This is a genomic window from Galbibacter sp. (assembly GCF_035306585.1).
Lineage (GTDB): Bacteria > Bacteroidota > Bacteroidia > Flavobacteriales > Flavobacteriaceae > Galbibacter.
The window spans coordinates 1-40,707 of the sequence record NZ_DATGNU010000076.1 but is presented as its reverse complement, the minus strand read 5'-3'; the positions used below and the strand labels follow the sequence as shown (position 1 = coordinate 40,707).

Annotated in this window: 39 protein-coding genes and 1 pseudogene; 14 read left to right on the top strand and 26 right to left on the bottom strand. The window is 38.5% G+C overall.

Annotation, left to right across the window (positions count from 1 at the left end):
- Positions 1-2 precede the first annotated feature (2 nt).
- Positions 3-197: a cold-shock protein gene (locus VKY50_RS07625; protein WP_008990027.1), complete on the top strand. Its 195-nt coding sequence runs from the start codon at positions 3-5 to the stop codon at positions 195-197.
- A 66-nt stretch (positions 198-263) separates the two neighbouring features.
- Here VKY50_RS07625 and VKY50_RS07620 read toward each other — a convergent pair whose 3' ends face one another.
- Entirely contained in the window at positions 264-713 is a 450-nt protein-coding gene (locus VKY50_RS07620; protein ID WP_324300498.1) for a nucleoside deaminase, read from the bottom strand.
- A 134-nt stretch (positions 714-847) separates the two neighbouring features.
- Between VKY50_RS07620 and VKY50_RS07615 the strand changes: the two genes are divergently transcribed.
- Positions 848-1,651: an RluA family pseudouridine synthase gene (locus VKY50_RS07615; protein WP_008990029.1), complete on the top strand. Its 804-nt coding sequence runs from the start codon at positions 848-850 to the stop codon at positions 1,649-1,651.
- Here VKY50_RS07615 and sufD read toward each other — a convergent pair.
- The 4 genes from sufD to VKY50_RS07595 all read right to left on the bottom strand — a co-directional run bounded on the left by sufD (position 1,648) and on the right by VKY50_RS07595 (position 5,787).
- Positions 1,648-2,964, bottom strand: a complete 1,317-nt coding sequence (sufD, locus tag VKY50_RS07610; RefSeq protein WP_324300496.1) for a Fe-S cluster assembly protein SufD — start codon at positions 2,962-2,964, stop codon at positions 1,648-1,650. The genes VKY50_RS07615 and sufD overlap by 4 nt on opposite strands.
- 144 nt (positions 2,965-3,108) lie before the next feature.
- Positions 3,109-3,861, bottom strand: coding sequence for a Fe-S cluster assembly ATPase SufC (gene sufC / locus VKY50_RS07605; protein ID WP_008990031.1), 753 nt, complete (start codon positions 3,859-3,861; stop codon positions 3,109-3,111).
- An 80-nt stretch (positions 3,862-3,941) separates the two neighbouring features.
- Positions 3,942-5,387, bottom strand: coding sequence for a Fe-S cluster assembly protein SufB (gene sufB / locus VKY50_RS07600; RefSeq protein WP_008990032.1), 1,446 nt, complete (start codon positions 5,385-5,387; stop codon positions 3,942-3,944).
- Between the two features lie 70 nt (positions 5,388-5,457).
- Positions 5,458-5,787, bottom strand: a complete 330-nt coding sequence (locus tag VKY50_RS07595) for a HesB/IscA family protein (protein ID WP_008990033.1) — start codon at positions 5,785-5,787, stop codon at positions 5,458-5,460.
- Between the two features lie 244 nt (positions 5,788-6,031).
- Between VKY50_RS07595 and thiL the strand changes: the two genes are divergently transcribed.
- Entirely contained in the window at positions 6,032-7,084 is a 1,053-nt protein-coding gene (gene thiL, locus VKY50_RS07590) for a thiamine-phosphate kinase (RefSeq protein WP_324300488.1), read from the top strand.
- Positions 7,085-7,433: 349 nt separating this feature from the next.
- Here the strand turns inward: thiL and VKY50_RS07585 are convergent, their stop codons facing one another.
- Both VKY50_RS07585 and VKY50_RS07580 read right to left on the bottom strand, forming a co-directional pair.
- A complete protein-coding gene (locus VKY50_RS07585; RefSeq protein WP_324300486.1) occupies positions 7,434-8,213 on the bottom strand; it encodes an alpha/beta fold hydrolase in 780 nt (259 codons plus the stop codon).
- A 74-nt stretch (positions 8,214-8,287) separates the two neighbouring features.
- Positions 8,288-9,580, bottom strand: a complete 1,293-nt coding sequence (locus tag VKY50_RS07580; protein ID WP_324300484.1) for an aminopeptidase P N-terminal domain-containing protein — start codon at positions 9,578-9,580, stop codon at positions 8,288-8,290.
- Between the two features lie 249 nt (positions 9,581-9,829).
- Between VKY50_RS07580 and VKY50_RS07575 the strand changes: the two genes are divergently transcribed.
- From VKY50_RS07575 to VKY50_RS07565, 3 genes are all read left to right on the top strand, one after another.
- Positions 9,830-10,489, top strand: coding sequence for a succinate dehydrogenase cytochrome b subunit (locus VKY50_RS07575; RefSeq protein WP_324300482.1), 660 nt, complete (start codon positions 9,830-9,832; stop codon positions 10,487-10,489).
- Between the two features lie 12 nt (positions 10,490-10,501).
- Positions 10,502-12,505, top strand: a complete 2,004-nt coding sequence (locus VKY50_RS07570) for a fumarate reductase/succinate dehydrogenase flavoprotein subunit (RefSeq protein WP_324300479.1) — start codon at positions 10,502-10,504, stop codon at positions 12,503-12,505.
- 69 nt (positions 12,506-12,574) lie between these two features.
- Entirely contained in the window at positions 12,575-13,321 is a 747-nt protein-coding gene (locus tag VKY50_RS07565) for a succinate dehydrogenase/fumarate reductase iron-sulfur subunit (RefSeq protein ID WP_324300477.1), read from the top strand.
- Positions 13,322-13,416: 95 nt separating this feature from the next.
- On the opposite strand, the gene VKY50_RS07560 is transcribed toward VKY50_RS07565, so the two are convergent.
- From VKY50_RS07560 to trhO, 9 genes are all read right to left on the bottom strand, one after another.
- A complete protein-coding gene (locus tag VKY50_RS07560) occupies positions 13,417-15,114 on the bottom strand; it encodes a sodium:solute symporter family protein (protein ID WP_324300475.1) in 1,698 nt (565 codons plus the stop codon).
- A gap of 8 nt (positions 15,115-15,122) precedes the next feature.
- A complete protein-coding gene (locus VKY50_RS07555; RefSeq protein ID WP_324300473.1) occupies positions 15,123-15,377 on the bottom strand; it encodes a DUF4212 domain-containing protein in 255 nt (84 codons plus the stop codon).
- Between the two features lie 548 nt (positions 15,378-15,925).
- Positions 15,926-16,585, bottom strand: coding sequence for a CoA transferase subunit B (locus VKY50_RS07550; protein ID WP_324300471.1), 660 nt, complete (start codon positions 16,583-16,585; stop codon positions 15,926-15,928).
- Positions 16,586-16,609: 24 nt separating this feature from the next.
- Positions 16,610-17,314, bottom strand: a complete 705-nt coding sequence (locus VKY50_RS07545; protein ID WP_324300469.1) for a CoA transferase subunit A — start codon at positions 17,312-17,314, stop codon at positions 16,610-16,612.
- Between the two features lie 118 nt (positions 17,315-17,432).
- Positions 17,433-17,972, bottom strand: a complete 540-nt coding sequence (locus VKY50_RS07540) for a nicotinamidase (protein WP_324300467.1) — start codon at positions 17,970-17,972, stop codon at positions 17,433-17,435.
- Between the two features lie 58 nt (positions 17,973-18,030).
- A complete protein-coding gene (locus VKY50_RS07535) occupies positions 18,031-20,376 on the bottom strand; it encodes a penicillin-binding protein 1A (protein WP_324300465.1) in 2,346 nt (781 codons plus the stop codon).
- Between the two features lie 2 nt (positions 20,377-20,378).
- Positions 20,379-20,867: a gliding motility lipoprotein GldH gene (locus tag VKY50_RS07530; RefSeq protein ID WP_324300463.1), complete on the bottom strand. Its 489-nt coding sequence runs from the start codon at positions 20,865-20,867 to the stop codon at positions 20,379-20,381.
- Positions 20,857-22,026, bottom strand: a complete 1,170-nt coding sequence (locus tag VKY50_RS07525) for a PSP1 domain-containing protein (RefSeq protein ID WP_324300461.1) — start codon at positions 22,024-22,026, stop codon at positions 20,857-20,859. The genes VKY50_RS07530 and VKY50_RS07525 overlap by 11 nt, the downstream gene beginning before the upstream one ends.
- Positions 22,027-22,214: 188 nt before the next feature.
- On the bottom strand, positions 22,215-23,243 hold the full coding sequence (gene trhO, locus VKY50_RS07520) for an oxygen-dependent tRNA uridine(34) hydroxylase TrhO (protein ID WP_324300459.1): 1,029 nt from the start codon (positions 23,241-23,243) through the stop codon (positions 22,215-22,217).
- Positions 23,244-23,637: 394 nt separating this feature from the next.
- Between trhO and recA the strand changes: the two genes are divergently transcribed.
- The 4 genes from recA to VKY50_RS07500 all read left to right on the top strand — a co-directional run bounded on the left by recA (position 23,638) and on the right by VKY50_RS07500 (position 27,313).
- Positions 23,638-24,645, top strand: coding sequence for a recombinase RecA (gene recA / locus VKY50_RS07515; RefSeq protein ID WP_324300457.1), 1,008 nt, complete (start codon positions 23,638-23,640; stop codon positions 24,643-24,645).
- 111 nt (positions 24,646-24,756) lie between these two features.
- Positions 24,757-25,242 carry a hypothetical protein gene (locus VKY50_RS07510; RefSeq protein WP_324300455.1) on the top strand — a complete coding sequence of 162 codons (486 nt, stop codon included), beginning with the start codon at positions 24,757-24,759 and terminating at the stop codon, positions 25,240-25,242.
- Positions 25,242-25,784, top strand: a complete 543-nt coding sequence (locus tag VKY50_RS07505) for an RNA polymerase sigma factor (RefSeq protein WP_324300453.1) — start codon at positions 25,242-25,244, stop codon at positions 25,782-25,784. The genes VKY50_RS07510 and VKY50_RS07505 overlap by 1 nt, the downstream gene beginning before the upstream one ends.
- A gap of 23 nt (positions 25,785-25,807) precedes the next feature.
- Positions 25,808-27,313, top strand: coding sequence for an outer membrane beta-barrel protein (locus VKY50_RS07500; protein ID WP_324300451.1), 1,506 nt, complete (start codon positions 25,808-25,810; stop codon positions 27,311-27,313).
- A 15-nt stretch (positions 27,314-27,328) separates the two neighbouring features.
- Here VKY50_RS07500 and VKY50_RS07495 read toward each other — a convergent pair whose 3' ends face one another.
- A complete protein-coding gene (locus tag VKY50_RS07495; RefSeq protein ID WP_324300449.1) occupies positions 27,329-28,075 on the bottom strand; it encodes a lysophospholipid acyltransferase family protein in 747 nt (248 codons plus the stop codon).
- A 166-nt stretch (positions 28,076-28,241) separates the two neighbouring features.
- Here VKY50_RS07495 and trpS point away from each other — a divergent pair, with 166 nt between their 5' ends.
- From trpS to VKY50_RS07475, 4 genes are all read left to right on the top strand, one after another.
- Complete coding sequence (gene trpS, locus VKY50_RS07490; RefSeq protein ID WP_324300446.1) at positions 28,242-29,210, top strand: tryptophan--tRNA ligase; 969 nt, start codon at positions 28,242-28,244, stop codon at positions 29,208-29,210.
- Between the two features lie 223 nt (positions 29,211-29,433).
- The gene (locus VKY50_RS07485; RefSeq protein ID WP_324300444.1) at positions 29,434-30,381 is read left to right on the top strand and encodes an HU domain-containing protein; all 948 of its coding nucleotides are present in this window, start codon (positions 29,434-29,436) and stop codon (positions 30,379-30,381) included.
- A 153-nt stretch (positions 30,382-30,534) separates the two neighbouring features.
- Entirely contained in the window at positions 30,535-31,557 is a 1,023-nt protein-coding gene (locus tag VKY50_RS07480) for an alpha/beta hydrolase (protein WP_324300442.1), read from the top strand.
- 83 nt (positions 31,558-31,640) lie between these two features.
- Positions 31,641-32,159, top strand: coding sequence for an acyl-CoA thioesterase (locus VKY50_RS07475; RefSeq protein ID WP_324300439.1), 519 nt, complete (start codon positions 31,641-31,643; stop codon positions 32,157-32,159).
- A 2-nt stretch (positions 32,160-32,161) separates the two neighbouring features.
- Here the strand turns inward: VKY50_RS07475 and VKY50_RS07470 are convergent, their stop codons facing one another.
- From VKY50_RS07470 to VKY50_RS07430, 9 genes and pseudogenes are all read right to left on the bottom strand, one after another.
- Positions 32,162-33,412 (bottom strand): murein hydrolase activator EnvC family protein, encoded by a 1,251-nt coding sequence (locus VKY50_RS07470; RefSeq protein ID WP_324300437.1) that lies wholly within the window; start codon positions 33,410-33,412, stop codon positions 32,162-32,164.
- Complete coding sequence (gene lolB1 / locus VKY50_RS07465; protein ID WP_324300435.1) at positions 33,405-34,202, bottom strand: lipoprotein insertase outer membrane protein LolB1; 798 nt, start codon at positions 34,200-34,202, stop codon at positions 33,405-33,407. Before lolB1 ends, VKY50_RS07470 begins: the two co-directional genes overlap by 8 nt.
- Before the next feature lie 11 nt (positions 34,203-34,213).
- A complete protein-coding gene (locus tag VKY50_RS07460) occupies positions 34,214-35,146 on the bottom strand; it encodes a tetratricopeptide repeat protein (RefSeq protein WP_324300433.1) in 933 nt (310 codons plus the stop codon).
- A 56-nt stretch (positions 35,147-35,202) separates the two neighbouring features.
- A complete protein-coding gene (locus VKY50_RS07455; RefSeq protein WP_324300431.1) occupies positions 35,203-36,213 on the bottom strand; it encodes a sugar phosphate nucleotidyltransferase in 1,011 nt (336 codons plus the stop codon).
- A 56-nt stretch (positions 36,214-36,269) separates the two neighbouring features.
- Positions 36,270-36,704 carry a dUTP diphosphatase gene (gene dut, locus VKY50_RS07450; RefSeq protein ID WP_324300429.1) on the bottom strand — a complete coding sequence of 145 codons (435 nt, stop codon included), beginning with the start codon at positions 36,702-36,704 and terminating at the stop codon, positions 36,270-36,272.
- A gap of 5 nt (positions 36,705-36,709) precedes the next feature.
- Positions 36,710-38,188, bottom strand: coding sequence for a lipopolysaccharide biosynthesis protein (locus tag VKY50_RS07445; RefSeq protein WP_324300427.1), 1,479 nt, complete (start codon positions 38,186-38,188; stop codon positions 36,710-36,712).
- A 64-nt stretch (positions 38,189-38,252) separates the two neighbouring features.
- Positions 38,253-38,759, bottom strand: a complete 507-nt coding sequence (locus tag VKY50_RS07440) for a hypothetical protein (RefSeq protein WP_324300425.1) — start codon at positions 38,757-38,759, stop codon at positions 38,253-38,255.
- A gap of 172 nt (positions 38,760-38,931) precedes the next feature.
- Complete coding sequence (gene atpG / locus VKY50_RS07435) at positions 38,932-39,798, bottom strand: ATP synthase F1 subunit gamma (protein ID WP_324300423.1); 867 nt, start codon at positions 39,796-39,798, stop codon at positions 38,932-38,934.
- 77 nt (positions 39,799-39,875) lie between these two features.
- Positions 39,876-40,707 (bottom strand): annotated as a pseudogene (locus VKY50_RS07430) (F0F1 ATP synthase subunit alpha); the annotation flags it as partial.

Genomic DNA, 40,707 nt, shown 5'->3' with positions numbered 1-40,707 from the left:
TAATGACTGGTACAGTAAAATTTTTCAATGAGTCCAAAGGTTACGGATTCATAACCAACGATGACACCGGAAAAGACATTTTTGTTCACGTAACAGCGTTGAATGGTGTTGAACTTAACGAAGGAGACAAAGTAGAATATTTAGAAGAAGAAGGCAGAAAAGGCGTGGTTGCTTCGCAAGTGCAAGTAATCGGATAAAAATATATTTTATTTTTGTAAGTACAAAAGTCGTCCAACTCGGGCGACTTTTTTTATTTCTTATGGTTAATTAAGGTTACGTTTCTCAATAAAGAATTTATTAAGAAGATCTTCGGCCTGGTCTTGAAGTACACCTCTAACCACAGCTGTTTTAGGATGTAGTTTTGTACCCATAACCTCGTATCCACGATGAGGGTCCGAAGCTGCGTACACTATTTTTGAAAGCTGACTCCAATAAAGCGCCCCTGCGCACATTTGACATGGTTCAAGGGTGACATATAACGTACAACCCTTAAGATATTTGCCTCCAAGATAATTAGCTGCAGCTGTAATTGCCTGCATCTCTGCATGGGCTGTCACATCAACCAAGGTCTCGGTTAAATTATGTGCCCTAGCAATGATTTTCTGATCTATAACAACCACTGCACCCACTGGTATTTCTCCCTTTTGGTAAGCTATCTCCGCTTCCTGAAGGGCTCTTTTCATAAAATAAGTGTCATCAAATGGATCCATCATAAAACAAAGATCGTTAGTTTGTTTTTAAAAGACTATATTACTTTTGTAAAGATTTTAAATAACTGAACATCGAGAAGCAAGAAACCCATAAAGTTCCCAACTTAGAATGCCCAATTCGCTTACAGGATTATGGGGTGGGTATATTTAAACATGCAGCGACGAAATCCGCGCTGAAAAAAGCCCTAAAAAAGCAACATATTACAATCGATAATATTCCTGTTAGTTCAGCTACATATATCTATGGAGGGGAAACCATTGTGTTAACCACTCCCTTAGCTCCTCAAAACATTAAAGATCCTAAAATCTCTTTTGATATAATTTACGAGGATCAATTTTTAGCAGCGATCGTAAAACCTTCTGGTGTCCTAGTAAGCGGAAACAAGTTTAAAACCATTGCCAACTCCCTTGCACATCGATTAACAAAAAGTGATCTTCCAGAGGCCTGTATTGCCCAACCTGTACACCGTTTAGACTTTGGCACCTCTGGAATTCTTCTATGCGGTAAGACCCGATCAAGCATTCGTGAGCTCAATAAAATGTTTGAACACAAACTCATGTCCAAGTCATATTATGCCATTACAGCAGGAGAAATGCCAGGTTCAGGCCATATTTCTACCCCAATCGACGGTAAAGAGGCCTTAAGCCTCTTCCAAGTTATAGAGCGAATTGATTCTAAGAAATATAACTGCCTTAATTTGGTGAAATTAAATCCCAAAACTGGAAGGCGCCACCAACTCAGAAAACACCTAGCGGGTATTAATCACCCCATTTTAGGGGATCGTGACTATGGCATAGACCATATAAGTAGTCAGGCCCAAGGCTTGTACCTACATAGCTACAGTCTAGAATTTATACACCCTTTTACAATGGAAAAACAATCGCTAATAGCGCCAATTCCAAAAAGATTTAAAAAATGGTTTAAAAAGGCACAGTATTAAAGGTCAAAACCTATCTTCACCCCAAGTTTCATAGCGATTAATTTGTTGACTCTCGCTTTCACCTCAGGTATTTTAACACTCTCAAGGACGTTATTTGCAAAGGCATACATTAACAAGGCGCGTGCTTCCTTTTTAGGAATACCTCTTGTTCTAAGATAGTACATTGCCTCTTCATCCAATTGACCAATTGTACAACCGTGAGAACACTTCACATCGTCCGCAAAGATTTCCAACTGAGGTTTGGCATTAATGGTAGCCTTATCACTAACTAAAATATTGTTGTTTTGTTGGAAACCATTGGTCTTTTGTGCTTCTTTTTCTACGATAATTCTACCGTTGAAAACTCCAGTACTTCGATCACCGTAAATTCCTTTGTAGTCTTGATGACTTTCGCAGTTTGGCGTAGCGTGGTGAACCAGGGTACTGTGATCAACATGCTGCTTATCTTCTATGATAGTAACTCCTTTCAAAGTTGAATTGATATATTCCCCTTTGTGCAAGAATTGTAAATTGTTTCTAGTCAGCTTTCCTCCAAAGGAGAATGTGTGAACAGAAGCATGACTATTTTGCTGTTGAGAAATATAGGTATTGTCTATTAAAGAAGCGCTCTCTTGATCGTTTTGAATCTTGTAGTAATCTACAATTCCTCTTTTACTTGTATGAATTTCAGTAACTGCATTGGTAAGTACTGGGTTCAGATTAAGGCTTTGGTGACGCTCGATAATTTGAACATAAGCGTTCTCTCCTACAACTACTAAATTACGAGGTTGTACCATTTGAGCAGATTCTTTACCTGTTGAGAAATACAGTACTTGAATAGGTTTTTGAACAACCTTTCCCTTAGGAACATTAATAAAAGCACCTTCTCTAGAGAATGCGGTATTTAATGCAGTCAGACTATCTTCTTTATCGACAATCTTATTGAAATAATTTTCAATCACCAATTGGTACTTAGGCTTAGTTAAAGCAGCACCCATAGTGCATACATCGATACCCTCATGAGTAGTTTCAGATAAATGCGAACTGAAAACACCATCGATAAAAACAATTCTGTAACTATCGATATCATGAATAAAATATTTCTTTATATCGTTAAACTCAACAGAGGATTCCTGTTCAGGAAAAACGCTATAATCGTTTTTTAATAATGCATTTAGAGAGGTGTATTTCCATGCCTCATCTTTTTTGGTAGGAAATCCTTTTTCCTCAAAGACTTTTATGGCTTGGGTTCGAATATCATGTACAGCGTGATTGACATCTACACGATTCTCAAAAGCCATAAATGATGATATTAATTTATCTTTTAATTCCATGATCTTAATTCTAATCTGTTTGCTTTTTACCAAAAGCGCTATTTAACAACAGCCCAACTAATATCTCAAATAAAGAAGGATTAGGCTACTTCTTGGTGGTTGACTCAATTTAAAACTAACCTATAGAAATAGAGTAAGCTTAAACTAAACCTCAACTTCTTGTTTAATCCAATCGTATCCTTTTTCCTCTAATTCGAAAGCGAGTTCTTTACCTCCAGACTTCACAATTCTACCATTGAGCAATACGTGTACAAAATCAGGAACGATATATTCTAAAAGTCGTTGATAGTGTGTAATAACCACTACAGCATTATCTTTGCTTTTAAGTTTATTAACACCGTTTGCAACAATACGTAACGCATCAATATCCAATCCTGAATCGGTCTCATCCAAAATTGCCAGTTTTGGCTCTAACATTGCCATTTGGAAAATTTCATTTCGTTTCTTCTCTCCTCCTGAGAATCCTTCATTCAAGGAACGAGACAAAAATTTACGATCAATTTCCAAAAGCTCAGACTTCTCACGAATCATTTTCAACATCTCATTAGCCGGCATATCTTCTAAGCCTTTGGCACGTCTGGTTTCGTTGATTGCTGTTTTTATAAAGTTGGTCACAGATACTCCTGGAATTTCAACAGGGTATTGGAAGGAAAGGAATAATCCTTTGTGTGCACGGTCTTCAGGTGCAAGCTCTCCTATATCTTCTCCTAGAAATTCGATATTGCCTTTAGTGACTTCAAAATCTTCATTCCCTGCAATTACCGATGACAATGTACTTTTACCAGAACCATTAGGTCCCATGATAGCGTGGATTTCACCTGGTTTAACATCCAAGTTAATTCCTTTCAAAATCTCTTTATCCTCTACGCTAGCGTGTAAATTTTCAATTCTTAACATTTCTTTCTTGTTATATGCTGTTATCTCATTAAGCTCCCCTACTACTTTTTGTCTTTGGGAACCGAACTACCAATTTTTATTTATCCTACAGATCCCTCTAATGAGATTTCTAGTAACTTTTGAGCCTCTACGGCAAATTCCATAGGAAGCTTATTCAATACTTCTTTACTAAAACCGTTCACGATCAAAGCAATAGCCTTCTCTGTATCAATACCACGTTGGTTACAGTAAAATATTTGGTCTTCACCAATTTTACTGGTTGTTGCCTCATGTTCTATTTGAGCGGTTTTGTTTTTTGTTTCAATGTACGGGAAGGTATGAGCTCCACATTGGTTACCCATCAACAAAGAATCACATTGGGAGAAATTCCTAGCGTTTTCAGCCCTACCGTGGACTTGAACAAGTCCTCTATAACTGTTCTGAGACCTTCCTGCAGAGATCCCCTTAGAGATAATAGTACTCTTAGTATTCTTCCCTAAGTGAATCATTTTGGTTCCAGTATCTGCCTGCTGATAGTTATTGGTAACTGCGATAGAATAAAACTCTCCTACCGAATTATCACCTTTAAGCACACAGGATGGGTATTTCCAAGTAACTGCTGAACCTGTTTCAACTTGCGTCCAACTAATCTTTGCTCGATTTTCACATAGTCCTCTTTTGGTAACAAAGTTAAATACCCCACCTTTTCCTTCCTTATCTCCAGGGAACCAGTTTTGAACAGTAGAATATTTAATTTCAGCATCATCCATGGCAATGAGCTCAACAACTGCTGCGTGCAGCTGGTTCTCATCTCGCGTGGGTGCTGTACAACCCTCTAAGTAACTTACATAACTCGATTCGTCAGCAATAACCAAGGTACGTTCAAATTGTCCAGTACCTGCTTGGTTAATCCTAAAGTAAGTTGAAAGCTCCATTGGACAACGTACTCCCTTAGGTATGTAGCAGAAAGAACCATCGGAGAATACTGCGGAGTTTAAAGCAGCGTAGAAGTTATCCTTCTGAGGAACTACTGTACCCAAATATTTCTTCACCAATTCAGGATGATTTTGAATTGCCTCGGAAATTGAGCAGAAAATAATTCCTTTTTCTCCTAGAGTCTTTTTAAAAGAAGTTGCTACGGAAACTGAATCCATCACAACGTCTACTGCAACCCCAGCAAGTTTTTTTTGTTCATCTAATGAAATACCAAGTCTTTTAAAGGTATCCAACAACTCTGGATCCACCTCATCTAAACTATCGTACTTTGGCTTTGATACAGGAGCTGAATAATATGATATAGCCTGAAAATCTGGTTTCTTATATGTCACATTAGCCCATTCTGGCTCCTCCATCTGCTTCCAATGACTGAAAGCTTCTAATCGCCAATCCGTCATCCATTGTGGTTCGTTCTTCTTTTTTGAAATCGCACGAACTATATCCTCATTTAAACCAATGGGCAGGGTATCCGATTCTATATCTGTATAAAACCCGTACTCGTATTCTTTGGTTTCGAGTTCCTTTTTTAATTCTTCCTCTGTATATGCCATCTTACTATTAAAGTTGTTACGTAGAAACACTATTGTCCTCTACCTAAAAATTAACTATAAAATTCGTTTTCTATAACGAAAAACTTTCACCGCACCCGCAGGTTCTTTGTGCATTCGGGTTGTTAAAGACAAACCCCTTCCCATTTAGTCCGCCAGAATACTCTAAAACGGTACCAATGAGATACAGAAAGCTTTTTTTGTCGACAATGATTTTAACAGCATTGTCTTCAAAAACCTTATCTTCCTGTTCTTTGTTTTTGTCAAATCTAAGATCATAAGATAATCCACTACAACCGCCACTCTTAACTCCAACACGCACAAAATCTTGCGTGACGTTAAATCCATCGTCCGCCATTAATTCGGCAATTTTCTTTTTCGCTGATTCAGAAACTTTTATCATTATATTTTAGTTATTTCCAAATGGTTTACAAAAATAAGGTATTCATTATGATTTACCATGCGTATATGCATTAATATATCAAATCCTCCTATAACCTTTTGTTATGCCATTTCATTATTCCTTACAAAAATTATAAAATAACTAATTATCAAGGATTTCAGGGATAGATACCCTTTAATAGGTGGGCTGAACTTTTGGGATTAAAAGCTTATAAAACATGTAAACTCTCTTTATATTTGCACCTATGATAGAAGATAAAAATCCACAACGCACCTCCATATCAGAAATGGGAGAATTTGGTTTAATTGACCACCTAACCAATACTTTTGACATTAAACAAAAAAGCACCGTAAAAGCTATTGGAGACGATGCCGCTGTACTCGACTTTAAAAGCAAACAAGCTGTTGTAACTACGGATCTTTTGGTAGAAGGTGTTCATTTTGATTTAGGGTACATGCCTTTAAAGCATTTAGGATACAAATCTATCATTGTTAATCTCTCAGATGTGTACGCTATGAATGCCAAGGCTACACAAGTGACCGTTTCCATAGCGCTCTCAAATCGCTTTCCGTTGGAGGCTGTGGAGGAGCTATACCAGGGGATAAAACTCGCCTGTGATTTATATAAGGTCGATTTAATTGGAGGAGACACTACCTCATCGGATAAAGGATTACTAATTTCTGTGACTGCGATAGGGGAAATTAACCCAAATGATGTGGTGTATAGAAGTGGCGCCCAATCTAATGACTTATTAGTAGTTACTGGCGATGTTGGCGGAGCCTATCTTGGCCTTCAGGTTCTTGAACGCGAAAAGCAAGTCTTCCAAGTGAATCCTCAGAATCAACCAGATTTGGACCAATACAGTTATATTATTGAACGTCAATTGAAACCTGAAGCGAGAAAGGATATACCTGAGCTTTTAAAGGAACTTAACGTAAAACCTACTTCCATGATTGATGTTAGCGACGGATTATCCTCTGAGATCATCCATATCTGCAAACAATCTAAGGTAGGCTGTAATTTATACGAAGACAAAATTCCTTTGGATCCACAGACCATTTCCACCTGTGAAGAATTCAACATTAGTAGCACAACAGTAGCACTAAGTGGCGGAGAGGATTATGAATTGCTTTTTACGATTTCCCAAGAGGATTATCCAAAAATCAAAGCAAATCCTAACCTTACCATCATTGGTCACATGACTCAGGAGTCAGAAGGCATGCACCTTGTTACCAGAGCAAATACCAAAATACCATTACAAGCAAGAGGATGGAGTTCATTCGACAAACAGGCATAAGAATCCTAAGACCTAATGACTAACTTCAATGGCCGGGGGAAAAAATTTCGTGATTGAGGAAATCTAGGCGACAGACTGAACTTGGTGCCTTTTACGATAAAACTTAGCTAAAGATTCATTGATTTCCTTTAATTCCGGAGTCAACACATCCAATGTACCTGATTCTGTTGTGGTCAATTCGCACTTACAATGTTTACAAGTGTATTCTGCAACATGAGAAGTGATTTTTTTCGATACCACATAGCGATGACCGAATACAGCGCACAGGGCTCTTTTGAATGTAGATTTTGAGGATTTCATATTAATAAGAATTTTGGGTAAAACAAATATATAATAATCTGTAAACCAATCAAGTATTTTTTAAAAAAATATTGATTTCTTCGATAAACGCTGCTTTATTCTCTATAAAACTCATGTGTCCATCAGGAAATTCTACCAATTTTACAGATGTATTCTGCAACTGATCGATGATCTCATCGTATTTGAGAACAGGGTCTTTTTTACCGAGAATCATCATTTTAGCAAAGGGGGTGAAGTGAAGTAATATTTCTCTATCTTCTCTAATTTTCATACCCTCTAAGGCTGCTATAATACCTTGTAAAGGAGTTTTTAACGCTTCTTTTTTTAGGGTTTTTATTTCCTCAGCGAACAATTTTCTGTTCTTTGGACGAAAGAGGTTTGAAATCCCCATTCGCACAAAGGATTTGTGATCTTTTTTAACCATTTCAATAGCGCGGTCACGGTTGGCCTTTCGCTCTGGAGAATCTGCGCGTGCGGTAGAATTTGCAAGAACCAGTCCCTTAACCTCATCTGGATAAGCTTCCGCAAAAGCAAGTGCTACATACCCACCCATGGAATGTCCTATAAAGAAAACTCTACGTAGCTTTAACCATTGTATTACAGCCTTCACAGCTTCCGCCATTTGTTCCATGGTATGCACATATCCAATACATCCAGATTTACCATGCCCTAAAAGATCAATACTTACCACTCGGTAGCGATCCACTAGCGAGGCAATAACAGCATCCCAAATCATAGAATTCTCTAAAAATCCATGTAATAACACCACTGCAGATCCTTGACCCTGGTCTGTAAAATTTACTGTTGTTCCTTTAAAATTAATGGTCATTGGTGTACACTTGGTTGTGATGAATCAAATAGCAGTGACCCATAAAGACCACTGCTACTAGAATAAAATGTTATTTATCGGTTCATCCAATCTTCAATTTCTTCTATTTCTAGTGGGATTCCCGCCATTAGGTTAAACGGTTCACCACTTTCTTGAATCACCACGTCATCTTCCAATCTAATACCAAATCCTTCTTCTGGAATATAAATTCCTGGTTCTACAGTGTAGACCATATTAGGTTGCATTGGCTTTTTTAAGGGGCCGTAGTCATGGGTATCTAATCCTATATGGTGACTAGTCCCGTGCATGAAGTATTTTTTATACGCTGGCCAAGAAGGATCTTGGTTTTGTACATCTGCTTTATCTAAAAGTCCAAGTCCGATCAATTCGCTTGTCATTAGCCTTCCAACTTCCTCATGATATTCCTTCCACATGGTTCCTGGAACGAGCATTTGAGTAGCCAATTTTTTGACATTTAAAACGGCCGAATATACCTCCTTTTGACGTGCAGTAAATCGCCCGCTAACAGGAATAGTTCGCGTCATATCACTGGCATAATTTGCATACTCCGCACCAACGTCCAACAGCAATAAATCGCCTTCTTTACACTGTTGATTGTTCACCACATAGTGTAATACATTGGCATTATTTCCAGAGGCCACAATAGGTGTATAAGCAAATCCTCTTGAACGATTCCTCAAGAATTCATGCATAAACTCTGCCTCGATCTCGTATTCCCAAACGCCAGGTTTTACAAAACCAAGTATGCGCTTAAATCCTTTTTCAGTGATTTTACAAGCTTGTTGTATCAGCGCAATTTCCTGCTCCTCTTTAGTACCTCTTAAATCCTGAAGAATAGGATTGCTTTTTTCCCATTTATGTGCAGGGAATTTTGCCTTGCATTTAAGTATAAAGCGGTCCTCTCTGGTTTGTGTTTCCACCGACTGCCTGTAATGCTCGTTGGTATTAAAATAAACAGTTTCCGCCTCGGTCATCAATTCATAAAAAACACGGTCAAAATCCTGTAACCAATAAGTCGTTTCTATTCCACTTACTTTTAATGCTTTCTCTTTACTGAGTTTTTCACCTTCCCATACGGCGATATGCGGGTTGGTCTCCCTGACAAAAAGAACCTCACGGTGTTTTTTCTCATAGGCATCAGGAAACAATACCAGAATACTTTCCTCTTGATCTACCCCACTTAAATAAAATAAATCCCTTGCTTGCTGAAAAGGCATTGTACTATCCGCTCCAATGGGATAGACATCATTAGAATTAATAACTGCAATACTATTTGGCTTCATTCTCGCCATAAATTTTTGGCGATTTTTTACAAATAAGTTGCTGTCAATCAAATCGTATTTCATGTTGTCTTTTTTGAATTTCCACAAAATTAATAAGAATCCTATGGAGAGCTGTTAAACTTCGATTAAAGTTTATAGGTTTTTCGAGATAATGACTAATATTAATGCCTAACGCAAACCTTTGCGTAAAAAAATTCAAAACGGAATCATTTTACTTTAAACTCATTCTAAATTGGAGGTAAAACCGAAATGAAAGCTTGTTAATCATTCCTTGGTGCAGTATTTTTGTGCGTATCTTATAAACTTTTACTAATGAGCGGAATATTAAATTCAACAATAGCTAGAAAAGTCGCTATGGCACTTTCGGCTATCTTTTTGTTAATTTTCCTTTTACAGCATTTTATAATCAACTTCACCTCTGTAATCAGCGAATCTACATTTAATGAATTATCCCATTTCATGGGAACCAATTTCTTAGTGCAGTTCTTGATGCAGCCGATATTAATATTTGCAGTTGTTTTTCACTTTATTATGGGTTTTTACCTAGAGGTAAAAAACAAAAGCGCACGAAGTATAAAATATGTAAATTATAAAGGAAATGCCAACTCAAGTTGGTTCTCAAGAAACATGATTTATAGCGGGCTTGTCATTCTAGCCTTTCTAGTACTTCACTTTATTGATTTCTGGCTCCCTGAAATGAATTACAAGTACATTGCAGTAAATCCTGAAGACCCTACTCGCTATTACCACGAAACAGTTGAGAAATTTCACAACCCAATTCGAGTGATCGCTTATGTAGTGTCATTTATCTTACTTGCAATGCACCTTTTACACGGATTCCAGTCTGCGTTTCAGTCGATCGGGTTTAACAACAAGTTTACACCTGGGCTGAAAGCTTTCGGTAAGGCCTTTGCAATCTTGATTCCTTTAGGCTTCATATTTATCGCCCTTTTTCACTTTTTCAATCAATAAAGACGTAAGATTATGGCAGTATTAGATTCAAAAACTCCCCAAGGTGATATAGCCAAACAGTGGGAAAATTATAAAAATAGCATCAACCTAGTAAACCCAGCTAATAAACGTAATATTGATATTATTGTGGTTGGGACAGGTCTAGCTGGTGGAGCTGCAGCAGCTACCCTAGCTGAACTAGGTTATAACGTAAAGACGTTTTGTTATCAAGATTCTCCAAGACGCGCACACTCTATCGCAGCCCAAGGTGGGATCAACGCAGCAAAAAATTATCAAGGTGACGGTGACTCCATTTATAGGTTGTTCTATGATACCGTTAAAGGAGGAGATTATCGTTCACGAGAGTCTAATGTATACCGTTTAGCGGAGGTATCAGCGAACATTATTGATCAATGTGTTGCGCAAGGGGTACCATTCGCAAGAGAATACGGCGGGTTACTAGACAACCGTTCCTTTGGAGGAGTTTTGGTATCTCGTACCTTTTATGCAAAAGGTCAAACTGGACAGCAACTACTACTTGGTGCTTATGCGGCAATGAACCGTCAAATTAACAGAGGAAAAATACAATCCTATACCCGGCATGAAATGTTGGATTTGGTAATAGTTGATGGTAAAGCACGAGGGATTATTGCAAGAGACCTTATCAGTGGAAAAATTGAACGACATGCTGCACACGCAGTTGTAATAGCATCTGGCGGATATGGAAATGTATTTTTCTTATCGACCAACGCTATGGGAAGTAATGTAACGGCCTCTTGGAAAGTCCATAAAAAAGGAGCTTTCTTTGCCAACCCATGCTTTACACAAATTCACCCTACCTGTATTCCTGTCTCTGGTGAGCATCAGTCTAAATTAACACTGATGTCAGAGTCATTGAGAAATGATGGTAGAATTTGGGTTCCTAAGAAAAAAGAAGATGCCATCGCTATCCGTGAAGGCAGATTAAAACCGACTGAATTAACAGAAGAAGAACGAGATTATTACTTGGAGCGAAGATACCCTTCTTTCGGTAACCTCGTTCCTAGAGACGTAGCTTCAAGAGCTGCTAAAGAACGATGTGATGCAGGGTTCGGTGTAAATAAAACGGGTGAAGCGGTGTTTTTAGATTTCGCATCTGCTATTGAAAGATACGGAAAAGAGCAGGCAGCCATTCATGGAAAGCACAATCCAACTGCAGAAGAAATCAGGGAATTAGGAGAAGAAGTAATCGCCAATAAATACGGTAACCTTTTCCAGATGTACGAGAAAATCGTAGATGAAAATCCTTATAAAACTCCTATGAAGATTTATCCAGCGGTGCATTATACCATGGGTGGTATCTGGGTAGATTACAATTTAATGACAACCATTCCTGGGTGTTATGCTGCTGGTGAGGCGAATTTCTCTGATCACGGCGCTAACCGTCTTGGAGCCTCTGCCCTTATGCAAGGTTTGGCAGATGGTTACTTTGTGCTTCCATACACTATTGGAGATTACCTCGCTCAGGATATTAGAACTGGTAAAATACCTACAGATTCTCCTGAATTCGAAGCCGCTGAAAAAGCAGTTGTCGACCAGATTGATAAACTGATCAACAACAAAGGAAAATACTCAGTAGATCACTACCACAAAAAACTAGGTAAGATCATGTGGAACAAATGTGGTATGGCAAGAAATGCGAAAGACCTAGCCGAGGCCGCTGTAGAAATACGCGAACTTCGCGAAGACTTCCATAAAAATGTTCTAATCCCTGGTACAGCACAAAGCAAAAACAGTGAGCTTGAAAAGGCGTTGCGTGTTGCAGACTTTTTGGAACTAGGTGAATTATTTGCCAAAGATGCCTTACACAGAAATGAATCTTGTGGAGGTCACTTTAGAGAAGAATATCAAACCGAAGAAGGGGAAGCCCAAAGGGATGATGAAAACTTCAAATATGTAGCTGCTTGGGAATATACTGGAGATCCTAGCCAAGCTAAGTTGCACAAAGAAGAATTAGAATATAAAAACATAGAGCTAAAAACACGCTCTTACAAATAGATTTGAGATGGAGCGGCTAAACTTCTTTAGTACACACTCCTTCTTAGGTCAAACTAAATTCTTGATCCTATGAATTTAAAACTAAAAATATGGCGTCAAAAAGATGCCAACTCCAAAGGAAAAATGGTCGACTACCCCATTTCTGGAGTAGAGAAGGACATGTCCTTTCTAGAAATGCTAGATGTCCTTAATGAAGAATTGGTAGCCAAAGGAGAAGAGGCCATTGAATTCGATCATGACTGCCGTGAGGGAATTTGCGGGACTTGTTCTTTACAAATTAATGGAGAACCACACGGCCCTGACCGTGGTATAACCACCTGTCAGTTACATATGCGTATGTTTAACGACGGAGACACTATTACCATAGAGCCTTTTAGAGCTAATGCATTTCCAGTGATAAAAGATTTAGTGGTGGACAGATCTTCTTTTGATCGTATCCAGCAAGCGGGTGGATTTATATCAGTGAACACCTCTGGAAATACCATAGACGCTAATGCTATTCCTGTCAATAAACATGATGCCGATAACTCCTTCAATGCCGCTACTTGTATTGGTTGTGGGGCATGTGTTGCAGCATGTAAGAATGCAAGTGCTATGTTATTTACCTCCGCGAAAGTCTCTCAGTTTGCTTTACTACCTCAAGGTAAGGTTGAAGCAACAGAAAGGGTGCTAAACATGGTAAAACAAATGGATGAAGAGGGATTTGGTAACTGTTCCAATACTGGTGCATGCGAAATTGAATGTCCAAAAGGAATTTCATTGGAAAATATTGCACGACTGAACAGAGAATACCTCGCTGCCAGTTTGAAGAAATAAACCGACGCGTTACTTCTTAGAAGTAGTACAAAACAAACATCCAGCGCCGTAAAGGTTGCTGGATGTTTGTTTTATATATATTAATTTATTAATTCCTAATGGGACTGAGCCTTTCCGGCGCCTTTCGGAATACGTATATGATCCACAATCTCCACAATTTCTATAGGGGGCTTTTTAGTGCATCTAGAAACTATAATGGCTGTTATAAAATTGACGAGCATTCCAAAGGTTCCAAATCCTTCGGGAGAAATTCCAAACCACCAATGATCAGGACCAGAATTTTCAATGGCACCAATCCAATTAAGTTTAAATCGAGCGATATAGTATAGGGTTATCCCTAACCCAAAGACCATACCTGTGATGGCTCCTTGTTTGTTCATTCTTTTAGAAAAAATACCCATCACAATAGCAGGAAAAAATGAGGCTGCGGCAAGACCAAAGGCCAGGGCCACTACCGATGCTACAAAACCTGGTGGGTTAATCCCAAAATATCCTGCTACAATCACAGCAACCACAGAAGACCCTCTAGCGGCCCATAATTCTTGTTTCTCGGTAATGTTAGGCATCACCATCTTTTTCAAAAGATCATGAGAGACAGAGGCTGAAATCACCAATAATAGACCAGCTGCCGTTGAAAGTGCTGCAGCCATCCCACCGGCAGCCACGAGTGCAATTATCCAATTAGGAAGATTGGCAATCTCAGGGTTGGCTAATACAATGATATCCCGATCGATATCCAATTCGTTTTTATCTGGATCGGCCAAGTATTGGATGAGGCCATCATTATTTTTATCATTAAAATCTAAAAGACCAGTTGTTTCCCATTTGGAGAACCAAGTAGGCATTTGATCATAGGATTGATTATTTACCGTCTCAATAAGGTTTGTTCTAGCAAAAACAGCAATCGCAGGTGCGGTTGTATAGAGGATCGCAATAAAAATAAGTGCATATAAGGCAGATTTACGGGCATCTTTAACCTTAGGCACCGTAAAAAATCTCACAATAACATGTGGCAATCCAGCCGTTCCAAGCATAAGTGCTGCCGTAATCATAAAGACATCTAAGGTAGATTTATTTCCAGAGGTATACTCCGCAAATCCTAATTCTCTATGTAAACCATCCAACTTGTCCAATAAGTAAGTGCCATCAGCAACCCGATCTCCAAAACCAAGTTGTGGTATAGGGTTTCCAGTCATCTGAATGGAGATAAAAATAGCGGGAACCATAAAGGCAAAAATCATAATACAATATTGCGCAACTTGCGTATATGTAATTCCTTTCATTCCGCCCAGTACAGAGTAGAAGAGCACAATAGCCATACCGACATAAACTCCTGTATTCACCTCCACTTCAAGAAAACGAGAAAAGACAACTCCTACTCCACGCATCTGACCAGCGATATAAGTAAAAGACACAAATAGCGCACAAATAATGGCAACGAGTCTAGCAGTCTTTGAATAATACCGATCTCCTATGAAATCTGGAACAGTAAACTTACCAAACTTCCTTAGGTAAGGTGCCAATAACAAGGCAAGTAGCACATATCCACCAGTCCAACCCATCAAATAAACAGAACCATCATAACCGGAGAAAGATATAATTCCAGCCATGGAGATAAAAGAAGCTGCTGACATCCAGTCAGCTGCCGTGGCCATACCATTGGCAAGGGGTGAAACTCCCCCACCTGCGACATAGAAATCATTAGTCGATCCTGCACGACTCCAAATTGAAATACCAATATATAGGGCAAAACTTAGCCCAACCACAATATAGGTTAAAAGTTGTAAAGACATATAATAAGTTATTCGTTCACATTGTATTTCTTATCCAATCGATTCATTAGGATAATATAGGCAAGAATTAGAACCAGAAAACAATAGATTGCTCCTTGTTGTGCAAACCAGAAGCCCAACTTAAAACCGCCCACTTGAAATTGATTTAAAAAATCAGCAAGGAGAATACCACAACCGAATGACACAGTGAACCATATGATAAGAAGAAATGTTAGGTATTTAATGTTTTCCCGCCAGTAGGCTTTCTTGGTAGCTGCATCCATAAATTTTAAGTTTATTTAACAATAATACAGAAATTATATTAAATTTTTATGCCTTTTATATTTTTAAAACAAAATAATTAGCCTCTCAATAATAAACATCCGTGTAGTTTGATGGATAAGCTTCTCACCAAAGACCCCCAAAAGAAAAAAGACCCAACGAATTGAGTCTTTTTAATACCTTATCTTATTACAAAAAAATATTATTAGGGGCAAGTTCTTCAATGGGGCTAACTTCAGAACATCAATATTTTTTTAGCAACAAGAAATAGATTTTTGATTAAAGTCAATGTCCCTTTAACACTGTAAGAGGTCGATTGGCTCTCTTGGTTGGAATCGTAGGTTAAGGTATAATCTTCCATTTCACAAATAGTTTAATTAGTAATCCACTTGGGAACCTAAATGTAGATCACATTTATGTAAATGACACATTTTTGTTGTGAACTGATTGAAAAATGTTGTGAATAGGTCAATTTGTGAAAAATCAAGGGGTGCCCTCCAGATTTATATGTTTTTTTTACGAAATACATGACATATACTAGGGAGCGATCCTAACTAAGAAGCATTTCTGGAACCTCCTCTGGAATAATCAAAGTACCTTCGGTAGAAGCTTTAATCTCCTCTACACTTACCCCAGGGGCACGTTCTAAAAGTAAAAAGCCCTTCTCTGTAATTTCAATAACAGCTAAATTCGAAACAATTTTTTTAACGCAGCCCACGCCTGTTAAGGGCAGCCTACAAGATTTCAGCAGTTTAGACTCCCCCGCTCTATTGGTATGCATCATAGCTACTATAATATTTTCAGCAGAGGACACTAAATCCATAGCCCCACCCATGCCTTTGACCATCTTTTCAGGAATTTTCCAGTTGGCTATATCGCCATTTTGTGCTACTTCCATCGCCCCTAATATGGTAAGATCAACATGTTTACCCCGAATCATTCCAAAACTAAGAGAAGAATCAAAAAAAGAAGCTCCCGGAAGTGTTGTTATAGTCTGTTTCCCTGCATTGATTAAATCAGGATCCTCCTCACCCTCCCATGGGAAAGGCCCCATACCTAACACACCATTTTCACTTTGAAATTCCACTGCAATATCATCCCGCACATAGTTGGCCACCAGTGTGGGTATTCCGATACCGAGATTCACGTAATAACCGTCCTTAACTTCTTTGGCGATACGTTGTGCGATTTGTTCTTTACTCAATGCCATGATAGTTCTTTATTAGTTTCATGTTCAGTTTGTGCGTTTTCTAACGGTGCGTTGTTCGATACGTTTTTCATACCGCTGTCCCTGAAAGATCCGCTGCACAAAAATTCCAGGAATATGTATTTGATTGGGCTCTAGGCTTCCAGCAGGAACAAGTTCTTCCACCTCCACAACTGTAATGGTAGCGGCTCCACACATAACAGGATTAAAATTTCGAGCGGTTCCTTTAAAAATAAGATTCCCAGCATGATCACCTTTCCAAGCTTTAATAAAAGCAAAGTCCGCTTTAAAAGCTTCTTCAAGAACATAGTTCTTTCCATTGAAATTTCTAACTTCTTTACCCTGGGCAACCTCAGTTCCATAACCAGCAGGTGTAAAAAAAGCAGGAATCCCAACTTGAGCTGCACGACATCGCTCGGCTAAGGTCCCTTGAGGAGTCAGTTCTACTTCCATTTCACCGGTGAGCATTTGGCGTTCAAACTCAGCGTTTTCTCCCACATAAGAGGCAATCATTTTGCGAATTTGCCGCTTTTGTAAAAGCAAGCCTAAACCAAAATCATCCACCCCGGCATTATTAGAAATACAACAGAGGTCCTTCACCCCCATTGTCACTATTTCGTTGATGCAATTTTCTGGGATCCCGCAGAGCCCGAAGCCTCCAAACATCATGGTCATACCATCCTGAACATCTTTTAAGGCTTCCTGTACTGAATTTACACGCTTGTTAATCATTTTTCAATAATTTAACTGAAAATTACGAATAATTCAACAGATTTAAAACCTCGGGAAGAATTTTGAAGAATATTTTATAGAAAAAACTTTCCTATAATTAAAACAGAAGGAACTTGGGTTAGATCTGGTTTGAGTGGACTACTTCACAGCCAGCTTCTTTCATCTGTTCTATAGCACGATCACCATCACCTTCTTTAAGATTTACAGCCCTTATCGCATCTTTAATAACAACGGTTTTAAATCCGTGCTTTTGGGCATCTAAAGCGGAAGATAATACGCAGTAGTCCGTGGCAATACCACAAACATATACGGTATCGATTTCTTTAGATTTAAGGAATTGCACAAGGTCTAGATTGGTAGCCTCGAATGCCGAATATCCATCATCCACATTCGCAGTCCCTTTTTCAACCACTTGATCAATTATTTTGGAGTTGAGCTCTGCATGGAACTCAGCGCCGTGGGTACCGGCTACGCAATGCACAGGCCATTTCTCAAAATGGACTGTTTCTTCGGGGTGCCAATCTTTAGAAGCCACTACAAGATCAAACTTATCTGCAATATTATTGATCACTGGCGCAACCTCTTCTCCTCCACGAGTAGCCAGTGCTCCTCCAGTGCAAAAGTCATTTTGAACATCTACAATCAGTAAAGCTTTCATAACACTTTTATTTTATCTAGTTGACATTTTTAAATAAAGTAGACTAAAACTAAGGACTTTAAAAATCAATGTCAAGGTCTTGGTTATAATCGACCTGAATAGAATCTTGTGATGCTTCTGGCGGGAGATCACAATCTACTCGAATGGTCATCTCCTCTGGCTCTTCGAAGGCTTCTTTTGAAATCTCCAGATCCTCATCGGCATAACATTTTTTCATATATACTGCCCAAATAGGAAGCGCCATACTCGCACCCTGACCATAGCGGATTCCAGCAAAGTGAATGGAACGATCTTCTCCACCAACCCAAACACCAGTAACAAGATTCGGAACCATTCCCATAAACCAACCATCACTTTGATTCTGAGTAGTACCTGTTTTTCCTGCAATTGGATTCGTAAATTCATACGGATAGCCCGTTATAATTTCTTTGTACATTTGCTGGTTCTTCGCGTAATTTCCTCGTAGTCTTGCACCAGATCCACTTTGGGTAACCCCTTCCATGAGCTTTACTGTAGTATAGGCCACTTCTGGACTTAGGACGTCTCTAGTCTCAGGAACAGATTCATATAAAACCGTTCCATTTTTATCTTCGATCCGTGTAATCATCACAGGTTTTACATAGACCCCTTTATTAGCAAAGGTTCCAAAGGCTCCTACCATTTCGTAGACTGAGATATCTGGCGTCCCTAAACCAATTGAGGGTACAGGTAGCACGGGAGATTCAACACCCATTCGCTGAATTAAATTCACAACAGGTTGTGGTCCCACTTTATCCATAAGTCTTGCCGTAATTGTATTCACTGAATTAGCGAGCGCTTTTTTTAGGGTAATCATCTCACCTGAGTACTTACCATTGGAGTTTTTAGGGCACCAAGGCTCTAGATTCCCATACTTATGGGCCTCAATACAGGTATAAATATCAGGTAACTGGTCGCATGGCGATAGATGCAATTGATCAATGGCAGTAGCATAAACAAAAGGTTTGAAAGTTGAACCTACCTGTCGACGACCTTGCTTTACGTGGTCGTATTGAAAATGCTTATAATTGATACCACCAACCCAGGCCTTTACATGCCCTGATTGCGGATCCATTGACATCATACCAGTCTGTAAGAAGTATTTATAATAACGTAAAGAATCCAGAGGAGTCATCACCGTATCAATTTCCCCTTTCCAACTAAAAATTCTCATAGGCCTTTCTTCTTTAAAAGAGGCTAGAATTTCCTCAGAAGATTTGCCTAAATCATCTCTCATATGTCTCCAGCGTTCGGATCTCCGCATCGAATTATTGATCAGTTTATCAATTTCTTCTGGAGTTAAATCATGGAAAGGGGCCGTCTTATTTCGCTCTTTAGTATTTTGAACAAAAAATTCCGCTTGAAGTCTCGCCATATGCTCGCTCACTGCTTCCTCGGCGTACTGTTGCATGCGTGAATCAATAGTGGTAAAAATCTTAAGACCATCTAAATAAATATTATACTTCTCACCATCTGGTCGGTAGTTCTTAGGATCAGAGGTCCAATCCCTAAGCCAGTCCCTTAAGTATTCTCTAAAATAAGTGGCAATTCCTTCACGATGAGACTCTGGGTGGTAGTCAATCTCTAGAGGAGAAGCCTTTAGAGTGTCTAATTGAACATCATTGATAAAATCATTTTTATACATCTGTTCGAAAACCACATTTCTTCTGTTGGTGACCCCTACAGGATTTCGACGTGGATTGTAAAGTGAGGAGTTTTTGAACATCCCTACTAGCATAGCCGATTCATCTATTTCTAATTCATTCGGTTCTTTTCCAAAATAAATCCTAGCAGCAGAACGAATTCCATCGGCAAAATTTCCAAAATCATAGATATTGAAATACATCGCAATAATCTCTTCCTTTGTATACTGCTCCTCTAATCTTATAGCGATAATCCATTCTTTAATCTTCTGTATAATTCGTTCTCCTATATTTGAAGATACCTTATCCGTAAATAATTGTTTTGCAAGTTGTTGAGAAATCGTACTTGCACCACCTCTACTTCCAAGGAAAACGACCGCTCTTAGGGTACCCCATGCATCAATTCCAGAGTGTTTGTAGAATCGCTCATCCTCAGTAGCGATAAGCGCATTCACCAAATGTTCAGGCAACTCTTCAAATTCAACTGGAGTTCTGTTGTCCTCTAAGTAGTACTTTCCTAGTGTTTTCCCGTCGGATGATATGACCTCACTAGCCAAATTCGTATCTGGACTTTCTAAGACTTCAAAGGTTGGTAGTTTACCAAATACCCCCCATGAGGCTAACAAGAAAATTAAAGCAATAAAAAGGATCCCGGCACCAATTAGTCCCCAAAACCACAATATGTACTTTTTAAAACTCCCTTGCTTTTTAACGGTTGCTTTCTTTGATGCTTTTTTAGCCATCTCTATTTTACTGATTTTTCTATTCGTATACCTACGTCCGTTATACCCTCTAAGGTTGTTACACCTTCAACATCACCATTTTTTCTCATGGCGTGTTGTATGGCGATTTGGTAACTCCCTAACTCTGGGAAGACGATATGCTCCTTATAAAAAAGTTTATTTTCTTTTAATGATGAAAACCCTTGGCCTAACCACTCTCCGCTTGCCTTGGCCATTTCATATTGCAGGGTATCTGCTACCACTTTCCCGTTTGGAAAATTCATATTGACAATCAAAAACAGATTACTAAACGGATAGTCTTCATTGTTGCGAAGGTTAATAAACACATCATAGGTCTGTGTGGAATCTGGAGCTGGAAATTCAAACACAACCGATTGTCCCTTATCCCAGCCATCTGAGAGTTCCTTATAATCACCATAGACCATGTTGGCATTATTACATGATGACAGAAGTATCATTATCAACCACAGGGCGGCAAACCTATTTAGCATTCTTTGGTCTTTTCGATTTATTATTTGAATGACGTTTTTTGTTTTGGTTTCTTCTCTTTTTGCCTTTTGGTCTATCAAAACGTGTTAAACTGTCTTGACCTACAACGTTCTCAAAAGAAGTTTTAGTATCCTCACTTAATTCAATAGCATATTCCTCCAAACTTGCTACAGTCTGTTTTTTCTTATGCAATTCAATAATTTCTTTTACCTGAGCCGTGGTCAACACATACCAGTTTGCCCACTCTCCTTCATAGGCATACCACATCATCTCCTTGAAAATATCTACCTTTTGACAAATGGCATCTCCCTTTTTGGTCTTCAATCGAATATCTTGGCTTGGAAACTCTTTTAATGCATCTAGGTAGGCATCCAATTCATAATTCAGACAGCATTTGAGCTTCCCGCATTGACCTGCCAATTTTTGCGGGTTTAATGACAATTGTTGATAACGGGCTGATGCGGTATTTACAGATCTAAAATCTGTTAACCAAGTGGAACAGCACAACTCCCGACCACAAGATCCTATTCCACCCAAACGAGCAGCCTCCTGACGATAACCAATCTGACGCATTTCGATACGAATACCGAAGGCTCTAGCCATGTCCTTGATCAGCTGACGAAAATCCACACGTTCCTCGGCCGTATAATAGAAAGTGGCTTTAGAACCATCTCCCTGAAATTCAACATCTGAAATCTTCATCGCTAATTGAAGCCGAATAGCTAACTCGCGAGATCTTTTTTGTACCTCAGGCTCCTTATCTCTAGAGGCCTGCCATACATCTACATCCTTTTGTGAAGCTTTTCTATATATTTTAGGTAGATTTTCATCCTTATAATCTACCTTTTTCTTCTTCATTTGTACCTTAACCAATTCCCCAACCAAGGTTACAATCCCCACATCATGGCCAGATTGCGCCTCAGTAGCAACAATGTCTCCAATGGAAAGTGTTATTGTACTAGGTTTTCTAAAAAATTCCTTTCTACTGTTTTTGAAGCGTACCTCTACACAGTCAAATACTTCTTGACCACTGGGTAAAGCCATATTTGAAAGCCAGTCAAAAACGGTAAGTTTATTACAACCATCTGTTCCGCAAGTCCCGTTATTTTTACACCCACGTGGTTGCCCCCCCTTACCGGTTGAACAACTGCTACATCCCATAATTTTTATATATTGATCCGAATATTTCTAAGCTTAGAAAATGTCGGATTTAGGTTCATAAATTCATTTTCCTATTGGTAAAGATAGTATTTTCAAATTAGTTAAACCGTGCTGGTTTTAAACTTCGTATCTCCTACATTCAAATTCATCTTCGAACCCGTCTATTTATTAGAATCCTTGAAGTAGGTTTATTTGTATTTTAAAACTTCTGATCGCCCTTTTTTGAAAATCATATTACTTTTGGTTTGTCCTCTTCGAAGTGCTTTTTGCTCCTCATATGGTAATGCGGCAATTTCTGCACATTTCTCAGAGCAACAGTTACTATATTTCTCAGCACATTCAGGACACTGAATAAAAAGCAAATGACATGCTTCATTTGCACAATTCACATGCGTATCACAAGGCTTACCGCATTGGTGGCAGTGCGCAATTACATCCTCAGAAATACGTTCCGCTCGTCTTTGGTCAAAAACAAAGTTCTTTCCAATAAATTTATTTTCCAGACCCTTCTCCTTAACTTGGCGAACGTAGTTTATAATTCCGCCTTCGAGTTGATAGACATTCTTAAAACCTTTATGCTTGTAATAAGCACTTGCTTTTTCACAACGTATTCCACCGGTACAATACATTACAAGGTTTTTATCTTCCTTATGTGTTTTTAAATCCTCCTCTATAATAGCTAAGGAATCTCTAAAGGTGTCAACATCTGGGGTTACGGCGTTTTTAAAATGACCTATTTCACTTTCGTAGTGATTCCTCATATCGACAAGAACGGTATTTGGATCTTCAATCAGTGTATTAAATCGCTCTGCGTCCACATGAACTCCTTTATTTGTTACATCAAATGTATCGTCGTTCAAACCATCTGCTAAAATTTTATCTCTAACTTTCACTTTAAGCTTTAGAAACGAAAAGTTATCCTGTTCGATAGCGATATTCAGCCGTACGTTTTTTAAAAAACTAATAGAATCGAGATGCTCCTTAAATTTTTGAAAATAATCGGCCGGTACTGATAATTGGGCATTAATCCCTTCGTGTGCCACATAGATACGCCCTAAGACATCTAATTCATTCCAAGCGACAAAGAGATGGTTTCTAAAAATTTCTGGATTTCCGATTTTTGCATAGGTATAGAAAGAGATGGTTAAGCGTTCCTTTCCAGCTTGTTCAATAAGCGTTGCTCTTTCCTCTGCGCTAAGGTTATTGTACAGTTGCATGCTATACTAATATTTTTAGGTTAAAGAAATAATTTTTTGCAAAAGTACACATTTTTAAACAATCCTTCATGGTGACCCCAAAGGTGAATTAAAAGTAAAAAAAGAGTTCGAGCAAATACTGAAACTCTAACTGTTATTGAACTCAGCACATAGGTAGCGTCCCTACTGTGGAGAAATGAATTCAATCTCCTTCTTGACCACTCAATGCAAGATGTCCTACAAAATATAAGGAGCTTATTTTGACAAGACACGCTGCTCTACCTTAATCGTTTGTCAAAACTACTTTCTTATAAAGAAAAGATGCAAATTGTTAACAAAGGTTACTCAATTGCATTGTGTGCTGTCAAAAGAAATAGTATTTTAGCAGCTATCAAATTTTAAGTTTTAAGAGAAAATGAGTTCGGAAAAAGATGCAAAATTAAAAGCACTCAAACTTACCCTTGATAAGCTAGATAAGACTTATGGGAAGGGTGCAGTTATGAAAATGGGTGACAGTGTTGTTGAAGATGTAGAGGTAATCCCAACTGGTTCTATCGGTTTGGATATTGCATTAGGTGTAGGAGGTTATCCCCGCGGAAGGGTTATTGAAATATATGGTCCTGAATCATCTGGTAAAACCACCCTTACCCTGCATGCCATTGCAGAGGCTCAAAAGGCAGGAGGAATTGCTGCATTTATTGATGCAGAACACGCTTTTGACAGATTTTATGCTGAAAAACTAGGTGTTGACATAGACAACCTTATTATTTCACAACCAGATCACGGAGAACAGGCATTGGAAATAGCCGATAACCTAATTCGCTCTGGAGCCATCGATATTGTTATTATTGACTCTGTTGCTGCCTTAACACCAAAGAGTGAAATTGAGGGAGAAATGGGTGATTCTAAAATGGGATTGCACGCACGATTAATGTCACAGGCATTACGTAAATTGACCTCTAGCATTAGCAAAACAAAATCCACTGTAATATTCATCAACCAATTACGTGAAAAAATTGGGGTGATGTTCGGAAACCCTGAAACCACCACTGGAGGTAATGCATTAAAGTTTTACGCCTCTGTACGACTGGATATTAGACGATCTACTCAAATTAAAGGCAATGATGGTGAGGCCTCCGGTAATAAGACAAGAGTTAAAGTAGTAAAAAACAAAGTAGCTCCGCCATTTAAAACCACTGAGTTCGACATTATGTATGGAGAGGGAATATCACGAGTAGGTGAAATTTTAGATTTAGGAGTGGAATATGAGATCATCAAAAAAAGCGGATCTTGGTTTAGTTATGGGGATACCAAACTTGGTCAAGGACGTGATGCAGTAAAGGTTATACTTCAAGATAATCCAGAACTCCTAGAAGAACTAGAAGTCAAGATTAAAGACGCAATAAACACTATCAGTAACTAATCAACAACCTAACTGATTTGTAGAAATCCCGGAGCAATCTGGGATTTTTTTTATCCCCTGCGCAACCCTCCTCTTAAAATTGCATCTTAAGAGTATAACTTAATACAGCAGATGATGAAGATTTTTAATTCAATCCTATTAGTAGTAACACTCGTAATGGCAAGCTCTTGCGATGTGGATGATGACAACACAAATTTCCATTACGAAACTTTAGAAATTACAGATGCTTTATTACCTGAAGCATTCGAATACGGTGAATTATACACCGTGGAGTTTAAGTATTTAAGACCTACAAACTGTCACTATTACGAAGGTTTTGATTTCCAAAAAACGGACAAGACAGAACGAACAATTTATGCCATCGGCGCAGTTTTAGATCAAACTGGTTGTAAAGAATTCGCTAATGACAGCATAGGTACTGCAAGCTTTAACTTTGAGGTTCGTTATAGGGACCCCTATACATTTAAATTTTATTCTGGGGATAATGAAGATGGAGAAAAGCAGTATATTACCATCGAAGTTCCAGTAGTACAAGATTCTACAAGAACATCAACGATCAAAAAAGCTAACACCATTAAAACAAGCCAGTATAATTAGTGAGTTTAGAACAACTCATAGAACAATGTAAGGCACAGGATAGAAAGGCACAAGAAAAATTATACAAGCTATTTAGTAATAAGCTTTACAGTATTTGCCTTAAATATTCTCGTAATGCTACAGAGGCAGAGGACAATCTGCACGATAGCTTTATGACCATTTTTGAAAAAATAAACGGCTTTAGTTACAAAGGATCCTTCGAAGGATGGATCAAGAGAATTACCGTAAATACGGTGTTGCAAAAATATCGAAAACAAGGTACTTTTGACAGCCTTCCTTACAACCTGGAAGAAGACATCAATGTATCTAGCGACGAACAAGAGGAATATAGTCTGGATTATCTATTAGGTATCATTCAAAGTTTACCTGATAGATACAGACTGACCTTTAACCTCTATGTCCTAGACGGGTACTCGCATAAAGAAATTGCGGGCATGTTGGGTATCACTGAGGGGACATCGAAATCGAATCTCGCTAGGGCCAAAAGAGCGCTAAGAGATAAAATTGAAGGAAGGGAAAACAACAGGGTTCAAACTATATAGACACCCGCTATGTAAGTAGTAAAATGGACGAAAGAAAAAACATAGAACGCTTTTTTCAGGAAAAGTTTAAAAACTTTGAGGCTGATCCTCCAGAACACATCTGGGAGAGGATCGATCAGACCCTGAGCAAAAAGGACACGAATAGAAAAGTGATTCCACTTTGGTGGAAAATAGCAGGAGCTGCTGCACTTTTAGCTGGTGTATTGTGGACTGGAAATTTATTTCTCAGTCCAGATATCCCAAGCGGTACCCCAGCCGTTACAGAATCCAGTACCATAGATAGCACCTCGATTGATGGGACTCAAGAATCTGTGGTTACAAATGACCCTAAGGACGCGCAAGACCCCTCAACCACTTTGGATACGCCAAGTAACACGCCCACAAGTCCAACACAAGAAATCCACCAAGTCCAAGAATCAAATAGCATGCAAGCTGTTGCAAAGGCGCCATCAAAAAGTGATGACATTCCTGAGTCATCATTGAAACAAAATCTGCAAAACAAGGATCGGATCACTCAAGACCAGGTCATTGCACAAGTGGATAAAACCAAAAAAGATCCTGCCAAAAAAGACCGTAACAGTCTAATCAATAAATCAAAGAAAGAGAACCAGCTAGAGGATCTAAAAAACAATATCGACGATAGTAGTTGGGCGCAAATCGATGAGCCATCTAACAAGGAGATCAAAGACAAAGAAGACAATAGTGACAAACCATCCATCCTAGAGGCCGTTGAAGGGATGAAAAAGTCGCAGCAAGATGCATTAGCATCTAATGAAAACGCCCAAAGAAATCTACGCTGGTCGGTTCAACCTAATGTAGCACCAATTTATTACAATAGCTTAAGCCAAGGTTCTCCACTGAGCCAACAATTTGCAGAGAATTCTAAACAAGGAGACATCACCATAAGCTACGGGGTTAATATTGCTTATCAAATTAGTAAAAGGCTTAGTATTCGCTCGGGTTTAAACGCTGTGGATATGGGCTATGCAACAGACGGTATTGAATTTGGCCCTGCTATCAGTAGCACGCAAGGACACCAACTTAATGTTAGGTTTAACAACGCTCCCGTAGGAGCACCGCAGCATCCAAATATCGCACTCTCTGACGGGAAAACCCCGTTATACTCCGAGGATGTTGAATTACAAGCAAGATCCGAGAAAACCTATCAAGGTAGTATCAATCAAAAGTTTGGATATTTAGAGATCCCTCTAGAATTAAAATACCGATTGGTAGATACCAAAGTTGGTGTTAATATTATTGGTGGGTTTAGCTCTTTATTTTTAACAGACAACAAGGTAATCATCAGTAGCCGTAGCAACCTAAAATCTGAGGTTGGGGAAGCGAGCAACCTAAATAACACTAGTTTCAGTACCAATATTGGGATTGGATTGGATTACCAGTTCTCTGATAAATTACTACTTAACTTAGAACCCATGTTTAAATATCAAATGGGAACATTCTCTTCAGATGATGGCGGATTTTCACCATACATGTTAGGAGTCTATACTGGGTTGAGTTTTAGCTTTTAAAACTACTATAAACTATTAACACTGGTACTTTTGAAGCTCAGAAAGGATAAGTGATCTGGTACTTTCCTTAAGAGGATCAGATTGTTTTGCATTTAACTTTCGAGTGTTAATAAAAGGCATTACCACTGCTCTCATTCTGCCTGGAGAACCACTAAAGAACTTATAAGAAAAACGTTTTTTATTATCTAAAAACGCAACTGGTACAATAGGGATTCGATGGGCTATGGCCAATTTAAAAGCACCATCTTTGAAGCTATCTAGAAGAATTGAAGAATCATCTGGAACACCCCCTTCAGGAAAGATACAAATACTCAACCCTTGATGTAGCCTCCTTTGCGCTCTTTTGTACACTAGGGTTCGGCTTTGAGGAGAACTCCTATCGACAAGAATACAGACGCGTTTATAGAAGAATCCAAATAGGGGTATTTTGGCAAGTTCCTGTTTACCCACAAACACAAATGGATTTTTCGACACCTTTAACATCATCATAATATCCATCATAGAGGTATGATTGGCTATGAGCATATAACTTTTTCCTTTTTCAAGACATTCGTGACGATTTATGGTAGGAATAAAAAACATACCATATAGTATAATGTTTGCCCAAATATTTCTAGCAACCCAGAAGAACTGCGGATAGAAACGTTCGCTTGAAGTAAGCAATATCAGCACTGGAAATAATATAACAATTGGTATACTTACCAATATATAAAACCAAACCCTATACAATAGCTGCAAAATACCCAGCAGAATTCTTATCATGCTTCAAAAATAAACATTTGTTATTTACTTTTTACAAAACATCCTACCTTTGTAGAGTGGCTTTTTGGGAAAGAAAAAATTAGAACAACATCACTACCTGAAAAGCCGTTTAAAGGAGTCATCCCACACACGGTTAGAGATACGATATTTTTTAAAGAATTATATAATGGCAAGAATACTTACTGGAATACAAAGTACAGGAACACCTCATTTAGGAAATCTACTTGGAGCGATCATACCAGCAATTGAATTAGCGCAACAATCCCAGAACGATTCCTATCTTTTTATAGCCGATTTACATTCCTTGACTCAAATTAAAAACGGCGATACACTTAAGGCCAATACCTATGGTGTTGCTGCCGCGTGGTTGGCCTGTGGATTGGATATAGAAAAAGTGGTTTTCTACAGACAAAGTGATGTTCCACAAACAACAGAGCTCACCTGGTATTTAAGCTGTTATTTCCCATACCAACGTCTCACCTTGGCACATTCTTTTAAAGATAAAGCAGATCGTTTGGAAGACGTAAACGCCGGCTTGTTCACCTACCCCATGCTAATGGCTGCAGACATCCTGCTCTATGACGCCGAAATTGTACCTGTGGGAAAAGATCAAATGCAACATATTGAAATCACACGAGATGTAGCCTCTAGAATCAATGCACAGTTAGGAGAAATCTTCGTTATTCCAGAGGGTAAAGTACAACAAGAAACACAATATATTCCTGGAACGGACGGACATAAGATGAGTAAATCTAGAAACAATACCATCAACATTTTCTTAACCGACAAAGCGCTGCGTAAACAGGTGATGCGTATAGAGACCGACAGCACTCCATTAGAAGAGCCAAAGGATCCTGATAGCTGCAATGTATTTGGGTTATATAAATTATTAGCTGATGCTGATCAAATTAAGCAAATGCGCGAAAAGTATCTTGCTGGTGGTTTTGGTTATGGTCATGCAAAACAGGAACTATATGAATTGATTTTGGAAAAGTTCCAAACCCAACGCGAGAAATTCAATTATTACATGGAGCATCTAGAAGAAATTGATGAAGCTTTAGCTATCGGAGCTGCAAAGGCAAAATCTGTAGCAGATAAGGTGTTACAAAGAGTACGAACCAAAATGGGATATTAGTAGCTTCAAAATACTTATCAACCAAAAGGTTAACCCTTTTACAAGTAAAGGATCATAAGTTAAAAAGCTCTCTTATAGCGCATTAAATATGGCTTACCATTTCTTTTACCATAACTCAATGAACCCGAAGCAACTAGAATAATTGAAAGAAAAAAAACCGTTTTGTTAATAAATTTACTCGCAGATCCAACCAAGGCATCCAATTTTTTTACATATTTGTGTTATGCGAATTGAAAATTACATTAGCGATTTATTATACAGATACCAGTGTGTCATAGTACCTGGATTCGGAGCATTTTTAACCCAATATCAAAATGCCAAGGTGCATGGAACTACAAATGCGTTCTATCCACCATCTAAGTCTGTTTCGTTCAATGAACAGTTACAATCTAATGATGGATTGTTGACAAACTACATCGCTGATGTATTAAAAATTTCATATGAAGAGGCTTCCAAAAGGCTTACTTCAGCCGTTTCAAGTTGGAAAGTCGCACTACAAAACGAAGAAAAACTAGAACTAAGTGGGATCGGAAGCCTTTGGCTTAATGAAGAAGGCAAGTTATTATTCCAACCTTCTTACCATATCAACTACCTAACCGATTCATTTGGCTTATCTTCATTTGTTTCTCCCGCAGTAAGCAGAGAAGAAATGAAAAAAGAGGTTATTGAACTAGAAAACAAAGTTCCTATCGCATTTACCCCTGAGCGAAGAAAAAGTCCTTCTTACCTAAAATATGCGGCCGTTGCCCTTCTAGCATTGTCAGTAGGTACCGTTGGTTATCGCTATATGGATAAACAAGGAAGCAACCGCATGCAGATGCTTCAGACTCAAGCACAGCAGCAGGTTGAACGAAATATTCAACAAGCTACCTTTTTTGACGCTAGCCCTCTTGAAATGCCATCGGTAACCCTAAAAGTAAAAAAAGAACCTCTTAAGTACCATATAATTGCAGGTGCTTTTAGAGTGGAAGAAAATGCTGATAAAAAGGTTGAGGAACTTAAAGCACAAGGCTATAAGGCACTTCGCATTGGTAAAAACAAATACGGTCTTCACCAAGTTACCTACGCTAGCTTTTCAACAGTTCCTGAAGCATTGGAATACCTGAGAACCATTAAGCGTACAGTGGCTTCTGAAGCCTGGCTTTTAGTAGATGAATTAGCACAAAACTAGCGCTTACTTACAGGCAATTCACTCATAAACAATAAAGCGTCGTCCTATCACTTAATCCTTTAATCGATTAACGAATCGTTTGCGGTGCCTATAATTAAAGTTGGCGGTCTTAAATTTTTGTGTATATTCGTGTAAAACCAACACGATCAAACAATGAGATATATAGTACAGCTTTTCCTCTGTTGTCTGCCATTAATTTCTTGTGGACAAAATAACATCCCTGAGAATTACACCTTACATTCTGACGTCTTATGGGCTGAACCTAAAGGATATAGCCTAACCATGGATATTTACTCCCCAAACAATGAACAAGAATCCTATCCAGTACTTATCATCTATCATGGTGGAGGTTGGTTGATTAATGATAAATCCATTATGGATCAAATGTCACAATACATCGCTTCAAATGCTAATTATGTTGTTTGCAATGTTGATTATCGCCTTTTAACTGCCAATGACAACACCACCAAAATGAATGAAATTATTGAAGATGCTATGGGGGCTGTACTTTGGGTAAAAGAGCACATCGCCCAGTATAAGGGCAATCCCAATCAAATAGCAGTAACAGGAGATAGTGCCGGAGGCCAATTAGCAGCGATGGTAGTCAATGCAGGCCAAAGCCTTTCTGAAAATAGTTTTGATAGTGATCCGATTGGATTCACCCCCACTTATATTCCAAAGGAAAAAACCATTGACCAGCTTATCGAAGAAAGAGCTCTAGCGGTGCAAGCCGCCATTTTAAGTTATCCAGCAGTTGACATTTATACAGCGGCCATGAGTGGATTTGAGAAAGAATCTAATTTTTTCTGGCAAATGGGTGGCGCTAAAGCTCGTTCCTTATACGGAGGTGATATAAACCCAACTTCTAATCCTGAGTACTATAAACGCTCCTCACCGATCTATACCATCCCTCAGGCGAGCAAGCGCAAGTTACCACCACAATTCTGCCATGTAGGTTCGAAGGATCAAACCACCACACCAAGTTCGATTAAATCTTATGTTGAAGCTTTAAAAGAACATGGTCAGCAAGTAGAATACTGGGAATATCAGGGAAGAAATCACGCGTATTTGGATTCAGGAAGCAATGAATTTTTGGGAAATACTTTTGAGAAAGATGCCATTACACCAATCAAAAAAATTATTGATTTTCTAGATGGTGTATTCTATAAAAAATAGTTAACCAAGTAGTTAATTTTATTGTGTAAATTTTATTTAATTCAAAGAATTGCAGATATCTTTGCATAAAATATAAAATACACATGCAAGCAAAGACACCGAAGGAATCTCGTACCATTATGACGGATTTAGTTTTGCCAAGTGAAACCAATCCATTAAACAACCTTTTTGGAGGGGAGCTTTTAGCTCGAATGGATCGTGCAGCAAGTATTGCTGCCCGTAGACATTCTAGAAGAGTGACGGTAACGGCCTCGGTAAACCATGTGGCTTTTAATCGTGCCATTCCTCTAGGCAGCGTCGTCACTGTTGAAGCGTGTGTTTCTAGAGCCTTTAACAGCTCCATGGAAATTTATTTAGATGTTTGGATAGAGGATCGAGAAAATGGTCACAGATCCAAGGCAAATGAGGCCATATATACCTTTGTAGCAGTTGACGATACAGGAAAACCTGTGGCGGTTCCAGCGATCATACCAGAAACTCCTCTAGAAAAGGAACGATATGAAGCAGCTTTAAGGAGAAAACAGCTAAGTTTAGTATTAGCAGGCAAATTAAAACCTAAAGAAGCTACAGAACTAAAAGCCTTATTTGTTGATAAAAACTAAGGTTACATTCTGTAGATCCAGTTAGCGGGGTTATCCGTTTTGGTATTGTTGTATATCATGAATTTCAGAATGGTTTCATTGGTACTAGGGCTGGTAAATACCTCACCTAAATCTTGCTTAGTGGAAACCTTTTCACCTTCACTCACATAAACCCTGCTCAGGTTATTGTACACTGATATATAATTACCGTGCTGGATAAGCACGGCCTTATTTCCTCCTTTTATTGCTTGTACAGCAATTACTTTTCCTCTGTAAATAGCGCGCGCTTTGGAATGAGCTTCCGTTGCAATACGCACTCCGTTACTTTGAACGGTCACCGACTTGACTATTGGATGTGGTTGTTTACCATAACGCATTTTGACGATTCCTTTTTCTACTGGCCAAGGGAGTTTTCCTTTGTTTGATTTAAAGTCCGCATCAATCAACTTGGCCTCAGCCGTGAGTGCAAAATTGGATGACTTCGAGGGTGCTTCCCGCCTCTCAGCAGGTTTTTCCTTATTATTGGCATTTGCCTTAGCAATCGCCTCACGAATCATTCTATCAATCTGACGATCTATGGCATCAGATTCCTTTTGACGCTCTCTAATTTGTCTAGCATATTCGTTCTCCTTGGCTTTGATACTAGAGATTAATCCTCGCTGAGTATTGAGCTCCCTTTGCAAGGCTTCTTGCTCTTTCCTATTTTCTACAATCAAAGATTCCTTTTCTTCTCTTTGTACTACCAAACCTTGATTGAGTTGTTGAAGTTCTGTAGTCTTACTTTGGATTTGGTCGGCCTGATCTTTCCTAAAGTTAGTATACTGTTTCATGTACTGAATACGCTTGTAGGCCTGCAAGAAATCCTCTGAAGATAACAAAAACATGATACGGCTTTGTTGGGATTTACTACGGAAGGATTTTTTTATCATTTCCGCATAATCCTCTTTTAGTTCTTTTAGATCATCTCTTAATTTAGAGATTTTGTTGATGTTGTTATTTATTTGTCGGTTCAGAAGATTGGTTTGATCATTGGTTACTTTAATAAGCTCCTTACGCATTCTAATCTTGCGATCCAAATCCTCCACATCCTCTAATACAGTGGTTTTTTCTTTCTTTTTCTGAGAAAGCAACCTATTGAACCTGGATATCTCGTCTTGTAGCCGCTCTTTTCTCGCCTCTAACTCTAATTGCTCTTCTGATTGACCAAAGATTTGTTGAGTGCTGAAAAAGCTCAACACGAGGGCGCCTATGATTAAATACAACTGTTTATTCATAGTGAAGTGAGTGAAGTTCTACAGGTTTAAATCCACTAGGAATACTAAATGGGAAATTGAGTTGCCTATCAAATACCACGCTATTGTATTCAATATCAATTTGATTGACCTTCTTTTTTTCGGTGGCTTTAATTTCAATTTCATTAGGCAGAATTTTACCCGATACCTTTTGATAATTTTTATACATAATACTCAATAGCCGTTGTTTAGAAGGTTGAGATATTTGCTGAAGTGTCATCTTAAAATTAGAAGGTTCGAGTAAAAACAGGGTTTTATAGAGGGTACTTTGTCGAACCGGCTTGAGCTGATATTGATCGCTTACTGTAGCTGCGTAATACTTCTGATCCCGTAAATCAAGTACTGCCTGACCTAACAGCAAATTTTGAACCATCTGAAAATCTAGTTTCGTTCCGAGCAATTCTTCAAGATAAGAATAATTACCATCAAAATAAGTATTGTCTAATTTATTGTAAAACTGGACTCGATCGGGAGTAATCATGATCTTAACCACTGAAAGTGGAGCGCTGAGCCATATCACTTCGTCTTTTTTCATCCGTAGGCTTACCGTTACCCCTTGGGCGCTCTCCCCGTCGGAATAATCGATCTTTACTCGTCCTGACATGGTCTCAAATTCTAAACTATTATCGTAGTGATTCTCAATAATACGGCTAGAGCGTAAATCGCTTTTAACTTCCCCGCCAACCAGTACATTTTTAGATTTACAAGCAGAGCTTGCCAAGATTATCACCACCATGGCGATGTAAACAAATGTCTTCAAAAATTTCTTCATGTTCCGCGCTGCTAATTTTTTATCTTTTTCTGGTAGTAATCTACCTTTTGATGATCTCCCAATGCCGTATAGGCTACGACAAATTCTTTATAAAAATTGTTTTCCATCTCTCCTGGATCAAGAATGTATGATAATCCATCTTCTAGAATTTGAATGGCCATCTTATAATTTTGCAATTTATTCAAAGACCGTGCCTTATACAAATAGAATAATGGTTGTGTTGGAAAATTATCAATGGCCTCACTACTATAATGCAAGGCCTCCGCGTAATCGGTCTTTTCCAATTGCTTTTCAATCTGATTTTTATATTGGTCCATTGGAGAATTCAAAAGCTCTGGGATAGAATTGGTGGCACCCTCCTCTGATGCTAGTCTCGTTTCAGTTTGCGTTTGCATTCGAAGCTTACTTTGCAATTGAGTGGCCTCACCTATATCTATGCCTTCTTCCAACATTTTGTCAATAATTTTCTTGGCTTGTACCCACTGGCCTAATTCGATATATATCTCTGCCAGTACTTTATAATAATCTTTGTCCATTGACAGTAGCGATTCAGCCACTGAAACTGCAGCGTGATAATTGTCCTGCTTGATTAAACAGTTTAAAAGCGCATCTTGATACCAAATATTTGAGGGATCGGCCGTGGTAGCAACTTCAAAATGTTGTTGAGCCTGGATGTAATTGGTTTGCTGCATATAATTCAACCCGAGTTCATAGTCAACCACCTCATTGTTCTCTTGCAACTTTTTACATTCCAATAAGGCAATGATAGCCCTATCGTAGTTCTCAATACTCTTCTGTTTTAAAGCCTCAAAAAAATGCTCCTGAAAAGCATCAGAGTTCACCTGCTCACTCCGATCTGCACTAACCCCCTGCTGTTGTGAAAACCCAATAGAAACGGTTAAAAACAAACTCAATACTACTATTTTATATCGAATTGATACCATCTTGATTCTTTTGAGTTTGGATCATTAGAACTACATAATATAAGGACTTGAGCCCTTTAATCTAAAACGCTATAATCCCCTATGCTAATTTTTGTAAAGTTACCATCAAAAGTCGCAAAATTTCCTATCATAGCGTTCGAAAGTTTAGCATTTTTAATTGTTGCATTGGTCTGTATTAAACTCTCAGCGACCGTTGAATTTTCAATAATGGTATGATCACCAACAGAAACATTGGGTCCTAAAGTAGAATCCTTTAAAACGACCCCTTCCCCGATATAACATGGTGGAATAATGGTAGCGTTGTCAATACGCACAGTTTCGGAGATTAGATGCTCGTTGTCTGCCTGTAGAAAGTTCAAAATTCTACTGTTTGTCGCAACGGTTACTTCCTTATTTCCACAGTCCATCCAGTGATCAACTTTACCTGGAACAAACTTCTTCCCTTTGGCCATTAAAGCCTTTATGCCGTCATTGATTTGATACTCTCCGCCGTTTTTAATATTGGAATCAAGAACGTTTTGAAGCTCAGCTCTGAGCTCTTCACCTTTTTTAAAATAATATATTCCAATTACAGCCAGATCAGAAACAAAATTTTCTGGTTTTTCTACCAGACCAGAGATGTGCCCATGTTCATTAAGATCTACTACCCCAAAAGCTTCTGGGTTTTCAACTTGTTTCACCCAAATAACACTATCGGCACTTTGGTCTAAATTAAAATCTGCTTTAAATAAGGTGTCCGCATAAGCAATAACACATGGACCTGAAAGTGTTTCCTTGGCACACATAATGGCATGGCCAGTACCTAATGGTTTATCTTGGTAATAAATATTCCCTTTGGCGCCGAGACGCTGGGCAATGGCTAAAAGATTCGTTTCAACCTCGCTACCAAAATCTTCATTGATAATAAAGGCCACCTCTTCGATCTGTTGATCCAAAACTTTGGCTATATCTTCTACCAGTCTTTGAACGATTGGCTTTCCAGCAATAGGAATTAATGGTTTTGGTATTGTTAAGGTATGGGGACGTAGTCGGGAGCCACGACCCGCCATTGGAACTATTATTTTCATTGAAATTATATTTTTCTTTGGTAATAAAACTTTAAATATCGGTAATTATTATGCCATTATTTAGTTCCCGTGCTTCCAAATCCGCCTGAACCTCTTGCGCTTTCGGAAAGTTCAGACACTACATTCCACTTAATGTGCTGGTGTGCTGCAATGACTAACTGGGCAATTCGCATTCCGTTTTCAATTGTAAATGCTTCGTTGGAAAGATTAACCAATATTACGCCGATCTCTCCTCTGTAATCTGCATCAATCGTACCCGGGGCATTTAAGACAGTAATACCATGTTTAGCGGCAAGGCCACTACGAGGACGAACTTGTGCTTCATATCCAACTGGAAGCTCTATAAATAGACCTGTTGCAACAATGGCCCGCTCCAAAGGTTTCAGGGTTATAGACTGATCAAGTTGAGCTCTTAAATCCATTCCTGCTGAGGCATCCGTAGCATAGCTCGGTAATTCATGTTGGGTTTTACTGACAATTTTGATTTCCATAAGGATTATGACTGTTTTCCGGAACGCAGCGACTGATAAAGCCGCTTGAGTTCTTGATTTTCCAATTTATATATCAAAACCAAAAATACTAAAACAAATAGGGTTCCCACAATTAAGTTTCGATCAAATACATAAAAACTAAGCGCAGAGAATACAATTGAAATTCCAAGATAACTTCCTATTTTCTTTAAGTTATATGGTATGGGGTGATTTTTCTGACCATAGTAATACGAAACAAACATCATGACACTGTAGGCAACAAGGGTTGCCATGGCTGATCCTTTAAAACTTATAAGGGGTATTAGTAAGAAGTTTAACACCAGGGTTAACAATGCTCCTAACAGCGAAACATAGGCTCCAAAACTAGTTCTATCAGTAATTTTATACCATACCGAGAGATTGTGATAGATACCAAGGAATAAATTCGCCAACAAAATAAATGGGACGATCCATATGGCGTCCCAATAGGCAGGATTTGGTATAAGTATTAATTTAAACACATCCGAATAGGCCACCACAAATAAAAAAATGAAGGTTCCAAATATGGTAAAATACAAAGTAGTATCGGCATAGATGGCCTTTGAGTTTTTTGAATTTGCATGGCTAAAAAAGAAGGGCTCCACCCCGAGCTTAAAGGCAGTGACAAATAAGGTCATAAAAGCGCCTAATTTATAACATGCCGCATAAATTCCAACGGTCCTCTCAGCCACATCCTCAGGGAGAAGATACTTGAGTAAAATCTTATCGAACCCCTCGTTTATCGTATAGGCAATCCCAGCAATAAGCACAGGAATGGCATAGCGAATCATGTTCTTCCATATGGTCACATCAAATTGGATTCCAATTTTAAAATACATTGGAAGTACAATTAGAAAAGTAACCAAACTAGCAATCACATTGGCTATAAAGATATAGTGCACTTGATTGTCAAAGACGATCCAATCCCAAGAATCGAAGAAGGTCGAAGAGCCAAGCACCTGGGTAAGGGCCAAGAAAAAGAAAAGGTTGAACCCTAAGTTTACCACCACGTTGAAAATTTTAATATAGGAATACCGAAGTGGCATTTCATTGTTTCGCATCCAAGCAAAAGGAATGATACAAAGGGCATCTAAGAATAAAATCCAAATACCATACACGATAAACTGCACATCAAATTCTAGTAGGGCGGCAATAAAATCTTTCAGTACGTAGGCTACCACCAAAAAGCCAGTAGCAGTCATTAAAATAGAACTCAAAGCCGTGGATTGAACTTTTGCTTTAGATTGATCCTTATTCATAAAGCGGAAAAAGGCCGTTTCCATTCCATAGGAAAGCACCACATTACCGATCATCAGATAAACGAAAAGAGCGGCGTATATACCGTAGTTTTCGGTAGGTAGTTTATCGGTATAAAGACGCGTTAGCACAAAACTCAAAACCCGTGGCAGCACGGTTGCTAATCCATAAATGAAAGTGTGTTTGAACAGTTTTTGTAAAGCCCCCAAAGCCCCAAGTGTGTTATTAAATTATAATATTGTGTTGCCTAAAGTTAACATCATATACTACTTGCTACTTTAAAGAAGGTGGTAATTCCTTATAATGAATCGCAGTAGCTGGAATTAAATTAGATAACTTAAAATAGTAAGCTTCTCCATTACGAGTATATTTTAATAAAGCCTCTTGATTGCTAATTTCATACGGGGCGGATACCCTAGCTTGTGGTGGAGCATTCCCAAATTCTTTTTTTGAGTCAGCATGTAAAATAATATTAGATGGCCTAGACTCCATAAACCGAGCTATATAAACTCCATAATTATCTTTTTTGGTAAGCTCCAGTGGGGCCACCATTCCCTTATAATAGAGGCTATCTAAAACAGCCTCCTCGGTATTAAGGTCCTTCACAGGCAGGTATATATTAACGCCCTTTTGAGTATTAGGCTCCAGTACGCTCCATGGTTCAATACGAATATCACCATGATCAAAGGGTAATTGATCTACGAGTTTTTGAGAGCTACCACAGGAGGTAAAACCAAATATAAGTACCCCTAATGTCAGAATTTTTAAAATATATCTCATTTCGAAAAAGATTTAGTATTTAAAGATACAATTTCCAATTTGATACCAAATCGCATCAGGGGGTAAATTTAAAAACCTTCAGTCCCTATATAATACTAAATCCGACCCTAAAAATGAGTCGGATTTAATATAGTAATCGATATGTAGTATCCTAAAAAGGGACTCTTACAATTTAATTATTAAGCGCCTCAGCTCCACCAACGATCTCAAGAATTTCATTAGTAATTGCTGCCTGACGTGCTTTATTGTATGTCAGGGTAAGTTCTGCTTTCAATTCTTTCGCATTATCCGTTGCTTTGTGCATAGCAGTCATACGTGCACCATGCTCAGAGGCAAAGGAATCACGAACGGCTTTGTAGAGTTGTGTCTTAAGTGACTTTGGAATAAGGGTTTCTACGATTTCAACTTTTGAAGGTTCAAAAATATAATCAGCAGCACTACTGGATAATTCTTCTTGTGCTATTGGCTGAATAGGTAAGAAGTCTTCAGTTTTAACAACCTGTGTTGCCGCATTTTTGAAATGATTGTACAACAATACAATTTTATCGTATGTTCCCTCTGTATACACCTCCATCAAACGACGGGTAATATCAGAAACGTTCTCAAAGGTCAAATCATCAAAAACACTATTGTTATTATGAATTACATAAAATTTTTTGCTTAAGATATCATGACCCTTTTTCCCAACTGTCATAAAGCTCACGTTCTTTCCAGCATAAGTTTCATTGGCTAATTTAGAAGCCTCCTTGATTATGTTGGTGTTAAATGCACCACACAATCCTCGATTGGAAGTTACGGCTACCACCAATACATTTTTCACATCTCTTTGCTCTGCGAAAACACTGCCAGAATCCCCATCCAAGCTCGCACTTACACTTTGTAAAAGTTCAGTAAGCTTATCTGCATAAGGTCTCATGGCCGTAATAGCATCCTGGGCTTTTTTCAACTTTGCAGCAGAAACCATTTTCATGGCGCTGGTGATCTGCATGGTAGAACCCACTGATGTAATTCTGTTTCGTATTTCTTTTAAATTTGCCATCTTAAATGTTAAGAATTGAGTCTTACTTTATAGCTTGGTATTCCAGGTGAAGACCTGGAATACTAAAACTTTACTTTTTACCCTTTATATTTTTCAGAAAGTTCTTTAGCCACCTGTGTTAGTGTCTGAGTCACCTCATCGGTAAGTTTTCCAGCTTTCAAGGTATCTAATACCCCTCTGTGCTTGGCGTTAAGGAAAGAAAGATAGTCCTTTTCAAACTCCTTCACTTTCTCAACAGGAACATCTCTTAAGAGGTTCTTAGAACCTGCATAGATAATGGCCACCTGATCTTCCACAGTATAAGGATCATTTTGAGCTTGCTTAAGGATTTCAACATTTCGTTTTCCTTTTTCAATAACATTCATTGTCGCTGAATCAAGATCAGAACCGAATTTAGCAAAAGCTTCTAATTCACGGAACTGTGCTTGGTCAAGTTTCAATGTACCAGCTACTTTCTTCATGGATTTAATCTGTGCGGATCCACCAACACGCGATACAGAAATACCAACGTTAATCGCTGGTCTAACCCCAGAGTTAAATAAATCTGATTCCAAGAAAATCTGACCATCAGTAATTGAAATCACGTTGGTAGGAATATATGCCGAAACGTCTCCTGCTTGTGTTTCAATAATTGGAAGTGCTGTAAGTGAACCTCCTCCTTTTACGATCGATTTTAAAGACTCCGGAAGATCGTTCATCTCTTTTGCAATATCATCATCCGCAATTACTTTAGCTGCACGCTCCAATAATCTTGAGTGAAGGAAGAAGACGTCTCCTGGATATGCCTCACGTCCTGGTGGTCTACGAAGCAACAAAGAAACCTCTCTATAGGCCACTGCTTGCTTAGATAAATCATCATATATAATAAGTGCTGGACGACCAGTATCTCTAAAGTACTCTCCAATAGCA

Coding starts and splice junctions, on each gene's coding strand:
- VKY50_RS07485 (WP_324300444.1), top strand. CDS start 29,434: ATGCGAATTGAAAATTACATTAGCGATTTATTATACAGATACCAGTGT.
- VKY50_RS07500 (WP_324300451.1), top strand. CDS start 25,808: ATGGACGAAAGAAAAAACATAGAACGCTTTTTTCAGGAAAAGTTTAAA.
- trpS (WP_324300446.1), top strand. CDS start 28,242: ATGGCAAGAATACTTACTGGAATACAAAGTACAGGAACACCTCATTTA.
- atpG (WP_324300423.1), bottom strand. CDS start 39,798: ATGGCAAATTTAAAAGAAATACGAAACAGAATTACATCAGTGGGTTCT.
- sufD (WP_324300496.1), bottom strand. CDS start 2,964: ATGGAATTAAAAGATAAATTAATATCATCATTTATGGCTTTTGAGAAT.
- trhO (WP_324300459.1), bottom strand. CDS start 23,243: ATGCAACTGTACAATAACCTTAGCGCAGAGGAAAGAGCAACGCTTATT.
- VKY50_RS07455 (WP_324300431.1), bottom strand. CDS start 36,213: ATGAAAATAATAGTTCCAATGGCGGGTCGTGGCTCCCGACTACGTCCC.
- VKY50_RS07440 (WP_324300425.1), bottom strand. CDS start 38,759: ATGAGATATATTTTAAAAATTCTGACATTAGGGGTACTTATATTTGGT.
- VKY50_RS07540 (WP_324300467.1), bottom strand. CDS start 17,972: ATGAAAGCTTTACTGATTGTAGATGTTCAAAATGACTTTTGCACTGGA.
- sufB (WP_008990032.1), bottom strand. CDS start 5,387: ATGGCATATACAGAGGAAGAATTAAAAAAGGAACTCGAAACCAAAGAA.
- VKY50_RS07555 (WP_324300473.1), bottom strand. CDS start 15,377: ATGGATGCAGCTACCAAGAAAGCCTACTGGCGGGAAAACATTAAATAC.
- VKY50_RS07480 (WP_324300442.1), top strand. CDS start 30,535: ATGAGATATATAGTACAGCTTTTCCTCTGTTGTCTGCCATTAATTTCT.
- VKY50_RS07550 (WP_324300471.1), bottom strand. CDS start 16,585: ATGGCATTGAGTAAAGAACAAATCGCACAACGTATCGCCAAAGAAGTT.
- VKY50_RS07530 (WP_324300463.1), bottom strand. CDS start 20,867: ATGCTAAATAGGTTTGCCGCCCTGTGGTTGATAATGATACTTCTGTCA.
- VKY50_RS07525 (WP_324300461.1), bottom strand. CDS start 22,026: ATGGGATGTAGCAGTTGTTCAACCGGTAAGGGGGGGCAACCACGTGGG.
- sufC (WP_008990031.1), bottom strand. CDS start 3,861: ATGTTAAGAATTGAAAATTTACACGCTAGCGTAGAGGATAAAGAGATT.
- dut (WP_324300429.1), bottom strand. CDS start 36,704: ATGGAAATCAAAATTGTCAGTAAAACCCAACATGAATTACCGAGCTAT.
- VKY50_RS07625 (WP_008990027.1), top strand. CDS start 3: ATGACTGGTACAGTAAAATTTTTCAATGAGTCCAAAGGTTACGGATTC.
- VKY50_RS07560 (WP_324300475.1), bottom strand. CDS start 15,114: ATGTCTTTACAACTTTTAACCTATATTGTGGTTGGGCTAAGTTTTGCC.
- VKY50_RS07580 (WP_324300484.1), bottom strand. CDS start 9,580: ATGAAATACGATTTGATTGACAGCAACTTATTTGTAAAAAATCGCCAA.
- VKY50_RS07545 (WP_324300469.1), bottom strand. CDS start 17,314: ATGATTAACAAGCGTGTAAATTCAGTACAGGAAGCCTTAAAAGATGTT.
- VKY50_RS07495 (WP_324300449.1), bottom strand. CDS start 28,075: ATGATAAGAATTCTGCTGGGTATTTTGCAGCTATTGTATAGGGTTTGG.
- VKY50_RS07585 (WP_324300486.1), bottom strand. CDS start 8,213: ATGACCATTAATTTTAAAGGAACAACAGTAAATTTTACAGACCAGGGT.
- thiL (WP_324300488.1), top strand. CDS start 6,032: ATGATAGAAGATAAAAATCCACAACGCACCTCCATATCAGAAATGGGA.
- VKY50_RS07575 (WP_324300482.1), top strand. CDS start 9,830: ATGAGCGGAATATTAAATTCAACAATAGCTAGAAAAGTCGCTATGGCA.
- VKY50_RS07595 (WP_008990033.1), bottom strand. CDS start 5,787: ATGATAAAAGTTTCTGAATCAGCGAAAAAGAAAATTGCCGAATTAATG.
- VKY50_RS07620 (WP_324300498.1), bottom strand. CDS start 713: ATGATGGATCCATTTGATGACACTTATTTTATGAAAAGAGCCCTTCAG.
- VKY50_RS07460 (WP_324300433.1), bottom strand. CDS start 35,146: ATGGTATCAATTCGATATAAAATAGTAGTATTGAGTTTGTTTTTAACC.
- VKY50_RS07475 (WP_324300439.1), top strand. CDS start 31,641: ATGCAAGCAAAGACACCGAAGGAATCTCGTACCATTATGACGGATTTA.
- VKY50_RS07510 (WP_324300455.1), top strand. CDS start 24,757: ATGATGAAGATTTTTAATTCAATCCTATTAGTAGTAACACTCGTAATG.
- lolB1 (WP_324300435.1), bottom strand. CDS start 34,202: ATGAAGAAATTTTTGAAGACATTTGTTTACATCGCCATGGTGGTGATA.
- recA (WP_324300457.1), top strand. CDS start 23,638: ATGAGTTCGGAAAAAGATGCAAAATTAAAAGCACTCAAACTTACCCTT.
- VKY50_RS07565 (WP_324300477.1), top strand. CDS start 12,575: ATGAATTTAAAACTAAAAATATGGCGTCAAAAAGATGCCAACTCCAAA.
- VKY50_RS07535 (WP_324300465.1), bottom strand. CDS start 20,376: ATGGCTAAAAAAGCATCAAAGAAAGCAACCGTTAAAAAGCAAGGGAGT.
- VKY50_RS07570 (WP_324300479.1), top strand. CDS start 10,502: ATGGCAGTATTAGATTCAAAAACTCCCCAAGGTGATATAGCCAAACAG.
- VKY50_RS07470 (WP_324300437.1), bottom strand. CDS start 33,412: ATGAATAAACAGTTGTATTTAATCATAGGCGCCCTCGTGTTGAGCTTT.